This window comes from Ensifer sp. 22521 (genome assembly GCF_052044795.1).
Lineage (GTDB): Bacteria > Pseudomonadota > Alphaproteobacteria > Rhizobiales > Rhizobiaceae > Ensifer.
This window is the reverse complement of record NZ_JBQENM010000009.1, coordinates 1-55,090: the sequence shown is the minus strand read 5'-3', so window position 1 is coordinate 55,090 and position 55,090 is coordinate 1. Positions and strand designations below refer to the sequence as shown.

Annotated in this window: 55 protein-coding genes and 4 tRNA genes (1 of these 59 cut by a window edge); 31 read left to right on the top strand and 28 right to left on the bottom strand. The window is 61.4% G+C overall.

From position 1 onward, the window contains the following. Window positions 1–511, top strand: the 3' portion of a protein-coding gene (locus ACTJKE_RS15360; protein ID WP_440638702.1) for a sulfite exporter TauE/SafE family protein. Its footprint begins 218 nt before the window's first position; only the last 511 of its 729 coding nucleotides appear in the window; its start codon lies beyond the left edge, outside the window; the stop codon is at window positions 509–511. 242 nt (window positions 512–753) lie between these two features. Then, window positions 754–1,701 carry a phosphoribosylaminoimidazolesuccinocarboxamide synthase gene (locus ACTJKE_RS15355; protein ID WP_057256106.1) on the top strand — a complete coding sequence of 316 codons (948 nt, stop codon included), beginning with the start codon at window positions 754–756 and terminating at the stop codon, window positions 1,699–1,701. Window positions 1,702–1,733: 32 nt separating this feature from the next. Here ACTJKE_RS15355 and ACTJKE_RS15350 read toward each other — a convergent pair whose 3' ends face one another. From ACTJKE_RS15350 to metG, 3 genes are read right to left on the bottom strand one after another with little or no spacing between them, the layout of a single operon-like run. Then, window positions 1,734–2,570, bottom strand: coding sequence for an MBL fold metallo-hydrolase (locus ACTJKE_RS15350; protein WP_057256049.1), 837 nt, complete (start codon window positions 2,568–2,570; stop codon window positions 1,734–1,736). Between the two features lies 1 nt (window position 2,571). Next, window positions 2,572–3,351 carry a TatD family hydrolase gene (locus ACTJKE_RS15345; RefSeq protein ID WP_058328207.1) on the bottom strand — a complete coding sequence of 260 codons (780 nt, stop codon included), beginning with the start codon at window positions 3,349–3,351 and terminating at the stop codon, window positions 2,572–2,574. Window positions 3,352–3,363: 12 nt separating this feature from the next. Then, window positions 3,364–4,917, bottom strand: coding sequence for a methionine--tRNA ligase (gene metG, locus ACTJKE_RS15340; RefSeq protein WP_057256045.1), 1,554 nt, complete (start codon window positions 4,915–4,917; stop codon window positions 3,364–3,366). A gap of 178 nt (window positions 4,918–5,095) precedes the next feature. Here metG and ACTJKE_RS15335 point away from each other — a divergent pair, with 178 nt between their 5' ends. After that, window positions 5,096–5,401, top strand: coding sequence for a hypothetical protein (locus tag ACTJKE_RS15335; RefSeq protein WP_057256043.1), 306 nt, complete (start codon window positions 5,096–5,098; stop codon window positions 5,399–5,401). Here the strand turns inward: ACTJKE_RS15335 and ACTJKE_RS15330 are convergent. The 4 genes from ACTJKE_RS15330 to ACTJKE_RS15315 all read right to left on the bottom strand — a co-directional run bounded on the left by ACTJKE_RS15330 (window position 5,396) and on the right by ACTJKE_RS15315 (window position 9,584). After that, entirely contained in the window at window positions 5,396–6,427 is a 1,032-nt protein-coding gene (locus ACTJKE_RS15330; RefSeq protein WP_440638680.1) for a DNA polymerase III subunit delta', read from the bottom strand. The genes ACTJKE_RS15335 and ACTJKE_RS15330 overlap by 6 nt on opposite strands. After that, window positions 6,424–7,104 carry a dTMP kinase gene (gene tmk / locus ACTJKE_RS15325; RefSeq protein WP_373419872.1) on the bottom strand — a complete coding sequence of 227 codons (681 nt, stop codon included), beginning with the start codon at window positions 7,102–7,104 and terminating at the stop codon, window positions 6,424–6,426. The genes ACTJKE_RS15330 and tmk overlap by 4 nt, the downstream gene beginning before the upstream one ends. Before the next feature lie 224 nt (window positions 7,105–7,328). Further along, complete coding sequence (locus ACTJKE_RS15320; RefSeq protein ID WP_058322492.1) at window positions 7,329–8,489, bottom strand: D-alanyl-D-alanine carboxypeptidase family protein; 1,161 nt, start codon at window positions 8,487–8,489, stop codon at window positions 7,329–7,331. Window positions 8,490–8,552: 63 nt separating this feature from the next. Then, entirely contained in the window at window positions 8,553–9,584 is a 1,032-nt protein-coding gene (locus ACTJKE_RS15315; RefSeq protein ID WP_440691946.1) for a septal ring lytic transglycosylase RlpA family protein, read from the bottom strand. Window positions 9,585–9,897: 313 nt separating this feature from the next. Between ACTJKE_RS15315 and ACTJKE_RS15310 the strand changes: the two genes are divergently transcribed. Continuing rightward, a tRNA-Ser gene (locus ACTJKE_RS15310) sits at window positions 9,898–9,987 on the top strand. A gap of 146 nt (window positions 9,988–10,133) precedes the next feature. On the opposite strand, the gene ACTJKE_RS15305 is transcribed toward ACTJKE_RS15310, so the two are convergent. Beyond that, a complete protein-coding gene (locus ACTJKE_RS15305; protein WP_112996218.1) occupies window positions 10,134–10,655 on the bottom strand; it encodes a hypothetical protein in 522 nt (173 codons plus the stop codon). Window positions 10,656–10,857: 202 nt separating this feature from the next. Further along, a complete protein-coding gene (locus ACTJKE_RS15300) occupies window positions 10,858–11,673 on the bottom strand; it encodes a hypothetical protein (protein ID WP_440691945.1) in 816 nt (271 codons plus the stop codon). A 120-nt stretch (window positions 11,674–11,793) separates the two neighbouring features. Here ACTJKE_RS15300 and ACTJKE_RS15295 point away from each other — a divergent pair, with 120 nt between their 5' ends. Both ACTJKE_RS15295 and lexA read left to right on the top strand, forming a co-directional pair. After that, window positions 11,794–12,090 carry a hypothetical protein gene (locus ACTJKE_RS15295; RefSeq protein WP_093232472.1) on the top strand — a complete coding sequence of 99 codons (297 nt, stop codon included), beginning with the start codon at window positions 11,794–11,796 and terminating at the stop codon, window positions 12,088–12,090. 246 nt (window positions 12,091–12,336) lie between these two features. Continuing rightward, a complete protein-coding gene (gene lexA, locus ACTJKE_RS15290) occupies window positions 12,337–13,062 on the top strand; it encodes a transcriptional repressor LexA (protein WP_112996220.1) in 726 nt (241 codons plus the stop codon). Between the two features lie 90 nt (window positions 13,063–13,152). On the opposite strand, the gene ACTJKE_RS15285 is transcribed toward lexA, so the two are convergent. The 4 genes from ACTJKE_RS15285 to ACTJKE_RS15270 form a co-directional block, all read right to left on the bottom strand. Continuing rightward, window positions 13,153–13,485 carry a hypothetical protein gene (locus tag ACTJKE_RS15285; RefSeq protein WP_065373759.1) on the bottom strand — a complete coding sequence of 111 codons (333 nt, stop codon included), beginning with the start codon at window positions 13,483–13,485 and terminating at the stop codon, window positions 13,153–13,155. A 214-nt stretch (window positions 13,486–13,699) separates the two neighbouring features. After that, a tRNA-Cys gene (locus tag ACTJKE_RS15280) sits at window positions 13,700–13,773 on the bottom strand. A 152-nt stretch (window positions 13,774–13,925) separates the two neighbouring features. Further along, the gene (locus ACTJKE_RS15275) at window positions 13,926–14,582 is read right to left on the bottom strand and encodes a thermonuclease family protein (protein ID WP_082640824.1); all 657 of its coding nucleotides are present in this window, start codon (window positions 14,580–14,582) and stop codon (window positions 13,926–13,928) included. A 226-nt stretch (window positions 14,583–14,808) separates the two neighbouring features. Continuing rightward, window positions 14,809–15,102: a hypothetical protein gene (locus ACTJKE_RS15270; protein WP_058322504.1), complete on the bottom strand. Its 294-nt coding sequence runs from the start codon at window positions 15,100–15,102 to the stop codon at window positions 14,809–14,811. Window positions 15,103–15,261: 159 nt separating this feature from the next. On the opposite strand from ACTJKE_RS15270, the gene ACTJKE_RS15265 reads away from it, so the two are divergent. The 5 genes from ACTJKE_RS15265 (at window position 15,262) to ACTJKE_RS15245 (ending at window position 18,993) form a co-directional block, all read left to right on the top strand. Further along, a tRNA-Asn gene (locus tag ACTJKE_RS15265) sits at window positions 15,262–15,336 on the top strand. A gap of 96 nt (window positions 15,337–15,432) precedes the next feature. Then, window positions 15,433–16,881 carry a cryptochrome/photolyase family protein gene (locus tag ACTJKE_RS15260; protein ID WP_440691944.1) on the top strand — a complete coding sequence of 483 codons (1,449 nt, stop codon included), beginning with the start codon at window positions 15,433–15,435 and terminating at the stop codon, window positions 16,879–16,881. Window positions 16,882–16,974: 93 nt separating this feature from the next. Continuing rightward, a complete protein-coding gene (locus ACTJKE_RS15255) occupies window positions 16,975–18,228 on the top strand; it encodes an SAM-dependent methyltransferase (RefSeq protein ID WP_110878387.1) in 1,254 nt (417 codons plus the stop codon). An 80-nt stretch (window positions 18,229–18,308) separates the two neighbouring features. Continuing rightward, on the top strand, window positions 18,309–18,680 hold the full coding sequence (locus tag ACTJKE_RS15250) for an SMR family transporter (protein WP_057255994.1): 372 nt from the start codon (window positions 18,309–18,311) through the stop codon (window positions 18,678–18,680). Further along, a complete protein-coding gene (locus tag ACTJKE_RS15245; protein ID WP_057255992.1) occupies window positions 18,667–18,993 on the top strand; it encodes an SMR family transporter in 327 nt (108 codons plus the stop codon). Before ACTJKE_RS15250 ends, ACTJKE_RS15245 begins: the two co-directional genes overlap by 14 nt. Here ACTJKE_RS15245 and ACTJKE_RS15240 read toward each other — a convergent pair. Continuing rightward, window positions 18,981–19,820, bottom strand: coding sequence for an SDR family NAD(P)-dependent oxidoreductase (locus ACTJKE_RS15240; RefSeq protein ID WP_440691943.1), 840 nt, complete (start codon window positions 19,818–19,820; stop codon window positions 18,981–18,983). The genes ACTJKE_RS15245 and ACTJKE_RS15240 overlap by 13 nt on opposite strands. 303 nt (window positions 19,821–20,123) lie before the next feature. Here ACTJKE_RS15240 and ACTJKE_RS15235 point away from each other — a divergent pair, with 303 nt between their 5' ends. The 5 genes from ACTJKE_RS15235 to ACTJKE_RS15215 all read left to right on the top strand — a co-directional run bounded on the left by ACTJKE_RS15235 (window position 20,124) and on the right by ACTJKE_RS15215 (window position 23,919). Beyond that, window positions 20,124–21,164, top strand: a complete 1,041-nt coding sequence (locus tag ACTJKE_RS15235; protein WP_440638663.1) for a cysteine synthase A — start codon at window positions 20,124–20,126, stop codon at window positions 21,162–21,164. A gap of 7 nt (window positions 21,165–21,171) precedes the next feature. Beyond that, a complete protein-coding gene (locus ACTJKE_RS15230) occupies window positions 21,172–21,921 on the top strand; it encodes an alanyl-tRNA editing protein (protein ID WP_440691942.1) in 750 nt (249 codons plus the stop codon). Window positions 21,922–21,937: 16 nt separating this feature from the next. Next, window positions 21,938–22,792, top strand: coding sequence for a 3-mercaptopyruvate sulfurtransferase (sseA, locus tag ACTJKE_RS15225; RefSeq protein WP_440691941.1), 855 nt, complete (start codon window positions 21,938–21,940; stop codon window positions 22,790–22,792). A 4-nt stretch (window positions 22,793–22,796) separates the two neighbouring features. Then, window positions 22,797–23,360, top strand: coding sequence for a GNAT family N-acetyltransferase (locus ACTJKE_RS15220; protein WP_440691940.1), 564 nt, complete (start codon window positions 22,797–22,799; stop codon window positions 23,358–23,360). 91 nt (window positions 23,361–23,451) lie between these two features. Continuing rightward, entirely contained in the window at window positions 23,452–23,919 is a 468-nt protein-coding gene (locus ACTJKE_RS15215) for a DUF1203 domain-containing protein (protein ID WP_440691939.1), read from the top strand. A gap of 48 nt (window positions 23,920–23,967) precedes the next feature. On the opposite strand, the gene ald is transcribed toward ACTJKE_RS15215, so the two are convergent. Continuing rightward, a complete protein-coding gene (gene ald, locus ACTJKE_RS15210; protein ID WP_440691938.1) occupies window positions 23,968–25,086 on the bottom strand; it encodes an alanine dehydrogenase in 1,119 nt (372 codons plus the stop codon). Between the two features lie 157 nt (window positions 25,087–25,243). Between ald and ACTJKE_RS15205 the strand changes: the two genes are divergently transcribed. Then, the gene (locus ACTJKE_RS15205; RefSeq protein ID WP_057255972.1) at window positions 25,244–25,705 is read left to right on the top strand and encodes an Lrp/AsnC family transcriptional regulator; all 462 of its coding nucleotides are present in this window, start codon (window positions 25,244–25,246) and stop codon (window positions 25,703–25,705) included. Window positions 25,706–25,720: 15 nt separating this feature from the next. Here ACTJKE_RS15205 and ACTJKE_RS15200 read toward each other — a convergent pair whose 3' ends face one another. Next, window positions 25,721–26,968, bottom strand: a complete 1,248-nt coding sequence (locus tag ACTJKE_RS15200; RefSeq protein ID WP_440691937.1) for a diguanylate cyclase — start codon at window positions 26,966–26,968, stop codon at window positions 25,721–25,723. A 239-nt stretch (window positions 26,969–27,207) separates the two neighbouring features. Between ACTJKE_RS15200 and ACTJKE_RS15195 the strand changes: the two genes are divergently transcribed. After that, window positions 27,208–29,181: a bifunctional 2',3'-cyclic-nucleotide 2'-phosphodiesterase/3'-nucleotidase gene (locus ACTJKE_RS15195; RefSeq protein WP_440692026.1), complete on the top strand. Its 1,974-nt coding sequence runs from the start codon at window positions 27,208–27,210 to the stop codon at window positions 29,179–29,181. A 177-nt stretch (window positions 29,182–29,358) separates the two neighbouring features. On the opposite strand, the gene ACTJKE_RS15190 is transcribed toward ACTJKE_RS15195, so the two are convergent. After that, window positions 29,359–29,679 (bottom strand): HlyU family transcriptional regulator, encoded by a 321-nt coding sequence (locus tag ACTJKE_RS15190; RefSeq protein ID WP_113737537.1) that lies wholly within the window; start codon window positions 29,677–29,679, stop codon window positions 29,359–29,361. Between the two features lie 76 nt (window positions 29,680–29,755). After that, on the bottom strand, window positions 29,756–31,003 hold the full coding sequence (gene ilvA / locus ACTJKE_RS15185; RefSeq protein ID WP_440691936.1) for a threonine ammonia-lyase: 1,248 nt from the start codon (window positions 31,001–31,003) through the stop codon (window positions 29,756–29,758). A 257-nt stretch (window positions 31,004–31,260) separates the two neighbouring features. On the opposite strand from ilvA, the gene ACTJKE_RS15180 reads away from it, so the two are divergent. From ACTJKE_RS15180 to ACTJKE_RS15160, 5 genes are all read left to right on the top strand, one after another. After that, window positions 31,261–32,715: a TrkH family potassium uptake protein gene (locus tag ACTJKE_RS15180; RefSeq protein ID WP_440691935.1), complete on the top strand. Its 1,455-nt coding sequence runs from the start codon at window positions 31,261–31,263 to the stop codon at window positions 32,713–32,715. A gap of 81 nt (window positions 32,716–32,796) precedes the next feature. Then, window positions 32,797–33,387, top strand: a complete 591-nt coding sequence (locus tag ACTJKE_RS15175; protein WP_057256090.1) for a hypothetical protein — start codon at window positions 32,797–32,799, stop codon at window positions 33,385–33,387. Window positions 33,388–33,391: 4 nt separating this feature from the next. Further along, a complete protein-coding gene (locus tag ACTJKE_RS15170; RefSeq protein ID WP_057256088.1) occupies window positions 33,392–34,096 on the top strand; it encodes an HAD family hydrolase in 705 nt (234 codons plus the stop codon). A 180-nt stretch (window positions 34,097–34,276) separates the two neighbouring features. Continuing rightward, on the top strand, window positions 34,277–34,534 hold the full coding sequence (locus ACTJKE_RS15165) for a hypothetical protein (protein ID WP_156414768.1): 258 nt from the start codon (window positions 34,277–34,279) through the stop codon (window positions 34,532–34,534). A gap of 70 nt (window positions 34,535–34,604) precedes the next feature. Next, window positions 34,605–34,689, top strand: a tRNA-Leu gene (locus ACTJKE_RS15160). 82 nt (window positions 34,690–34,771) lie between these two features. On the opposite strand, the gene ACTJKE_RS15155 is transcribed toward ACTJKE_RS15160, so the two are convergent. The 3 genes from ACTJKE_RS15155 to wrbA all read right to left on the bottom strand — a co-directional run bounded on the left by ACTJKE_RS15155 (window position 34,772) and on the right by wrbA (window position 36,142). Further along, entirely contained in the window at window positions 34,772–34,990 is a 219-nt protein-coding gene (locus ACTJKE_RS15155; RefSeq protein WP_057255959.1) for a hypothetical protein, read from the bottom strand. 80 nt (window positions 34,991–35,070) lie between these two features. Continuing rightward, entirely contained in the window at window positions 35,071–35,313 is a 243-nt protein-coding gene (locus ACTJKE_RS15150; RefSeq protein WP_057255956.1) for a DUF2188 domain-containing protein, read from the bottom strand. A 229-nt stretch (window positions 35,314–35,542) separates the two neighbouring features. Then, window positions 35,543–36,142, bottom strand: coding sequence for an NAD(P)H:quinone oxidoreductase (wrbA, locus tag ACTJKE_RS15145; protein ID WP_057255954.1), 600 nt, complete (start codon window positions 36,140–36,142; stop codon window positions 35,543–35,545). Window positions 36,143–36,308: 166 nt separating this feature from the next. Here wrbA and ACTJKE_RS15140 point away from each other — a divergent pair, with 166 nt between their 5' ends. Together ACTJKE_RS15140 and gpt are read left to right on the top strand one after the other, a co-directional pair. After that, entirely contained in the window at window positions 36,309–37,061 is a 753-nt protein-coding gene (locus ACTJKE_RS15140) for a competence/damage-inducible protein A (RefSeq protein WP_058328190.1), read from the top strand. Between the two features lie 174 nt (window positions 37,062–37,235). Then, entirely contained in the window at window positions 37,236–37,733 is a 498-nt protein-coding gene (gene gpt, locus ACTJKE_RS15135) for a xanthine phosphoribosyltransferase (RefSeq protein ID WP_058328189.1), read from the top strand. A gap of 79 nt (window positions 37,734–37,812) precedes the next feature. On the opposite strand, the gene ACTJKE_RS15130 is transcribed toward gpt, so the two are convergent. Then, complete coding sequence (locus ACTJKE_RS15130; RefSeq protein WP_440638654.1) at window positions 37,813–39,288, bottom strand: NAD(P)H-hydrate dehydratase; 1,476 nt, start codon at window positions 39,286–39,288, stop codon at window positions 37,813–37,815. 344 nt (window positions 39,289–39,632) lie between these two features. Between ACTJKE_RS15130 and ACTJKE_RS15125 the strand changes: the two genes are divergently transcribed. The 3 genes from ACTJKE_RS15125 to hspQ all read left to right on the top strand — a co-directional run bounded on the left by ACTJKE_RS15125 (window position 39,633) and on the right by hspQ (window position 42,067). Then, window positions 39,633–39,971 (top strand): P-II family nitrogen regulator, encoded by a 339-nt coding sequence (locus ACTJKE_RS15125; RefSeq protein ID WP_003528058.1) that lies wholly within the window; start codon window positions 39,633–39,635, stop codon window positions 39,969–39,971. 64 nt (window positions 39,972–40,035) lie between these two features. Next, complete coding sequence (gene glnA / locus ACTJKE_RS15120) at window positions 40,036–41,445, top strand: type I glutamate--ammonia ligase (protein ID WP_057255946.1); 1,410 nt, start codon at window positions 40,036–40,038, stop codon at window positions 41,443–41,445. A 292-nt stretch (window positions 41,446–41,737) separates the two neighbouring features. Beyond that, a complete protein-coding gene (gene hspQ / locus ACTJKE_RS15115; RefSeq protein ID WP_057255944.1) occupies window positions 41,738–42,067 on the top strand; it encodes a heat shock protein HspQ in 330 nt (109 codons plus the stop codon). Between the two features lie 76 nt (window positions 42,068–42,143). Here hspQ and ACTJKE_RS15110 read toward each other — a convergent pair whose 3' ends face one another. Beyond that, on the bottom strand, window positions 42,144–42,773 hold the full coding sequence (locus ACTJKE_RS15110; protein WP_058328187.1) for an invasion associated locus B family protein: 630 nt from the start codon (window positions 42,771–42,773) through the stop codon (window positions 42,144–42,146). A 307-nt stretch (window positions 42,774–43,080) separates the two neighbouring features. Between ACTJKE_RS15110 and ACTJKE_RS15105 the strand changes: the two genes are divergently transcribed. Continuing rightward, window positions 43,081–44,862 carry an extracellular solute-binding protein gene (locus ACTJKE_RS15105; RefSeq protein ID WP_058328299.1) on the top strand — a complete coding sequence of 594 codons (1,782 nt, stop codon included), beginning with the start codon at window positions 43,081–43,083 and terminating at the stop codon, window positions 44,860–44,862. 90 nt (window positions 44,863–44,952) lie between these two features. Next, on the top strand, window positions 44,953–45,615 hold the full coding sequence (locus tag ACTJKE_RS15100) for a DsbA family oxidoreductase (RefSeq protein WP_440638650.1): 663 nt from the start codon (window positions 44,953–44,955) through the stop codon (window positions 45,613–45,615). A 52-nt stretch (window positions 45,616–45,667) separates the two neighbouring features. On the opposite strand, the gene mfd is transcribed toward ACTJKE_RS15100, so the two are convergent. Together mfd and ACTJKE_RS15090 are read right to left on the bottom strand one after the other, a co-directional pair. Then, window positions 45,668–49,171: a transcription-repair coupling factor gene (gene mfd, locus ACTJKE_RS15095; protein WP_058322499.1), complete on the bottom strand. Its 3,504-nt coding sequence runs from the start codon at window positions 49,169–49,171 to the stop codon at window positions 45,668–45,670. 7 nt (window positions 49,172–49,178) lie between these two features. Further along, window positions 49,179–49,484: an FAD assembly factor SdhE gene (locus ACTJKE_RS15090; RefSeq protein ID WP_058328186.1), complete on the bottom strand. Its 306-nt coding sequence runs from the start codon at window positions 49,482–49,484 to the stop codon at window positions 49,179–49,181. A 330-nt stretch (window positions 49,485–49,814) separates the two neighbouring features. Between ACTJKE_RS15090 and recG the strand changes: the two genes are divergently transcribed. Beyond that, a complete protein-coding gene (gene recG / locus ACTJKE_RS15085) occupies window positions 49,815–51,920 on the top strand; it encodes an ATP-dependent DNA helicase RecG (protein ID WP_440691934.1) in 2,106 nt (701 codons plus the stop codon). A gap of 47 nt (window positions 51,921–51,967) precedes the next feature. Here recG and ACTJKE_RS15080 read toward each other — a convergent pair whose 3' ends face one another. From ACTJKE_RS15080 to glmS, 3 genes are read right to left on the bottom strand one after another with little or no spacing between them, the layout of a single operon-like run. Then, window positions 51,968–52,657 carry a DUF502 domain-containing protein gene (locus tag ACTJKE_RS15080; protein WP_058322465.1) on the bottom strand — a complete coding sequence of 230 codons (690 nt, stop codon included), beginning with the start codon at window positions 52,655–52,657 and terminating at the stop codon, window positions 51,968–51,970. 18 nt (window positions 52,658–52,675) lie between these two features. After that, window positions 52,676–53,173 (bottom strand): GNAT family N-acetyltransferase, encoded by a 498-nt coding sequence (locus ACTJKE_RS15075; protein WP_058322498.1) that lies wholly within the window; start codon window positions 53,171–53,173, stop codon window positions 52,676–52,678. After that, window positions 53,173–54,996 carry a glutamine--fructose-6-phosphate transaminase (isomerizing) gene (gene glmS / locus ACTJKE_RS15070; RefSeq protein ID WP_440691933.1) on the bottom strand — a complete coding sequence of 608 codons (1,824 nt, stop codon included), beginning with the start codon at window positions 54,994–54,996 and terminating at the stop codon, window positions 53,173–53,175. Before glmS ends, ACTJKE_RS15075 begins: the two co-directional genes overlap by 1 nt. Window positions 54,997–55,090: the final 94 nt, after the last annotated feature.

Sequence of the window (55,090 nt, the reverse complement as noted above, 5' to 3'; positions counted from 1 at the left end):
CTATGCAGCAACCGGGATACCGGCGGCGGCATTGGGCGCGCGGACCATGCTTGTTCTGCCTCCACACGTGGTGGATGCAACCATTGGAATTTTCTTCCTGGCCATGATCCCGATGCGTCGACGGTGTGCCGCATATTTGCGGCAACTGAGCTTGCGGCACCTGGCCTTTGCCGGAGCCATCATCGGCTTCCTGACGGGTATCGTTGTTTCTACCGGCCCCATATCCGTTCCGGTGTTCCTGGGGTATGGATTGACGAAGGGGAGCTTCATTGGCACCGAAGCCGCAGCCTCGCTGACGATCTACATCACCAAGACGCTCACATTCCAGAGTTTCGGCGCGCTGCCGTTTGCCACGCTGGCAAAGGGATTGACGGTCGGCGGATCGTTGATGGTTGGTTCGCTGCTGGCCAAGCCGTTTCTTCTTCGCCTCACACCTGAAACGTTCAGGCACGTTATGGACGCGCTTTTGCTTGGCACGGGCGCAAGCCTGCTATGGGGCGCCGCAAGCTGAAATCTCCCAGGTCAGCAAAACCCCGGGGAGAGTGACATTCCAACTTTGCAGGATCAGGACACTTTAACTTTGCGGCTACACACACACAATGATCACATAAGATAGATTATGGAACTATCGGATATGCCGGAAAACATGGATTGCGGCTGATCCTTGCCTTGCCGCGCTTGACCCGGCCTTTCCGGCCTGCTTAGCGTTCCAGCACCGAAGCACCACTTTCAAGGCCAGATGTGATGAGCGAATTGCGCGTTCTTTCAGATGCTTTCATTCCAGAACTGCCAAACCGCTACAAAGGCAAGGTTCGCGAAAACTACGATCTGCCCGATGGCAACCGTATCATCATCGCCACGGATCGGCTGAGCGCCTTCGACGTCATCCTGACCTCGATCCCGAACAAAGGTCACGTGCTGACGCAGACCGCGCGCTACTGGTTCGAGGAAACCGCCGACATTTGCCCTAACCATGTGGTCAGCTATCCGGACCCCAATGTCGTCATCGGCAAGCGGCTCGACATTCTGCCGGTTGAGGTCGTCGTGCGCGGTTATCTTGCCGGCACCACCAGCACCTCGATCCTGACCAAGTACCGCAATGGCGAACGTGAGATGTACGGCATCACCTTGCCGGACGGCATGCGCGACAACGAGAAGCTGCCGCAGCCGATCATCACGCCCACCAGCAAGGCTTTCGACGGCGGTCACGACGAGCCGCTATCGGCCGAAGCGATCCTCGAGCAAGGACTGCTGACGAAAGAGCAGCTGGATACGGTCTGGCAATATGCGCTGGCTCTGTTTGCCCGTGGCCAGCAGCGCGCCGCCGAACGTGGCCTGATCCTCGTTGACACCAAATACGAGTTCGGTACCGACGAAAACGGCACGATCATTCTTGCCGACGAGATCCATACGCCCGATAGCAGCCGCTATTGGATCGCCGACAGCTACCAGCAGAGCTTCGAACGCGGCGAGCGCCCGAAAAGCTTCGACAAGGATTTCGTGCGCGCCTGGGTCACCGCGCGCTGCGACCCTTACAAGGATCCGATCCCAGAAATTCCAGTCGATCTCATCGAGCAGACATCTGCGGTCTATATCGAGGCTTTCGAGACGATCACCGGTCAGCGCTTTGTCCCGGACCTTTCAGGCGCATCGGTTCTGGAGCGTATCCGCACCAATCTGGCGCCCTATTTCTCCAAGTGAATCCGTATATTAGATAAGAATGCTAATCTGATTTACGCGTCACCAGACGTCGGATCGCCGACGTCGAATTCGAGCCGCATCATGTCGTAGGCTGGCTCGATATGATCGGGCGTTTCGCCCTGAACCGTGTCGTAATCCAGCGGCACATGCATGTGCGTCAGTACCGCCCGCTTCGGCTGCAGTCTGGCGATCCAGCCGAGCGACTGCACTAGCGACAGATGGCTCGGGTGGAACTTATACTGCAGGGTGTCGAGAACCAGCAGATCGAGACCGTCGAGCTTGGCGACGGTTTCGGCGGGAAAGTCGCTGACATCGCTGCAATATGCAAAGTCGCCGACTCGGAACCCGAGCGAATGGATGTTGCCGTGAAACTGCATCAGCGGCCGGAACGGGATCGGCCCGCCGGCACCGTTGATCACCACAGGCGATAGATCGTCGGGAATGATCCGCGGCTCGACGATCGGTGGGTAACCGCTGCCGGGCGGTGATTCCAGGCAATAGCCGAATCCCTCGCGGATTCGCCCCATCGTATAGGCATCGGCCCAGATCGGCACCCGCCTCCGGTTTTCAATGACATAACCGCGCAGATCGTCGATGCCATGCAGATGATCGGCATGGGAATGGGTGTAGAGCACCGCATCGATGTGGTGCACCCCTGCTGCAACCATCTGCGCGCGAAAATCCGGACCAGTGTCGATGACGACGGTCGTCTTGCCACCATCGGGCGCGGTCTGCTCGACCAGCAAAGCGGCGCGCATGCGCCGGTTCTTCGGATTGTCCGGATTGCAGGCGCCCCAGTCACCGGTGATGCGCGGCACGCCCGGCGACGAGCCGCAGCCGAGAATGGTGAAGGCGCGCCGGAACGCCACGTCAGACCCTCGGCATCTTGGAGAAGATGCGGAAGGCGTTTTCCGTGGTGATCCTAGCGATCTCCTCGTTGCTCACACCGATCGTTTCGGCGAGCACGGCAGCCGTATGGGCGACATAGGCCGGCTCGTTGCGCTTGCCGCGGAACGGCTTCGGCGCGAGATAAGGCGCGTCGGTCTCGACGATCATCCGGTCGTGCGGCACGGTCTTGGCGATCTCGCGCAACTCTTCGGATTTCGGAAAGGTCAGGATGCCCGAGAAGGAGACGTAGCCGCCGAGCTCGACGCCGATACGCGCGAGGTCAGGGCCGGACGAGAAGCAGTGCAGAAGGAAAGGGAAGGCCCCCTTCCCTGTTTCCTCGGTCAGGATCGCCGCCATGTCTTCGTCGGCCGAGCGGCTATGAATGACGAGCGGCAAACCGGTTTCGCGCGCTGCGGCAATGTGCCGGCGCAGGCCTTCGACCTGGGCGTCACGCGGAGCGTTGTCATAGAAATAGTCGAGACCCGCCTCGCCAATCGCGACCACCTTCGGATGCACCGACAGCCGGACAAGATCTTCAGTCGTGATGTCCAGTTCCTCATCCGCATTGTGCGGATGCGTGCCGACGGAACAGAAGACATTCGGATAGGCCTCAGCGATCGCAAGGATCGTCTCGAACCGCTTCACGCGGGTCGAGATCGTGATCATCTGCTCGACACCCGCCTCATGCGCCCGCGCGACGATGGCGTCACGCTCCGCTTCGAAATCGGGAAAATCCAGATGGCAATGGGTATCGATCAGCATGCTCAAAGTGCCTTATTGCGCTTCCGGTGCAATGTAGCGCGGGAACACCGGCTTCGGCGCTTCAAGCGGCGTGCCCGACACGAGACGTCCCGCCTCGCCGAGGGCTGCGAAGTCGCGCTTGTCGGCGGGCGCCGCCACCAGGTCGAGCAGCTTTGCCGACGAGTCCGGCATGAAGGGCTGCAAGAGGATGGCGATCTGGCGCACCACTTCCGCCGTTACATAGAGCACGGTTCCCATGCGGGCCGGATCGGTCTTCTTCAGGGCCCAGGGCTCCTGGCCGGCGAAGTAGCGGTCCGTCTCGGAGACGACGGCGATGATCGCGGCCAGCGCCCGGTGGATCATCTGCTTGCCCATCTCGTCGCGCGTGATCTCGTGCAGCGCATCTGCGGCCGCCAGCATCGCCTTGTCCTCGTCGGTCAGGGTACCGCAGACCGGGACCTGGCCGTCGCAATTCTTGACAATCATCGACAGCGAGCGGCTCGCCAGGTTGCCGATGCCGTTGGCGAGATCGGAGTTGATGCGGGTCGCGATCCCCTCCTCGCTGTAGCTGCCGTCCTGACCGAAGGAGACTTCGCGCAGGAAGAAGTAGCGGATCTGATCCAGACCGAAATGCTCGACCAGATTGAACGGATCGACGACGTTGCCAAGCGACTTCGACATCTTCTCGCCCTTGTTGAGCAGGAAGCCATGGGCAAAGACGCGCTTGGGCAGCGGCAGGCCGGCCGATATCAGGAAAGCCGGCCAATAGACTGCGTGGAAGCGGATGATGTCCTTGCCGATCACATGGATGTTGGCTGGCCAGAACTTGGCGCGTGGACCCTTGGGATCGTCGAGATAGCCGGTCGCGGTGATGTAGTTCGTCAGCGCGTCGACCCAGACATACATCACGTGCGCCGGGTCGTTCGGAACCTTGATGCCCCAGTCGAAGGTGGTGCGCGAAACCGAGAGATCCTTGAGGCCCGATTTCACGAACGAAATCACCTCGTTGCGGCGTTCGGCCGGACCGATGAAATCAGGATTTTCCTCATAGTGCTTCAGGAGCTTGTCCTGATAGGCGGAGAGGCGGAAGAAGTAGCTCTGCTCCTCGACCCATTCGACGGGCGTTCCCTGCGGGCCGTAGCGGACGCCATCGTCGCGCAGTTCGGTCTCGTTCTCCTGGTAGTAGGCTTCGTCCCGCACAGAGTACCAGCCGGCGTAGGAATCCTTGTAGAGGTCGCCCGCCTCGCCCATGCGAATCCAGATGTCCTGCGACGCATCGTGATGGCGCTTCTCGGTCGTGCGGATGAAGTCGTCGTTGGACGCATTCAATAGCACGGCCATCTTCTGGAATTCCGCGGAGTTGCGGTCGGCCAGTTCCTGCGGAGTCACGCCTTCCTTGCGTGCCGTCTGCTGCATCTTCTGGCCGTGCTCGTCGGTGCCGGTCAGGAAGAACACGTCACGTCCATCTAGGCGCTGGTAGCGCGCCATGGCATCCGTCGCGATCAACTCATAGGCGTGGCCGATATGCGGCCGGCCGTTCGGGTAGGAAATCGCGGTGGTGATGTAGAAAGGGGACGTGTCTCTCATAGGCGGATTCGATCTATCTCGGATTAAGCTACGCACGCTCTTAGCGCATACGCCGCAAGGAAGAAACATGCGATCCGCGAAAAGCCCGGTCGGAGAGGTCGCCGCTGGCGCTGCCAGCCTTGCATAATCCGCATGCGCGACCTAGAACAAAACAGAAACAAACGAAAGAGGGTGAATCATGCTGGAGCGACTTGGCAGCCAATTTGAAACCGCCTCCGCCGGCTATGCCGGCGCGCACGGAATCGAGCGCGACCCCGACTGGTTCATCCTGAAGATGCAGGAGGAATTGGGGGAGCTGACGCAGGTCTGGAACAAGCTCAGCGGCCGCGGCCGACGCAACGGGAAATCAACGGACGAACTCAGGTCCCTGATGGCCGACGAGACCGCCGACCTGCTCGGGCATGTGCTGCTTTTCGCCCACCACCACAAGCTCGACCTGCAGGCGGCAATCGAGCGCAAGTGGCGCTTCCAGGCGGCGCTATAGCGCCGCTTTCAAATCGTCGAGCAGCGACAGGATGGTCTGCTTGCGGTCGAGATTGTAGGCGTCGCTGACGGTCAGCCGCTCGGTCACGGAAGCCGAAAGCCGCGCGAAGCGCTCGGCGCGCACGATGTCTCCCGCAATCGCGGCCTCCCGCGCGTCGCGCATGATGCGGTCACTTGCGAGAGCCTGGAAGAATTCGAAGATCGTTTCACTGTCCTTGCCCGAGAGCACGTCGGCCAGCTTGTGCATGTCCTTGCGGACCGCCGGGCCCTGCCCTGCGAGGATTCCTTCGAATGTCGCGGTAATTTCCAGTCCGCCATAATTGATGAGCTTCAGCGCTTCGGCGACGCTGCCATTGGCGGCCGCGACGATGCGCTCGGCGTTCTCGCCTTCGAGATCGAAACCGAGATGCGCCAGAGCCTGACTGAGCGGCGCGACGTCGAGCGGCTTCAGCCGCAGCGGCAGGCAGCGCGAGCGGATCGTCGGCAACAGTTTTCCGGGCGCATGCGTCAGCACCAGGAAGAGCGAGCGGCGCGGCGGCTCCTCGAGGATCTTCAGGATGGCATTGGCCGCATTCCGGTTGAGGTCGTCCGCCGGGTCGATGATGACGATGCGCCAGTTGCCCGTACCTGACGTCTGGCTGAAGAACTTGCCGGCGCGTCGGACCTCGTCAACGGTGATCGCGCCCTTCGCCCTGCCCGTCTTCTCATCGATCGGGCGGCTCAGGTGCAAGAGATTGTGCGAGGCGCCCGAGGCGAGCTGCCGCCCGATGGCGGAAGCCGGATCGGGATCGGAAATCGCTTCAGGCGCTTCCGCGGGTTCCGGATGTTTCAGGATGTGATGCGCAAAGCGAAAGGCAAGCGTCGCCTTACCAATCCCCTCCGGCCCTTCGATCAGGATCGCGTGGTGTCCCTTGCCGGAGCGATAGCTCTGCGCCAGGAAGCTTTCCGCCTGTTCGTGGCCGAACAGTCGATTGTTCTCGGCGGGCGCGATGGCGCCATCCAGGACGCCGCCTCTTTCCGCGCTCATGACACGACTTCCTCGGTCGACGTGTCGGTGCCGTCGCCATGCGGCAGGAGGGCCTCGACGAGGGAAAGCACCTCGGTGGCGATGGCCTCGACAGGCTGCGTCGCATCGACGACCCGGCATCGCTCGGAATCGCGCCTGGCGATATCGAGAAAGGCGTCCCGCCGTTTCTCATGCGTCTCCAGCTGCTCCTTCTCGAAACGATCAGGATTGTCGTCCCCGGCGCGGCGTTGCGCCCGCTCGAGGCCGATGCTCGCCGGCAGATCGAAAATCACGGTCCGATCCGGCACGACACCGTTGATCGCCACACGCTCCAGACTTTCGACGAAGCTTTGCTCCAGGTTGCCGGTGATGCCCTGATAGACGCGCGAAGAATCCATGAAACGGTCGCACAGCACGATCGTACCCTTGTCGAGCGCCGGCCGGATGACCTCTTCGACATGATCGCTCCGGGCCGCTGCAAAGAGGATCGCCTCCATCCTGACCCCGAAGGCCTCCGCGGCTCCCGAAAGAAGCACGTGGCGCACCGCTTCGGCGCCGGCTGAACCGCCAGGCTCGCGTGTCGTCAGCACCTCGTAGCCGCGCCCGCGCAGGGATTCGGCAAGAAGACGAAGCTGCGTCGACTTGCCGGCACCTTCCCCACCTTCGAATGTTACGAACAGACCTTTTTTCAGCGACACCATGCGTTCCCATATCGGCATGCGACCCAGGTCACGATGATTTCAGGTCGAATCGACCTGAAATCATCGTGACCTGTTCTAATAAGCTAGAGCGGAACGCGGGCGGAAAACCGCGCACACTTTCCTCATTCCGCTCTGGCCCTGTTTAACCGATTGGTCCGCCGTGTGAAACCGTCAGGTGGCGATGAATTGGCAGGAACCGCCCTCGCCGCAACCAGGTGCGGCTAAATCCAGAAAAACAGCAGTTCCTGCAGCGCATCGAGAGCACGGCTGGTCAGCGTGCCCTGCCCGACGGCGTTGGCGGTCTTGACCGGCACTTCGCGCAGCAGCTTCTCGCCGTTCCACAATTTGACGACGCCGACTTCCGTCCCCGCAGTCACCGGCGCCCGCAAGGGCCACTTATAGACGATCCGCGCCGTCAGCCGTTCCGGATTGTCGACCGGCAAAAGCACGTCGACCGGACCGCCGGCAACCAAGGCGACGTGGGCGGCATCGCCGCCATAGACGGCCGCTTCGCCAATCGCCTCCCCGTCGGCAAAAATCCGCTTCTTCTCGAAGGCGGTCATTGCCCAATCGAGCACCTTGCGGCTCTCCTCGATGCGCTCCTTGTCGGTTTCGAGACCGCCCATGGCGAGATAGACCCGGCGGTCGCCGCGCTGCAGCGAAGCGGCCAGGGAGAAACCGAAGCCTTCGGCAAAGCCGGTCGCCAGGCCGTCCACACCGATATTGGCCGCGATCAGCGGGTTCTTATTGCGTTGCAGGATCTTGTTCCATTCGAACTCCGGCTGCGAATAGAGCCTGTAGAGATCGGGATGTGCCTCGTGGAGGTGCCGAATGAGCGTTACCAGTTCGCTCATCGTGATCTGGTTGCCGGGATCCGGGAGCCCAGTGGCATTGCGGAACGTCGCAACCGGCATGCCAAGCTCGCGCGCGCGCGCCGTCATCCGCTCGGCAAAAGCGCCCTCATTCCCGGTCATGCCTTCAGCAAGGATAATGCAGGCATCGTTGGCAAGCTGGACCGCCACACCCTGCAGGAGGTCGGCGACGCGGATGCGGGATTTCAATGCGGCAAACATCGTCGAGGTGCCGGCGGGCGCACCGCCGGTGCGCCAGGCGTGCTCGGACACCTCGAAGGTGGTTTCGGCGGAAAGCTCGCCCTTGCCGAGAGCCTCGGCCACGACCTCCATCGTCATCAATTTGGCGAGCGATGCAGGCGGTATCGGTTGATTTTCGGCGCGTGAGAAAAGCACGGTGCCGGTTTCGGCATCGACAAGCAGGATCTGCTTTGCCTTGGTATCGAAAGCGGGCGCCGGTGTCTGCGCGAATACGGCGCCTGTAAACAGCGCAACGCCGAAAAACACCGCCGAAAACATCTTCATGCGCATGGGAAACTCCGGTTTCCCCTTGGGCATAGCAGCGTGGTCATTTTGGCACAACGCCGCCTGCGGTTAACGGACAGAACCGCTTGCTTTCTGGCGCTTGGCGTAATCGACAATCACTTGGGGGGTAAGCTGCTTCCGGTCGACCATAATCGCTTCAAACGGCGATTCGGCGTCGCTGACGCGGACTTCGACGTAAGCTGCAGCATAGGCCATGTTGCCATCGGGCATCGGGATGAACTCGGGCCGCTCACGCGGGATCGGGCCGATTTCCGGCAGCATCACGAACTCGTTCAGCGATTGCGGCTGGGCGAACTGCGGCACGGGAGCTGCGAGCGCCGTCATCGGTTCGCCAACATCGAGCGAGGCCTGTGCGGGGACGGTGATCGTGCCAAGGCTCTGTTTGCGGAACGGCTCGTTGGAGGCGACCATTACGCCGGTCGCGATCTGGCCTTCCGGCATCACGCTCGGGCCACGTTCGCCCTTCTGAACGTAGGACGCCATCAGATAGGGCATGTCGTTGCCTTCAAGCGGCGCGCGGCCGACATATTGCACGCGCACCTGCGCGCTGCCCTTGCGCTTGATATCGAGCATGTCGGCCGTCTTCGAGGAAACGTCGATGATCCGGCCGAATTCATAGGGGCCGCGATCGTTGACGCGCACAATGACGGACGTACCGTTTTCCATGTTGGTGACGCGCGCGTAGCTCGGCAGCGGGAACGTCGGATGGGCGGCCGACAGATGGGCCTTGTCATAGACCTCGCCGTTGGCGGTCAGGCGACCATGAAAGGCCGAGCCGTACCAGGAAGCCGTACCGGTCTTGTTGTAGCCGAAGTCTTCCCTCGGCTGATACCACTTGCCCTTGACCTGATAGGCCTTGCCGACCTGATAGCGTCCGCCGCCCTTGGGGATGTTGTTACCGGTGGCAACGCGCGGGCTCGCCTTCACGCCGTAAACGGATTCGGCGAAGTATTCCTTGCTCCGCGGCTTCTTTTTGATGCTCGACGTGGATCCGCAGGCCGCGAGCGTTACGCACAGCGCAGGAATTGCCGCAAGGCGCAGTCCCTTGACCAGATATGCCGCATTTTTACTGGATGTCATCTGTCCCACAACATCGATCGAATAAGCCGTACTCGAAACCTTCCGCTCGTGCCCCCAGCGGAAATCTCGGCGTCCCGAAACGGAACAGTCGATTAAACATGACAGCAACAAGGCGAAAATGCGAACTCATCCACAGATCAGCGCCGGATTTCATGCGTTATGGTTTACAGATGGTTACCGGCGGAGCGTGCCCGCGCACTCCAGTCCGGCCATCGAGAAAATCTTTCAGCGACGCATGTTAAATCTTGCAAAGCGACAGGGCTTCGCGCAATAACGCCGTGCCCGGTAAGCAGTTGACTGCGACTTCAGGCAAGGACAGGTGGCCGAGTGGTTTAAGGCTCTGGTCTTGAAAACCAGCGTACGGGAAACCGTACCGTGGGTTCGAATCCCACCCTGTCCGCCATTTTCCCAAGGAATATAGTCCGACGATGGACCGCCATCCCTGGCGGTGCTTCACTTTAATGAGCGTACGTCGGCAGGCGTCAGCGCCGTCTGGTTCGCCTCGGGCAGACGACGACTGGGCCCTCCGCCCTTCACGCAAGCCGCGGGTTAGAGGCTGAACGGATCACGCGCTGAGCGTTTCTCGCTCGGCGCGTTGAACGGATCGGACTTCTTCTCCTTGGATTTGCGGCCCTCGTCGGCGATGATCTCATCCACGGCCCGCTGGCATTTCAGGAGTTCTTCCGCCGCCGGGCCGGTGCCGCGCAAACTGAGGTTTGCGACAACGCGATCGTCAAAGGCGATCGCCAACGTCCTTTTGCGCACGAACCCCGTCAGGAATTCCGCATCGGTGACGTTCACGAAGAGGAACTTGCCGCTCTCGTCGCCGGCGGCGGTCGCCGCCGCACTCCAGGGATCGCTCTTGTCGAAGCGGAACGTCAGGTCATAGTCCTTGCCGACCTCGAGCGACTTCCAGTCGTCGCTGGCGAAACTCATGTAGAGCGGCGATTCGGAGCCCTTGGGATAGAACCCCAGGCGCAGCCTGATTCCGCCTTCGAACATCGACGTGATGAAACACGAGCCTTCCATCGACGTGTCGGAAGCAACGGTCCAGCGCCGACTTCCTTCCATTTGATGATCTCGGAGTCCTCAGCCACGGCCGGTCCCGTGGCCATCAGACAGCTCACCAATCCGAACAGCAATCTACGCATGCAAATCCCCCGTTTGCCCGCATTTTGATAGGTCGCCGCGTGACTGTCGAGGGTGGGTAACCCGCACCCATGCAAAATCTTAGGAATATTCACCTCCCAGCGGAACGACGCTCACGCCAAGATCACATGGCAAAGGGATCTTTCGACGACTTGGTCTGGCCGCCGCCAGCAAAGGGGTCATTGTTTGGCGCATTCCCGCCAGCGCCCGCAAACGGATCGGCGGCCGCCCCCTGCCCGCCGTTTGGCATCAACGCAATCACCGCCTCCTGGCATTTGAACATCTCGCTGACGGCCTTCATCGAATCGCGCAGGCTGAGGCTCGCCACCACGCGCCCTTCGAACGCCAGCGCCAGCGTGTTCTTGCGCACGAATTCGGTGAAGAAGTCGGTGTTGGAGAAGTTGACGACCAGAGCCTTCGAGCCTGTGAGGTCCACGCCGAACGCGACAGCCGGCCACTGGCGGCCACGGTCGAGCTGCAAGGCGACGTCATACTCCCTCTGCGGCTCGATCGATTTCCAGTTGGCATTGCCGATCGAAAGAAACGCCAGGTTCGCCGATCCTCTCGGATAAAAGCCGATTCGAAGGATCATTCCGCCGTCGTAGCTCGTCGCCGCATAGCACGAGCCGCCCAAGGACGGATCGGAGCCCACCGTCCAGGCATTGATCTCCTTCCAGATATTCGAACGCCCTTCTTCAGCAGCGGCCGCTCCCGCCGCCACCAACAGACAGAGAACCGCCAACGACAATCTACGCATGCAACCACCCCATTTTTCCCGCAACCTGTCGAGACGTGCGGCATCTTCACAACACGGATTTGTGCACGCCGGCAGCGAGGCCGCGACTTGGCGCAACCCAAGCGATTGCAGCGCGGACGGCGCGCCAGGCTGAGGCGGCTTCGCCGCTGCGTGCCCCTGGCGCAAAACGGCCACAGCCTGCACTCAAAGAGCTGTTGAACACATGACAGTGATCGCCAAGCTTGCTGGACTTCGGAACGAAAGCGCGGTTCACATCGTTAACCGCCCCGTAGTCCCACCCTTGCATCAAAGTGGACGATCACCGTGCTTGCCGCCCTGCTTCTCGCTTCGATAGTCGCGTCGCCTAATATGCCTGACGTCAAGCTCAGCGCCGCCACGGTGGACGAACTTCAGACCGATTTCGAGAGCGCCGTGCCGTGCCATCAGATCGATGGACGCAAGGTGTGGAAGGGTGCGATCGCGTTCTACATCCAGTCGTTCGTCTATGATGGCGACAGGCCGGTCGCGACCGATGCGGCGGATGCCGTACTTCCAGAAGACAACAGCGCCGAGACGGTGAAGGAATTCGAAGACGCCTGCGCCGCCACGCAGCCGGCCTAGCCTCTTTGCACAAAAACGCTCGCGATTCGTTCGAATCGCCGTGCCGTCGCGCAACGCGCTGCCCCACGGCCCTCCGTTTGGGCACGATCATCGCCCAAACCCGCTCTGCTCCCGTAAAAGTGACCAATCGACACGCACAGACGCGCCAATTGTCTGAATTCACGGAATTTTAGGCACTTGCGGAACACATATGGAACAGATAGTGTCTGTTCTTGATTTGTTTCACGCCTCTGGGAGCGACGTGCCATGCTGACCCGCAAGCAACAGGAATTGCTTCTCTTCATTCACGAACGCATGAAGGAGTCAGGCGTCCCACCATCATTCGATGAAATGAAGGATGCGCTCGACCTGGCGTCGAAGTCCGGCATTCACCGTCTGATCACGGCACTCGAAGAACGCGGGTTCATTCGCCGTCTGCCGAACCGAGCCCGCGCGCTCGAGGTCATCAAGCTTCCGGAAGCCTACGCGTCAAGCCAGCAGCAGCCCCGCCGCGGCTTCTCGCCCAGCGTGATCGAGGGCAGCCTCGGCAAGGCGCCAGCGGCCGCTCCTGCCGCACCGCCAAAGCCCACGCCCGTGGCCGACAACACATCGGTTTCCGTCCCGGTCATGGGCCGCATCGCTGCCGGTGTGCCGATCTCGGCGATCCAGAACAACACGCACGACATTACCATACCGCTCGACATGATCGGCAACGGCGAACACTACGCTCTCGAAGTCAAGGGCGACTCGATGATCGAAGCCGGCATCTTTGACGGCGACACGGTGATCATCCGCAATGGCAATACGGCCAATCCCGGCGATATCATCGTGGCGCTCGTGGATGATGAGGAAGCGACGCTGAAGCGCTTCCGGCGCAAGGGCGCATCGATCGCGCTCGAAGCCGCGAACCCTGCCTACGAAACAAGGATTTTTGGGCCCGATCGGGTGAAGATCCAGGGCAAGCTCGTCGGGCTGATCCGCCGCTACCACTGATTCCGAGGGAAACCTGGCATCCGACCGAGCCTCGCCACCGCTTGCGGCTGCGAGGCTCTGTTTATTGAAGGCGACCTGAAGGCACGCCTCTTACTCGTGGATGGTGTACTCGCCGAGCTCGCAGAGGTCCTGCATGTCTTCGGTCGTATCGAGGCCGGAGCCTTCTTCGAACTCGAAGCGCATGTCGTACTTGCAGACCTCCCGGCCGTCGGCGATGGTGATCTCCATGTCTTCCCCTGGGTTCAGCACCTGCCGGCCGAAAACATCGTCTTCCCACTCATTGACGCCCACAGGCGACGTATAGAAGTTCGTCAGCACTGCGTTGGTGTTGTTCTTCAGCTTGAAAACCAGATCCTCTGCCTGCGCCTCAAATGTGGTCGCAGCGAAGAGGGCCAAGGCCGTCAGGACAAGTTTCGTCTTCATATATGCGATTGCCTCCGTTTTGATGATGACGGACGCTACCGATGCGGCTGATGTCAGCGGAGTCATCGTTCCCCCTCTACCGATTTCACCGAAGCGATAAGATCCGATAGTGGCTTAGAAGACGTGGCTTGTGCGGGCGTGTGGAGGCAAACACACACAATCGCTCTGCCCTGAGGCAGAACGTCTATCCGCACTAAAATGAGGTGAGAGTTATTGGAGGCCTCGCCCGGAATTGAACCGGGGTACAAGGATTTGCAGTCCTCTGCGTCACCACTCCGCCACGAGGCCTCACAGCTCGGATAACCGAGCGTTGGCGCGGATTTAGAATGATTGCAGAAAAACCGCAAGAGGCATTTTCCGAAAAACGCGCCGTCGATTTGTAAGACGGATACTTTCCACAGAGCGATCGCGAACCTCCGCCGATCGCATCTGGGGTGGCCTCAACACCAGGGCGTCGCGTGTCCTGTCCACGGCCGCACCAGCCCCTCGGATACGAGCACACGCCCGATAGACTGGTCGCCGCGGGTGACCAGCCGCAGCTTTTCACCGGCCTTGGCATCCTGACGGCCGCTCGCCGTTTCCAGCCTGAAGTCACCCGCATTCAACAATTCGCGCAGGCGCTGCTTGGCATAGAAGCCGCGCGAACGTTCCTTGTCGCAGCTTGCCTGGCGAATACGCGGCGCATCGACGTCTGCGACGCGGATCGTTTCGCCGTGGTACAGGAAGGTGGCGCCGTCGATCACGCAGTTGTCGTTGCGAATCCCGCAGAAATAAAACTGATCCGTGCGAACGGATGCCGTCTTCACTTCCTCACTGGGCCGCACCACGGGTGTCGGCGCCTTGGCGCCGACGTCAACGGACGGCACCGGAGCGGCAAGGGCAACTCTTGTCACCGGATTCGGCTTCCGCTTCTCCGCCTGTTGCGCGGGACGCTCGTCCGCTTTCTGCGCGACACGAACGGGCTTCGGCCTCGACTCGTGTCGGGACGTGGACGCGACCACGTCCGATACCACCGGCCAATGTTTCAGTTCGGCGCGATGATCGTAAGCGACCACGCCGCCGACAGTGAGTGCGGCGGCCAGATACCACGGCGCCATACCGCCTTGTTTGCCCCTGCTCCGACCGGAATTCCGGCTTCGACGTTTCGTAGTGGCTTTGGCCATGCGTTCCCATCCTGATTCGCGACCGCATTATGCGTTTGATGGGTTGCCGAAAAGTTTTCGGCGGCCTCCCTCAACAAAGGGTTCAGCCGCTTCGCTGGGAATCAATTGGCAGAGAATCGAAGCCGAGGCATCCGGGACGGTTGACCGCAATAGCTCCGGTTCACGAGCCGTTCGAAGAATTGGCTCGTCCGCGCCAGCGCGCCCACCAGACAGCCAGCCGACGCCGGCGACGGCGGACGGATGGGATATCGTGAGAAAGCACGATGAGGCCCAACGGTATCATCCAGAAGCCGAGCACCGGCAGAAAGCCGAGAAAACCAAAGAAGATCAGGAGCGAGCCCAACAGGATACGCAGCAGTGGTGATTCCGGCAGCGTGATGCGCCACTTCCCGAGCACGATCTGACGCGTCTGCGGATCAATCCCGAAATGCGTCTGCTTCCTGTTTTTATTCATCATTCCCTATCCGGCATCTTTTCCCACAATTGGGGACTTCTCCACAGCCTGGCAACCGAACTTGTCATTTTTTTTGAAAAAACCGCTTGGCAAATCGGAAAAGCATGCGTATTAGCAGCCTCACTTCTGAAGCGCACAGCGAAACAGCGGCGCGGATGATCCCTGGTAGCTCAGCGGTAGAGCATTCGACTGTTAATCGACAGGTCGCCGGTTCGAATCCGGCCCGGGGAGCCAGTTTCAAAAAGAGCCATTTGCAGAAAATGCGAATGGCTCTTTTTCATTTTGCACCTAAGTTCCCCCGGTGATCAATCCCAGTCCTAGACGGCACCTATGACAAAGGCGGCGCCCATCATCGTCTGGTTCCGCAAGGACCTGCGCCTTGGCGACAACAGGGCCCTTGCGGCTGCGGCCAATGAGGCCGCCGTCATTCCGCTCTATATCCGGGAGCCGCACGGAAGCGGCAACGGTCCGCTGGGCACGGCGCAGCAATGGTGGTTGCACCATTCGCTGGAAGTGTTGGAGGCTCGACTGGGCCGGCTCGGCTCGCGACTCATTCTCCGCTCCGGCGACCCGCTGGACGTCCTCAGTGAGGTGTCGCGCCTATCGGGATCGAAGCGTGTCCATTGGAATCGCCGCTACGACCCGTGCGGCATCGCCACCGATATAGCCCTGAAGAAAGCACTCGCGGCTCAGGGCATCGCGGCCGAGAGCTTTGCCGGGCAATTGCTGCACGAGCCCATGCGCTTGCTGACGACGACCGGCGGGCCCTATCGCGTGTTCACGCCTTTCTGGCGCGCGCTCGAAGCGAAGGTTGAGCCGGCTCCGCCGATCGACGAGCCGCAAAAGATCGCGACGCCGGAAAGCTGGCCCCCTTCAGAACAGCTTGACGCGTGGTCGCTTCTGCCAACGAAACCGAACTGGGCAGCGACGTTCAGTGAAATATGGATGCCGGGGGAAAAAGGCGCGACCACCCGCCTCGACGAATTTATCGACGAAAAGCTTGCAGACTACAAAGTGCGCCGGGACCGTCCAGAGGCTGACGGCACATCCCTGCTCTCTCCTCACCTCGCCTTCGGAGAAATCTCGCCGGCGCAGATCTGGCACGCGACGCAGGGAATCGAGACCGATGGCGGTGAAGGCATTGCCACCTTTCGCAAGGAAATCACCTGGCGCGAATTCTCCTACCACCTGTTGTTTCACTATCCCGAACTCCCGCGTCGCAATCTCGATCGCCGGTTCGATCGTTTCCGCTGGCTGGACCACGAAGGAGATTTTTCCCGCTGGACCAAGGGTTTGACCGGTTTCCCGATCGTCGACGCCGGCATGCGCCAGCTCTGGCGGCATGGCTACATGCACAATCGCGTGCGGATGATCGCCGCCTCGTTCCTCATCAAGGACCTGCTGATCGACTGGCGGAAAGGCGAACAATGGTTTCGCGACACCCTCGTGGATGCGGATCCGGCCAACAACGCCGCAAGCTGGCAATGGGTCGCGGGATCGGGCGCGGATGCGGCGCCGTTCTTCCGGATCTTCAATCCTGTTCTCCAGGGCGAAAAGTTCGACCCGGATGGAGCCTATGTGAAGCGATTCATACCGGAACTCGATCGGCTTGAGCCACGCTACATCCATCGCCCCTTTGCGGCTCCGGCTGCCGTGCTTTCGGGCGCCGGCATCGAACTCGGCACAACCTATCCAAAACCGATCGTCGACCACGCCCTTGCGCGGGATCGGGCGCTTTCAGCGTTCCGCGAGATCACAAGCCCGCCAAGAGAACCGTAACGGATACGCGCACCCGGTAGAAATCCATGGTTGGCGTCTCGGGCGATTGCCGCTAGGCTCACCTTACGGATGCAACAGCTGAGGGGGTGGTGTATGCGTGAGCTGGAAGCAAGTCTCGCCGCGTTCAACGGCGCACAGGAGCTTTCCGCCGAGAATCTCTCGATGGTCCTGCGGGATTTCCCATTGAAGGCACGCATGGTGCTCAGCGCGCTCGTGCATCTTCAGGCCGGGACATTGATGCTCACGGTGCCGGATGGCCGCAAACTGGTGATGAGGGGCAAGAGAGCGGGCCCAAGCGCGATTCTCACCTTGAACAACTGGAACCTGCCGCAACGCGCCGTGACAGGCGGCACGATCGGGGCTGCCGAAAGCTATATCGACGGCGACTGGGACAGTCCCGATGTCGGCGCTTTTCTCGAGCTCTTCCTCGTCAATGCCGAGATCGGCAAGCACTTCCCGAACCGGGCGCGCGGCCTGCTTCATCTTGTCGAAAAGTTCCTGCACTGGCGCAACGCGAATACGAAAACCGGCGCACGCCGCAACATCTCCGCTCACTATGACCTCGGCAACGCCTTCTACAGCGAATGGCTGGATCCGAGCATGACCTATTCGTCCGCACTCTACGCCACCGGCGCCAACGACCTTCGCTCCGCGCAGGCGGCCAAATATCGCGCTCTGGCGGAAGCCACCAACCTGCGCGCTGGCGACCACGTGCTGGAGATCGGCTGCGGCTGGGGCGGCTTTGCGGAATTTGCAGCGAGCGAGATCGGCTGCAAGGTGACCGGGTTGACGATCAGCCGCGAGCAACTGGCCTTCGCCCGCGAACGCATCCACCGGGCCGGCCTTGCCGACCGCGTCGAACTGAAATTCCAGGACTACCGCGAGGAAAAAGGCACCTATGACCGCATCGTCTCGATCGAAATGTTCGAAGCGGTCGGCGAAAAGTTCTGGGCGACTTATTTCTCGCAGCTCAAGCGGTGCCTGAAGCCCGGCGGCAAGGCCGGCCTGCAGATCATCACCATCAAGCCCGAAGCCTATGAGGAGTACCGCTCCAATCCGGACTTCATCCAGAAATACGTTTTCCCGGGTGGAATGCTGCCGACGCGCGAACATCTCATCGACCTTGGCCGCCATGTCGGCCTGCGCATGATCAACGATTTCGGCTTCGGCATCGATTACGCCCGGACACTCGGCGAATGGCGCGAGCGCTTCTGGTCGGTCTGGAACAGGATCGAGCCGTTGGGCTTCGACCTGCGCTTCAAGCGGCTGTGGGAGTTCTATTTCTACTACTGCGAAGCCGGCTTTCGCGCCCGCAACATCGACGTCCGGCAGATCGTCTTCGAATAGGAACGCGCATGGCGCGTCTTTACCGCGTCACGGGTTGCGCTTAAGAGGCGGTCGTTCCAATTCTCTTTTGAAGGTTCCGCATGCGCCTTGCATGGTTTTTCCTCGCGCTCGCCATCGCGACCGAAGTGGTGGGCCTGACGGTGATGAAAGCCGCCTCTTCGAGCGGCTCTTATCTCGGCCATATCGTCATGTATGTCTCGATCGCGCTTTCCTACGTCTTCCTGGCCAAGGCCGTGAAGACGATCTCCGTCGGTGTCGCCTATGCGATATGGGAAGGTTCTGGCGTCGCAATCATCACGCTGGTTTCCGTCTTCGTCTTCGGCCATGTGTTGACCGGACGCGAAATGCTGGGGCTTTCGATGGCGATCGTCGGCATATTGCTCGTCAATGCCGGCGAGCGCCACGACGAGGACGAAGCCGCGGTGGAAGGTGCAGCCAATGAGCGCGCCTAGCATCTACTTCGCCTTGGCCGTGATGGCAGGCATCCTCGATGTCGCCGCCAACCTCGCCTCGACGAAATCGGAAGGGTTTGCCCGCCGCGGCTGGGGCGCCCTCTCCATCCTGCTGGTGCTTGCCGCCTTCGCGCTGCTTGCCGAGGCGATCAAGGGCATGGAACTCGCTATCGCCTATGCCGTGCTTGGCGCGACCGGGATCTTCGGAACGGCCATCTGCGGACGGCTGCTCTTCGGACAGAAACTGAAGCCGATCGGCTGGGTCGGGCTTGGCCTCATCTTCGGCGCCGTGCTGGTGCTTCACACGGCCTGACGCCGACGCTCGCCGGAGCCGGCGTGTTTCTTCGCTTCTCTTGCCTCGGTCACGACACCCGTCAGCCGCCTGATAAGAGCGAAATAGAGGCTATAGGGCAGCAGACGCATGAGCTTCACCGCATAGGTGAAATGCCGCGGAAAGGTGATTTCGAAGCGCCTGGACTTCAAACCCGCGATGATGCGATCCGCCGCCTGTTCGGAGGTGACGAGAGCCGGGCGCGGAAAGCGGATTCGTGCGGTGCCGGGCGTATCGACAAAACCGGGGCAGATGATCTGCAGGCGGATGCCGATCCGATCGAGATCAAACTTGAGGCTTTCGGCCATATTGATCAACGCAGCCTTGGAGGCGCCGTAGGCGGCGCTGGTAGGCAACCCGCCATAGCCGGCAACGGAAGACACGATGGCGATGTGGCCAAAGCCCTGCGCCTTCATATGCGCAACGGCCGGCAGCAGGCAGTTGACCACCCCATTGAGATTGACTGCGAAACTCTTCTCGAAGGCTTCGCGATGGAGATCATCGCCTCGCACCGGGACGGCCACTCCGGCATTGAGGATCACCAATGACAGGTGGCCATGATCGTACTCGATCGCAGCCAACACGCGCTCCATGTCCTTTGGGTCGGTGACGTCGCCGTCGAGAACCGTGATCCTTCCGTCACCCGCCGCCTCATGCTGCAGGTCCACCAGCTTCTCGTGACTTCTGGCGGTGACGACCACCGAATAGCCTTCACGCACCAACTTGAGCGCCAGCGCCCGCCCGATACCCGCGCTCGCGCCGGTAACCCAAGCCAGTTTATGTTCGGATTTCGCAGACTGAATACTCATCACTCACTCCTCGGCACGCGCCGGAAACACGCACGCATCTCCTTGTGGGCGAAAAAGTCTTGCCCGGCCCTTCATCGCGGCAACGCTCCTTGCCGCTGAGCCCCACATGCCTTGGAGACGATTTTTGTTCGGGACAGAGCGGCGGCGAAACGCTATTTCTTGCCTGAAGTGCAGGCTGAGCCGAAAACACGCCAACATTTCGGCGGTCCGGGATCGTTGTTGATTTTCGTCAGCCGCCGTTCGTATTTCCCTGGTACGTGTCGCCCTGCCCCGGCGCCTGTCCTCAAACACGAGGTTCTGAAAATGGCCATCCTACCGTCCGTCCTCGAAGCGATCGGCAACACACCCTTGATTCGGCTGAAGGCCGTGTCGGAGGCCACGGGCTGCGACATCCTCGGCAAGGCCGAGTTCCTCAATCCGGGGCAATCGGTGAAAGACCGCGCCGCACTCTGGATCATCCGGCAAGCGGAACGGAGCGGACAGTTGCGCCCGGGCGGGGTCATCGTCGAAGGCACGGCCGGCAACACCGGCATCGGGCTGGCGCTGGTCGGCCAGGCACTTGGCTATCGCACCGTCATCGTCATTCCGGAAACCCAGAGCCAGGAAAAGAAGGACGCCTTGCGGCTGCTTGGCGCCGAGCTCGTCGAAGTGCCGGCCGTTCCCTACAAGAACCCCAACAACTACGTGAAGATCTCCGGCCGGCTCGCCGAGCAACTGGCGAAGACCGAGCCGAACGGCGCCATCTGGGCCAACCAGTTCGACAACGTCGCCAACCGTGACGCGCATGTGGAAACCACGGCGCCGGAGATCTGGCGCGACACGGACGGCAAGGTCGATGGCTTCATCTGCGCCGTCGGCTCCGGCGGCACGCTCGCCGGCGTTGCACAGGGGCTGAAGGCGAAGAACCCGGCGATCAAGATCGGCCTTGCGGATCCGCAAGGGGCGGCACTCTACAACTTCTATACCAACGGCGAACTGAAGTCCGAGGGCAGCTCGATCACCGAGGGCATCGGCCAGGGCCGCATCACCGCCAATCTCGAGGGCTTCACGCCGGATTTCTCCTACCAGATCCCCGATTCGGAAGCCGTCCCTTACGTCTTCGACCTGATCGAGCGCGAAGGCATCTGCGTCGGCGGCTCGACCGGCATCAACATCGCCGGTGCCGTTCGTCTCGCCAGGGAGCTCGGTCCGGGACATACGATCGTGACGATCCTCTGCGACTATGGTAACCGCTATCAGTCGAAGCTCTTCAATCCGGATTTCCTCACCTCCAAGGGGCTGCCGGTGCCGACCTGGTTGAAGACGTCTTCTCACATTGCGGTGCCATACGAATCAGTTGGATAGGAATGCGATGACCAGGACCGTGACCGCCCTTTTCCGAGACGATTTCTACCTCTCGACCTGCGAAGCAAGCGTCACCGGAATTCTGGAAGATGGCGGGATCGAACTGGATCAAACCTGCTTCTACGCAACCTCCGGCGGCCAGCCCGGCGACACCGGCTTTCTGGAGCGGGCCGATGGCAGCCGGATCGACATCGCGGTCGCCCGTCACGGCGAAACCAAGGATATCATCGTCCATGTGCCGGCCGAAGGGCAGTCGGTACCGGCTGTTGGCGAGAGACTCGTTCTGCATATCGACTGGCCCCGCCGCTATCGCCTGATGCGCATGCACACCGCCTGCCATCTGCTCTCGGTCGTCTGCCCCTTCCCGATCACCGGAGCCTCGGTCGGCGAAGACGAGAGCCGTGTCGATTTCGACATGAGCGAGACGATCGACAGGGACGACGTCACCACGGCGCTGATGAAGCTCGTCGAAGAAAACCATCCTGTCTACGTCCAGTGGATCACCGACGAGGAACTCGCCGCCAATCCCGGCATCGTCAAATCGAAGAATGTGCGCCCGCCTGGCGGCCTTGGGCGCGTCAGCCTTGTCTGCATCGGCGAAAATTCGGCAGTGGATAGCCAGCCCTGCGGCGGTACCCATGTGTCGGAAACGCAGGAAGTGGGCGCCATCCACATCGCCAAGATCGAGAAAAAGGGTAAGGAGAACCGTCGGTTCCGTATCCGCTTCGGCATGCCCGAAGATCGCGCATCAGTTTGAGTAGGGAGTTGCGACTGTGACCAACAACAAAAGCGCCTTTGTCGTATCGGCCGATTGGCTGCAGGAGCGCCTCGGCGATCCCGCGATCCGGATCCTCGACGCCGCCTGGTACCTGCCGGCCCAGAACCGCAACCCGAAGGCGGAATACGATGCCGGGCACATTCCCGGCGCCGTCTTCTTCGATCAGGACGTTATTGCCGACCACACGAGCGGCCTGCCCCACACCCTGCCCTCGCCGGAAGCCTTTGCCTCGGCGGTTGGTGCGCTGGGCGTCAGCGAAAAGGACACGATCGTCGTCTATGACGGTCCCGGCATCATGACCGCTCCGCGCGTGTGGTGGATGCTGCGCATCATGGGCGCCAGGAACGTCTACGTGCTCGACGGCGGCATGGACGGCTGGAATACGGAGGGCCGCCCCGTCAGCACCGAGGTACCCTCACCGAAGCCGGTAACGTTCAACGTCAATTTCAATCCGGCGGCCGTGACTTCCTTCGCACGGATGACGGAAATCGTTGCCGATGGCTCGATCCAGATCGCCGATGCCCGCGGTGCCGGACGCTTCTATGGCGAGGAGCCGGAGCCGCGTGCCGGCATGCGCTCGGGCCATATGCCCGGGGCGTACAGCCTTCCCTCCGGCACTTTTTCGGAAAACGGAAAGTTCAAGGATCTCGCGACGCTTCGCCAAACTTTCGCCGACGCCGGCGTCGATCTTTCCAAACCTGTCGTTACGACCTGCGGCTCCGGTGTCACCGCCGCCATCATCACGCTGGCGCTGCAATCGCTCGGCCACACGAACAACACGCTCTATGACGGTTCCTGGTCGGAGTGGGGTGGCCGCGCAGACACGACGATCGTAACCGGTCGAGAGTGAAATCATGCGCTCGCCGAAGCTCGCCCCCCTGACAGCACACGTAACCGAACTCGAGATGACGGCGGCGCCGAAGCAGAGCCTGCCGATGCCCGTCAATATCCAGACCGCCATCCTGCGCGTCTCCGACATTCCGCTCAGCTACTATCGATTCCTGTACCTGCGTGTCGGCCGCCGCTGGCACTGGACCGAGCGGCTGCGGATGAACGACGAGGAACTCGCCGCCGTGCTCGGCGACAAGCGCACGAGTGTCACGGTGCTCTATGTCAACGGCGCGCCGGCCGGCTTCTTCGAGCTGCGCCAGGGCGAGGACGACGTCGTCGAGCTTGTCCATTTCGGGCTGATGGAACATGCGCTCGGGCTTGGCCTCGGCAAGTGGTTCCTGCTCCAGACGCTGTTTGCCGCCTGGGCGCTGAACCCGAGCAAGCTGACGGTAACGACCAACAATCTGGATCACCCCCGCGCACTGCAGCTTTACCAGCAATTCGGCTTCTCGCCGGTCGCCACCCGTGAGACCACGGTCGAACCTTTGACCGACGACGAACTGCTGACCCTGGCGAAAAATCTCTGACGCATCTCGCCCGGCAAGTTCCGGGTGTCGAAACGATCGCGACCGGCGCAATCTCCTGATCGAACAATCAAACCGATCAAGGAGATGCGCCATGACGTTGCGCTACATTCCAATGTCCGACGACGAAGCGCGGCGGATCCGCGAGGGCGGGCCGGATGCCTATGGCAACCGGCCGGAGCGAGAGATATCCGATGGTGACGGCGTGCCCTGCCGGCACTGCCTGCGCAATGTCGGAGCCGGCGAGCCCTATCTGATCTTCGCTCTGCGGCCGTTTTCGACGTTGCAGCCCTATGCGGAGACCGGCCCTGTGTTCATGCATGCCGAGGAATGTCCGGCGCATGACGGCGATACGCTTCCGCCGATCTTGGCTTCGAGTGTCAGCTATCTGCTGCGCGGTTATGGCGAGAGCGAACGGATCGTCTACGGGACCGGCGGTGTCGTTCCGACGGAGCAGTTGCAAGCGCGAGCGGAAGAACTGCTGGCCCGACCGGACGTTGCCTCCGTGCATGTGCGTTCGGCCAAGAACAATTGTTACCAGTGCCGGATCGAGCTGACCTGACCACCAAATTCGGCCCGGCATTGCTGCCGGGCCGAAAGCCTCGTTCCGTCAGGCGACGTTCAGCACAGCCTCGGGCGCAAAGGCATCATAACCGAGCGCTTCGGCCACTGGCGCGTTGGTGACGCGTCCGCGATGAACATTCAGACCGGCACGCAGATGCCGATCCTCGGCAATCGCCTTCAGGCCCTTATCCGCGAGCTGCAGGCCGTAGTGCAGCGTGGCGTTGTTGAGCGCATGCGCAGAGGTCACCGGCACGGCGCCCGGCATGTTCGCCACGCAATAATGCACGATGCCATCGACCTCGTAGGTCGGGTCGGAATGCGTCGTCGCGTGGGATGTCTCGAAGCAGCCGCCCTGGTCGATCGCGACGTCAACGATGACGGCCCCCTTCTTCATGCCGGTCAGCATTTCGCGGGTCACGAGCTTCGGCGCCGCAGCCCCCGGGATGAGCACTGCCCCGACTACCAGATCGGCGGAGAAGACTTCCTCCTCCAGCGCGTCGATGGTCGAGTAGCGTGTGTGCACGCGGCCGGCGAAAAGATCGTCGAGCTGGCGCAGGCGCGGGATCGAGCGATCGATAATGGAGACGTCGGCGCCAAGCCCGGCCGCCATGCGCGCCGCATGCAGGCCGACGACGCCGCCGCCGATGACGGCCACCTTCGCCGGCAGTACGCCCGGCACGCCGCCGAGCAGGATACCGCGGCCGCCATTGGCCTTCTGCAGCGACGTCGCGCCCGCCTGGATGGCCAGGCGTCCGGCAACCTCGGACATCGGCGCAAGCAGCGGCAGACCGCCGCGGTCGTCGGTGACGGTTTCATAGGCGATCGCCGTGACGCCGGAATTGAGCAGACCCTTGGTCTGTTCCGGATCGGGCGCAAGATGCAGATAGGTGTAGAGAATCTGGCCTTCGCGGAGCTGCACCCATTCGGAGGGCTGTGGCTCCTTGACCTTGACGATCATGTCCGATTTTTCGAACACTTCCTTTGCCGTCGCGACAATCTTCGCGCCAGCGGCACGGTAAGCATCGTCATCCGCGCCGATCCCTGCCCCGGCCTTGGTTTCCACGATCACCTCGTGGCCATGGGCAACATATTCACGCACCGAGCCGGGCGTCAGGCCGACTCTATATTCATGGTTTTTGATTTCCTTCGGGCAACCGACACGCATCCTCGCGTTCCTCTCCTGTTATGGGCTTTTCGCCACTTTTGACGAGGTATTCAGCAAAACACGCCGTGAATCGAATGTCCTTGCAAAGACGAAACCCGGGGCGCATTGATTTCGAAGAATATTGCGTGAAGTGACGCATGATTGGGGGGAAACACGAATGAGTGAACTCGATGCCATCGATCATGCGATTCTGCGCATTCTCCAGCAGAATGGCCGCATCTCGAATGCCGACCTCGCGGCGAAGGTCGGGCTCTCTCCGTCAGCCTGTTCGCGACGAGTCGATATCCTGGAGAAATCAGGAACGATTGCCGGCTATCATGCCCGCATCGCCCATAAGGCGCTCGACTACCAGATCATGGTGATCGTCCATATTTCGCTGTCGGGCCAGTTCGCCAAGACGCTCGCCGAGTTCGAAGCGGCGGTGAAGCTCTGTCCGAACGTACTCGTCTGCTACCTGATGTCAGGCGAGTACGACTACATCCTGAGGGTCGCCGCCAAGGACCTTCAGGATTACGAGCGCATCCACCGCGATTGGCTCTCGGCGCTCCCCCATGTGGTCAAGATCAATTCCAGCTTCTCGCTGCGGGAAGTGATCGACCGGCCGAATGTCGGCATTTGAAGGATTGAATGCAGCCTAACGGCCGACGACGCAGTCGCGGCCCCGTCCCTTGGCGGCGTAGAGCCGAAGATCTGCCTCCGACAGCAGGTTCTCGATCGCCGCCCCGTCGTCCGGCGTCGACGACAGACCGATGCTTGCGGTCACCGGCTGTCCGTCCGGGGTCGAGACGCGATCCGACACGGCAACGCGAATCTCGTCCGCGCGCCGCAAAGCATCGCCATGAGCCATTGCCGGGCAAAGGATCACGAACTCCTCGCCACCATATCGAAACAGTCGGTCGACCGGACGCAACTTCGACTTCACCGTCTCGACCAGCCGCTGCAGGACGCGGTCGCCCTCCTGGTGGCCGAAGCGGTCGTTGACGCCCTTGAAATGGTCGACGTCGATGATCATCAAGGTGACGGCCGCATTGTCGGCGCTCGCCGCGCGCAGCATTGCCGGCGCTTCGATCTCGAACCGGCTGCGATCGAGCGAACCCGTCAGCGTATCCTGCCCGGACCGGGACAGCAGGTCCTCGTAGCGTTCGCGGAACGTCAATGCATTGAAGATGTCGCCAAGCGGCCGGTCCGACATCGCCAGGAACGGATGGCGCGAGGCATTGAGATAAAGTCCGATCGCGATCGCATAGAAGGGTGCTGCCAGCATCTTCGCCATCCAACCACCCCAGAAGACCTCGAAGGGTGCACCGTTCCACCAGCGAAGTGCCGCGTAGAAGGCAGCCTGATCGAATGTCAGCACGACGACGCCGCAGATGAGAAATCGGAGCGTCACGAAGCGCCGCAACCACCGGCCCAGTCGCTCGTAAAGCAGAATGATCATCAGCGAATCGAAATAGAGGATTGTCGTGCCCCAGACCATCAGCCACCCCATCTCGTCGATGAAGGCGAGGTCGGCGGACCGCTCCGCCACGATCGCTACGGTGTCGTGCTGGCGCAGCAGAAGGCTGAGCGCGACCGTCAGGAAATTACCGGCGAGCAAGCCGTAGATCGGCTGGCGAACGGTTGCCGCGTCTTCCTTCACATAAAGGAGCAGGATCATCATCAGCTTGCCGGAGAAAAGGACAGCAGAGCCTGGCGAGATCACGCCGAACGGCAGTTGCACATAGAAGACGGCGGCGAGATAGGTCTCGATGAAGTGCATGACGCCGAGTGCGGCGACGAAGACGCCAAGCCCCAAGCGGGCGCGAAGATGCAGCAGCCCGATCATCGCCGTAACGTAGACCAGCGCCTCGCCGACGAAGAGAAGAAGGTTGGCGTTTGGCATGTGCTTGAAAAAGTTCCGTTTCCCGAAGCACGGTTAAACAGGAAGTTTGAAGAAAACTTTAGCGGAACCCGCGGCTGTCAGCCGCCGGAATGCGAAAATCTGCCGCTTTCGGAAATGTCGCCTTTCCGGCATAGTCGCCGCCAACCCACCGTGGTTCGCGTATCTGCGAACAAAACTCCGGATTGCACTCGTCTCGGAAAAACCGGGATCCTTGATAAATGGAGGACCGCATGCCATCGATGACATCCCCGCTCCACCTTACGCGCCGTTCGCTTCTCGCGGGGGCCGCGGCTTCTTCGGCGCTTGTCATGCTGCACCCCTTCTCCGTCCGCGCCGCCGCCAACCAGGCACATCTCAGAATCATGGAAACGACGGACCTGCACGTTCACGTCTTTCCCTACGACTATTACGGCGACAAGCCCAACGATACGGTCGGCCTTGCGCGCACCGCCTCGATCATCGACGCCATCCGCGCCGAAGCGACAAACTCCATCCTGATCGACAATGGCGATTTCCTCCAGGGCAACCCGATGGGCGACTATATTGCCTATCAGCGCGGCATGAAGGACGGCGATATCCACCCTGTCATCGCCGCCATGAACGTGCTTGGCTATGATTGCGGCACGCTTGGCAACCACGAATTCAACTATGGCCTGGACTTCATGTTCAAGGTCCTGAACGGCGCGAACTTCCCGCTCGTCTGCGCCAACCTGACGAAGGGTACGCTTGCCGCCAACGGGCGTCAGGATGAGCTGTTTCTCAAGCCCTACGTCATTCTCGACCGCAAAGTGAAAGACGGCTCCGGCGCGGAACATCAGGTCCGCATCGGGCTCATCGGCTTCGTTCCGCCGCAGATCATGACCTGGGACGCCAAGAACCTCGAAGGCAAGGCCAATGCCCGAGACATCGTCAAGGCCGCCGAAGCCTGGGTGCCGCAGATGCGCGAGGAAGGTGCTGATATCGTCGTCGCTCTCTCGCATTCGGGCATCGGCCAGCAGGGCTATGTCGAGAACCTGGAGAACGCTTCGGTGCCGCTTGCGGCGGTCGCAGGCATCGATGCGATCGTGACCGGCCATAGCCACCTGGATTTCCCCGGGCCGAAGTTCGACGGCATCGCGGGGGTCGATAACACGAAGGGCCTGATCTCCGGCAAGCCCGGCGTCATGGGTGGCTTCTGGGGCTCGCATCTCGGCCTGATCGACCTGCTGATCGAACGGGAGGGTGGCGCCTGGCGTGTCGTCAGTTCAACCAGCGAGGCGCGGCCGATCTACCGTCGCGAAGAGAAGAAGGTGATCGCCGAGGTCGTCGACAAGCCGGAGGTGCTGGCCGCCGCGAAGAAGGACCACGAGGCAACACTCGCCTATGTGCGCACGCCTGTCGGCAAGACCAGTGCGCCGCTCTATTCCTACTTCGCCCTGGTCGCCGACGACCCGTCCGTGCAGATCGTCAGCCAGGCGCAGACCTGGTACATCAAGGACATGTTGAAGGAGACCGAGTACCGCGACCTGCCGGTACTTTCGGCCGCCGCCCCCTTCAAGGCCGGCGGCCGCGGTGGCGCGGACTACTACACCGACGTCCCCGCCGGCGACATCGCGATCAAGAACGTCGCCGACCTCTATCTCTATCCGAATACGGTGCAGGCCGTCGTCATAACCGGCGACCAGGTGCGCAACTGGCTGGAAATGTCAGCCGGCATCTTCAACGAAGTCAAACCAGGCGCCTCGGACGCGCCGCTAATCAGCGGCGGTTTCCCGTCCTACAATTTCGACGTCATCGACGGCGTCACCTATCAGATCGACCTTTCCGTGCCGCCGAAGTTCGACAAGGACGGCAACACGATCAATGCATCGTCGAACCGTATCAAGAACCTGCAGTTCAACGGGCAACCAATTGATGCGGCGCAGAAATTCGTGGTCGCGACCAACAACTACCGGGCCGGCGGCGGCGGCAATTTCCCCGACATCGCCGCCGACAAAGTGGTATTCGTCGCCCCCGACACCAACCGCGACGTCGTGGTGCGCTACATCATCGATCAGGGCACGATCAATCCATCTGCCGACGCCAACTGGACCTTCGTGCCGCTCGCCAATACGACCGTCACCTTCGACAGTGGCCCGAAGGCCCGGCAGTTCCTGGCGCAAGTGAAGGGTGTGACCATCGAGGATGCCGGTGACGCCGCCGAAGGCTTTGCCCGCTTCCGGATCAAGCTCTGAGCTTCAGGCGAACCAGGGTCGGGCCGCCCGTCTCGAGGCGGCCCATCATTTTGAGCGGACGATGAAGATCTAGCTGGTCCGGCGATCCATACACAGGCCGATGAAAATTAGCGCGAGACATTAAGAATGTCCGCTAACCATCTGAGAAAATTTGGTTACGCCGCAGCTGGCGACTGATCAAACCTGACGCGACTGGGCGTCGTCGGAAAACAGCGACGGGCCGGTCTGATCGATGATCTGGCGTCCCTTGCGCAGAGCGGCATCGATCGCGTCCTGCTCCGAGGTGAAGAGATCGGCGCGGATGAAGCTGCGGGTCTTGGTGCCGCCATCCGCTGAGGCCTTCTCGATGCTCCCAGCCAGACGAAACTGCGAGCCTTCGCGCATGGGCGTCGCGCGGATGGTGCATTCGGCATAGGCCACGGTCTTTCCAGGCGCAGCCTGCGTCTGGTTTTCAGAGGAGCCCGAACGGCCGAACAGTTTCGAGAAAAACGATGCCATGCCCAAGACTTAGACGCCGCGGCCAACCCTGTCAAAGCCTAAGTGCCGATAATCAACCGCAGCGCCCTGGTCCCGATTAAATGATGAGATTGGAGAGGATTTCGTTCTCGGTGATGTCCTGGTAGCGAAGCCCCGCGGCGTCGAAGCGAGCCTTCAACACCGGGAAGTTCTCGGCGTGTTTGGTCTCGATGCCGATCAGAATCGAGCCGAAGTTGCGCGCCGATTTCTTCAGATACTCGAAGCGTGAGATGTCGTCCTCGTCGCCGAGCAGATTGAGGAAGTCGCGAAGCGCGCCGGGCCGTTGCGCCATGCGCAGAATGAAGTACTTCTTGAGCCCGGCATGGCGCATCGCGCGCTCCTTGACATCGGGCAGGCGATCGAAATCGAAATTACCCCCGGAAACGACGGCAACCACCGTCTTGCCCGCGAGTTTCTCGGGGCCGAGTACTTCCAGGGCCGCAACCGAAAGGGCGCCTGCCGGTTCCAGCACCACACCTTCGACATTCAGCATCTCGACGATCGTCAGGCAGATCGCATTCTCGGCCAAAAGCATCACCTGATCGGCGGAAAAGCGACGGAGCGCTGCAAAATTGAGATCGCCGATCCGACCGACTGCGGCACCGTCGACGAAGTTGTCGACCTGGTCGAGGGTCACGACGCTGCCGGTTTCGAGGCTCTCGCGCAGGCTCGGTGCACCGGCGGGTTCGCAAAAGATGAAATGATCCGCTGCAACCACGTCCTTGAGATAACCCGTCACACCGGCAGCAAGGCCGCCGCCGCCAACGGGTAGAACAACGAGATCGGGCGTGACGCCATCTGGCAGTTGCCAAGCGATTTCCGCCGCGACGCTTGCCTGCCCCTCGATGATGTCGGCGTGATCGAAAGGCGGCACCATGACGCCGCCGATCGCTTGGACGTGATCGCGCGCCGCCTTGTAGCACTGGTCGAAGATATCGCCGACGAGGCGGATGGTGATGAACTCACCGCCAAACATGCGGGTCTTGTCGATCTTCTGCTGCGGCGTCGTCACCGGCATGAAAACGACGCCCGGCACGCCGAAGTGACGGCAGACAAAGGCAAAGCCCTGGGCGTGGTTACCGGCCGAGGCGCAGACGAAGGTCTTGCCGGATGCGTCGGCGCCCAGCGCCTTGCGGAAGAAGTTGAAGGCGCCGCGGATCTTGTAGGAACGGACGGGCGACAGGTCTTCGCGCTTGAGGTAGATGTTGGCGCCGTAGCGCGCGCTCAAGTGCTCGTTGAGCTGCAGCGGCGTCGGCGGGAAGATCTCCCGCAAGGCTTCGGTTGCGGCTTCAACATCCTGCTTCATCGCGTGCGGTCTTCCGTTGAGTTGGCTAGAGCATCCGCTCTCAAGTGGAATCACTTGAGGCGGACAGATGCTCTAGAATCAAAATGCTAGAGCGTCCTTAGTGCGTTCATCTGAACGCACAGCGCTCTAGTGGCTGTGGCTATTGCACATTGCAACGCCCGAAGCCATCGCTTTGACTCGAATCGGACCGCCGTGAACAATGCAGCCGCATCCCCAACGGCTGGGACGTCCGCAACGCTTTCCGGGAAATTGAACGCTTGAACGCAACTCTGATCCGGCATGCTGTGCACATCGCGGCAATCCTCGGCATCTATCTCGCATGCGCGATGCTGGTGCCGGCGATGGTTGATCTCTACTACGGCCATCCCGACTGGCAGATCTTCGCCGCCTCGGCCTTCCTGGTTGGCGGGTTGTCGCTTGCGACCTTCATGGCGACCCGCATGGGGCCGCCGCCCTTCTCCAAGAAGTTCGGCTTCGTCCTCGTCAACCTGCTGTGGGCCGTGTTTTCGGTGGTCGGCGCGATCCCGCTCTGGCTGTCGTCGCTCGACCTCGATTTTGCCCAGGCGCTGTTTGAGTCCGTATCGGCAATCACCACGACCGGCGGCACCGTCATCGTCGGGCTCGACGTCGCGCCGCCCGGCCTGCTCGTCTGGCGCTCGCTACTCTGCTGGCTCGGCGGCATCGGCATCGTCGTGCTCGGCCTCTTCATCATCCCCTATCTCAGGGTCGGCGGCATGTCCTTCTTCAAGATGGAATCCTCCGATACCAGCGACAAGCCGTTTGCACGCCTCGCCAGCTTTAGCCGCGCGTTCCTGATCGTCTATGTCGTCATCACGCTCCTCTGCACCATCGGCTACTTCCTGACCGGCATGAACCGCTTCGACGCGATCAACCACGCGATGTCGACGGTGGCGACCGGCGGCTTTTCCACCCATGATGCATCCTTCGCCTATTTCGGCAGTATTCCACTGCTCTGGACGGCGACCTTCTTCATGGCGCTTTGCAGCCTGCCGTTCTCGATCCTGATCGTGCTGGTGGCGCGCGGCCGGCTTGACGCGCTGCGCGATCCGCAGATCATCGTCTTTCTCGGCTATCTCTCTGCCTTTTCGGTCGCAGTGGCGGTCTATCACCGCCTGGCGAATGGCGTCGAATTTCACCTGGCCCTGGCGCATTCCTTCTTCAACATCACCTCGATCCTCTCGACCAGCGGCTATGCCAGCCAGGACTACAGCCTCTGGGGGCCCTTCGTCGTCATGGCCGCCTTCATCGCGACCTTCATGGGCGGTTGTTCCGGATCGACGGCAGGCGGCATCAAGGCATATCGGTTCATCGTGCTCTTCAACGCGATCCGCTCGGGGCTCAACAAGCTCGTCTATCCCAATGCGATCTACGCCGTGCGCTATGGCAACAACACCGTCGATGCCGACACGCAGCGCGCCATCTTCCTGTTCTTCATCACCTATATCCTGCTCTGGGTCTTCGGCAGCCTCGCCATGGGTGCGCTCGGCTACGACCTGGTCACAGCGACATCGGCTGTCATCACCTGCCTTTCGAATGTCGGCCCCGGGCTTGGCCCCATCATCGGGCCGGCCGGCAACTTCTCGACGCTCGGCGATCCCGAGCTCTATCTGCTGTCGCTGATGATGCTGCTCGGCCGTCTGGAAGTGCTGACCGTGCTCGTGATCCTGACGCCGGTGTTCTGGAAGCATTGACCATTGGCCGGCCAGCCCTATCGTCTTGACTTGATGCGGCAGATGCCGAAAGTCGGTGTCATCCGGCGATGGGGGAACGTCATGGTGAAACATATTCTTCTTCTGGCGACGCTGAGCGCCGCCACGACACTATCCGGACACTCCATCGCCCACGCCGGACCGCTCACCGACGCGGCGGCGCAGGCGGAGAAACTTGCCGCTTCGGGCGATGCGGCAAAGGCGCGAGACCTGCTTCTCAAGGCGATGAGCGACTTTTCGCAAACGCTGCCCTTCGCGATCGGCAAGGCGATCTTCGTCTCCAAGCAGCCGACTGGTTATGCGATGTACCAGCCGCGAGACGGCTCGGTCTTCAAGGAGGGAGAGTCGCTGATCTCCTACATCGAGCCGATCGGCCTCTCCTGGAAGGATGCGGCAGAGAAGGGCAAGCTCGAGAGCCATTTCACCGTCGACTTCGATATCCTCAATCCGAAGGGTGACGTTCTCGCCGGCCAGAAGGCCTTCGGCGACTTCACCTTCACCGGTTACCTCAGGAACCAGGAAATCTATTCGACGCTGACCATCGATGTTTCCGGCGCGCCGGCCGGCGACTACGTGCTGCGCTTCCATTTCAATGACGTCAACAGCGGCAAGACCGCTAGCGTCGACCAGCCCTTCAAGATTGCCGGACCGTAAGATCATGCCCCATGCAATAACGACTGTTGGTTTCGATGCCGACGATACGCTTTGGCAGAACGAACAGTTCTTTCGCCTGACCGAGGCACGCTTCGCCGAACTTCTGAGCCCCCACACCGACACCGAGCATCTGTCCGAACGGCTGCTTGCCGCGGAGAAACGCAATCTCGCTCTCTACGGTTTCGGCATCAAAGGCTTCGTTCTGTCGATGGTCGAGACCGCGGTGGACGTGACGGATGGGAAAGTCCCCTCATCCGTGATCGCCGAAATCCTGGCGGCCGGCCGCGACATGCTTGTCCATCCGGTCGAACCCCTGCCCCATGTCCAAGAAACACTCAGTGCCCTTCACGGCACCTTCCGCCTTGTCATGATCACGAAAGGCGATCTCTTCGACCAGGAGCGCAAGCTCGCGGCCTCCGGCCTTGGCGATTATTTCGACGCCGTCGAGATCGTCAGCGACAAGAATGCGAGCACCTACGAACGCCTCTTCAAGCGCCATGGCGACGGGCCGCTGAAAAGCCTGATGGTCGGCAACTCTCTGAAATCCGACATCGTTCCGGCCCTCGATGCGGGAAGCTGGGGTGTTTACGTCCCACATGCACTGACTTGGGCATTCGAGCATCACGACAAGCCGGAGAACCATCGGAGATTTCGCGAGATCGACGATCTCGGCGGATTGCCGCCGATCCTTGAACGCTTGCCGCTCTAGGCACGCGGGCTAATTGCCCTCCTGGGGCCACACCACCAAAAGGCTGTTGGCGAGGCGTCGGAGGCTATCGCGACCGCATCCGCGCTAGCGCGTCGAACGAAATCAGCGGTTGTACTCCCTATCCACCGCACTCCGAATCAGCGCGATATACCATCGCGATTTCGTCAGGGGGGAGTGACAATGGCACAAATATTCGGTGCAACAATTTCAATGCTGCTGCTCGGCACGCTGATCGGGTGGCTGCTGCGCAAGGTCTCCGCTCTCAGCGTGCTTTCGTCCCGTCTGGCGGGCTTGGTCGTCTTGGCGTTCGTGGCTCCTGCCATCTACTCATTCAATTCGGGCCGCCCCTATTTCGAAATGTTCATCCTCTGCGGCATCGCCGCGCTCATCGCAGCTGTCGTCTTCTACTTTCTGAAGCCTAAGCAACAGAGCGCCTGAGCGGCAATCCACCTTTCACCTGTCTGATGCACTTGACTGTTCCCCTTGAGTGTTTGATCTAGGGGGCAAAGCGGGCGTGGCGAAACTGGTAGACGCAAGAGACTTAAAATCTCTCGGCCTTGGCTGTGCGGGTTCGATCCCCGCCGCCCGCACCAGACATCCGGCTTTCAATGATTATTCCGCGCACGTGTAGCCGCTCGCTGAGAAGCGAGAGGTTGCTTCAGAGAGCGCGACCGCTCAGCTGTTGTAGTAGTAGCAATCGCATTCGGCCCGGTAGGCATCGTCGTGCCATACCCGGACGGCGAGCTTCGTTGCGCATCCCTGGTTTTCCAGCCTGAGGCCGAGAAGGGAGACCGCTGCCGCCTTCGAATTGGGGGCGTCCACCTCGATTGCCGATCCGACCTGGTGGACTCCCTGCCGCGGGGTCCAGGTGAAGATCTGAACGTTATAGTGCATCGAATATCCTCCGTGGGAGAGATGGTGTGCACGCAATACTCACGCTTGTGTTCGGATTGAGCCGGCTGCCTTGAAGCGTACTAGCCGTCTTCTACGGTCGCTTCCGGCCGATCGCCGCCGTCTGTGTGCTCGAAGTGCCAGTGGCCTTCGTCATCCTGGAAACTGATATCTTCGTCGTCGCCGCCGACTTGTTGTTCGGCGGCGGCAGCCTTGGCGGCGGCTAGCGCCATTTCGCGGCTGGGAAAGGGCTCCGAATATGCTTCGGCGGCCTTATAGGCCCATCCTCCGTCATGAGGAACGATGGTGTAAGTGATCCGCGCCATACTTCCCTCCCAATCGTCCGAAAACGCTTCGGTCTTCGGCGGGCCGTTGCCGCACGGCCGTTCTTTCCTCCTCGTCAAAGGCATGTTCATGCCGAACGCCGCGGATATTACCACAGGTGCGGTGCGAATTGCCACCTTCGCGAATCACTCAGAAACGGCGTGCCGCGAATCAAAAAAGCGGCCCCTCTCGGAGCCGCCCTTGATCAAAAAATCCAATATCTTAAACCAATCAATCGGCGAGCTTCGCGGCGATCTTGGCGACATGTGCGCCCTGGAAACGAGCAGCTTCGAGTTCAACCTCGGAGGGCTGGCGCGAACCGTCGCCGCCGGTGATCGTCGAGGCGCCGTAGGGCGAGCCGCCCTTGATCTCGTCGAGGCCCATCTGGCCCTGGAAGGCATAGGGAAGACCGACGACGACCATGCCGTGGTGCATCAGGGTCGGGATAAAGCCGAGGATCGTCGACTCCTGGCCACCATGCTGCGTCGCAGAGGATGTGAAGACCGAGCCGACCTTGCCGACCAGCTTGCCCTTGGCCCACAGGCTGCCCGTCTGGTCGATGAAGTTGCGCATCTGCGAGGCAACGGTGCCGTAGCGCGTGCCTGCGCCGAAGATGATCGCGTCATACTGCGCAAGTTCTTCGACGGTGGCGATTGGCGCTGCCTGGTCCAGCTTGTAGTACGAGGCCTTGGCGACTTCTTCCGACACAAGTTCGGGCACGCGCTTCACGTCCACTTCGGCGCCGGCCGATTTCGCGCCTTCGGCCACCGCATAGGCCATCGTTTCGACGTGTCCGTATGCCGAATAATAGAGAACAAGAACCTTGGCCATAAAATGCTCCTTTGGATTCAAGCGATCCCACTTGATCACTGCTGCCGGGAAGATTTATCAAAATGCGGCCGCTTGCCAGGAGCTGTCCGGGAAACAGACTGTTCTCGCCCGTCGAACAATAAACAATCACTGTTAAATGATTGGCTTATATAAATAGGAATTACCGATGAGCACAAAAATCGTCACTGCCGCGATGGTCGCTATCGGCGACGAACTTCTGTCGGGTCGCACCAAAGACAAGAACATCGGCCATCTCGCCGACATGATGACCATGGTGGGCATTGATCTGCGCGAAGTGCGGATCGTCGCCGATGACGAAGCCGCCATCGTCGAAGCGATCAACGCCGTACGCAGCCGCTACGATTACGTCTTTACATCGGGCGGCATCGGCCCCACCCATGACGACATCACCGCCGATGCCATATCTCGCGCCTTCGGCGTCGAGTGCGTCTACGAGCCCGAGGCGATGGCCCTGCTCGGCGCCATGTACGAACGCCGCAGCATGGAGTTCACCGACGCCCGCAAGCGCATGGCGCGCATGCCGCTTGGCGCACGCCACATCCCGAACCCCGTCTCCACCGCGCCGGGCTTCACGATCGGCAACGTGCATGTCATGGCCGGTGTACCGCAGGTGTTTCAGGCCATGCTCGACGCCTTGCTGCCCGGCCTTCAGGTCGGTTCGCCTCTCCTCTCGCGCACGGTGCGCTCGCCATTCGGCGAAGGCGATATCGGCAGTCCGCTGACGGAGGTGCAGAAGAACCATCCGGAGACGAGCATCGGCTCCTACCCAAAGTTCGACGGCAAGAACTTCTCGACCGATATTGTCGTGCGTGCCCGCGATCCGCAGGCGCTGGCTGCGGCCGAAGCCGATGTACAGGCGATGATCCAGGCAATCACCGAAGCACGCGCAAAAGCGTGATTGCCCCGCAGAGCACCCTTAGCGCATCTTAAAGGACGTGCGGCGCTGTAGAGCCTTGCACTTTGACCGCTATTGCCGTTATTGCATGTCGGCAAATCAGGATGACGCGTTCCCGCCTGCCCGATCTGCCGGACGCTTCGTCTTTACCAAGCACAGACAAGCCGGAGCCCACTGATGTCGCTGCCCGATAAAGCCTTTCCTGTCTCCTGGGACCAGTTCCACCGTGACGCGCGCGCGCTTGCGTGGCGCCTTGCCGACAACGGCCAGGAATGGCGCGCCATGGTCTGTATCACCCGCGGCGGCCTGGTGCCGGCCGCCATCATTTCCCGCGAACTCAACATCCGGATGATCGAAACCGTCTGCGTCGCCTCCTATCATGACTATGACACGCAGGGTCAGATGAAGGTGCTGAAGGGTATCGCACCTGAGATCATCAAGGACGGCGGCGAAGGCGTGCTGATCGTCGATGACCTGACCGATACCGGCAAGACCGCTGCCGAAGTGCGCGCGATGCTGCCGAAAGCACATTTCGCCGCCGTCTACGCCAAGCCGAAGGGCCGGCCGCTGGTCGATACCTTCGTCACCGAGGTCAGCCAGGACACCTGGATCTATTTCCCCTGGGATTTGGGCTTCACCTACCAGGAGCCGATTGCCAAGGGCACGCGCGGTTAAGAGCCGGGCAAACAGGCAAAAGCGCCTCGAGCGGTCCCTTCCATGAAGTCCGGCTGCTCGAGGCGTTGCATTTCCGGCCTCACGCCATTGGCGGTATGACGCCAATCAATGTCTCGGCGGTGAGCCCCCGCCCCGCTTGGCTGCCGGCCGCGCCATGTCGCCACACGGCGGCCGCCGCTGCCTCGAAGGCCGGCATCCCTTGAGCAAGATGGGCGCCGATGATGCCGGCGAGAACGTCTCCCGAACCGGCCGTCGCCAGCCATGCTGGGGCATTGTTATTGACCACGGCCCGACCGTCCGGTGCAGCGATCACCGTGTCTGCTCCCTTGTAGACGATGACCGCATGGCTCTCGCGAGCCGCCTTCTGCGCCCTTTCGATCTTGGAGAGTGCGCCGTCGCCGGCAATTTGAGGAAAGAGGCGGGCGAACTCGCCCTCGTGCGGCGTCATGACCATCTGGCCCCCGCCTCTTGCAAGCGCGGCGAAGAGTTCGTCGCGGTTCGCCTGAAACGACGTGATCCCGTCTGCGTCGAGCACCAGCGACCGATCGCACAAAGCAAGCGCAAAGTCCCTCGCCTTCTTGCCGACACCGAAGCCGGGCCCGAGGACGAAGCTGCCCAAGCGACGATCCTGCAGCCATTTCGTCAGGTCTCGCTTACCTTCCACTTCGTTGACCATCACAGCGGTCAATTGCGACGCATTGATGCCGAGCGCAGCCTTTCCCGTTGCCACCGTGACCACTCCGGCGCCGGCCGCGAGCCCTGCCGTGGCCGCCAGGCGCGCGGCCCCCGTTGCTTGCCGGTCGCCTGAAAAGACGACGAGGTGACCACGCCTGAACTTGTGCGTTGACGGCGCGAGATCTCCACCCCAGCCGGACCAGACCGTCGGCGAATTCAGACGCAGCGGGCCGGCCTCGGCCAGCACGATGCGCGGCGGGATTCCGATATCGAACACGTCGAGCGTTCCGCACAGGGATCGACCGGGCAAAAGCCAGTGGCCCGGCTTCGGCGCCATGAAGGTTACCGTGTGGCGGGCTGCGAAGGCGGCGCCACGGACTTCACCAGTCCGCCCATCGATGCCGCTCGGCAGATCGACCGCGATGACCGGGAGCCCGCTCGCGTTGATCCGTTCAATGGGCTGAACGACGTCCCCCGAGAGATCGCGCGAGAGCCCGGCCCCGAACAGCGCGTCGATGACGACATCGCCGGCCCGGAGTTCGATTGCGTCAAGCGACGCCACCGGTCCCTTCCATTCCGACCGTGCGCGTGCGGCGTCGCCTTGAAGTGCCGCGGGATTGCCGAGTGTAAAAACCGCGACATCCGCCCCACTTTCCGCAAGACCGCATGCCGCGACATAACCATCGCCGCCATTGTTGCCCGGCCCGCAGAGCACGAGGAAACGGAGGGCATCCGGGAAGTGTCGCAAGGCCGCCGCGGTCACGGCCAGGCCGGCATTGCGCATCAGCGTGAAGCTTTCGATGCCGGATTGGGCGGCCGCCTGATCGATCGCCGTCATTTCCGAGGGCGTGATCAACAAGTGCTGAAGTTCGGAGCGCATGTCGCAGACTTATCCACGCCCGGCGGCATGACGCAAGGCCTCACACCCAGCGCGCCATTTGCCCCATAATTATGCATTTGCACATATTTGTTGCTCAAATAACGTGCTTCACCCTGTTGATGACCGAAAGCATCGACCGATGCCGGGCAACTTTCGATCGATAATCATAAAAATTAGGCAGATCCCAGCCAGGAAATGGCATGGAAACCCCGCAATCCGCGTCGCGGCAGTAGATTTTTTGTCGTTCTGACAGATTTTCGCAGAAAAACTGGCATGCAACGTGCATATTCAGGGCGAGCGGGCATGATCCTGCTTTAAAGGGAGAAGCGGAGAGACATTTTCTCATGAAAAAGATCGAAGCGATCATTAAGCCCTTCAAGCTCGACGAAGTGAAGGAAGCCCTTCAGGAAGTCGGCCTGCAGGGCATCACCGTCACGGAAGCCAAGGGCTTCGGGCGGCAGAAGGGTCACACGGAGCTGTATCGCGGCGCCGAATACGTGGTGGACTTTCTGCCGAAGGTTAAGGTCGAAGTCGTGCTGGCGGACGAAAACGCGGAGGCCGTCATCGAGGCGATCCGCAATGCCGCGCAAACCGGCCGCATTGGTGACGGAAAGATTTTCGTTTCCAATGTGGAAGAAGTCATCCGAATTCGCACGGGCGAAACCGGCCTCGACGCCATCTGATATCACGGGCCGTCCGGCCCGGTTCTTTTCAAACCTCGTCATCTCACACAGGGAATAACGGCAAATGACGACTGCAAGCGATATTCTGAAGCAAATCAAGGACAACGACGTCAAGTTCGTCGACCTGCGCTTTACCGATCCCAAGGGCAAGCTGCAGCACGTAACGATGGATGTGGTCTGCGTCGACGAAGACATGTTCGCCGATGGCGTCATGTTCGACGGCTCCTCGATTGGCGGCTGGAAGGCCATCAACGAGTCCGACATGGTGCTGATGCCCGATCCGGAAACAGCGCATATGGACCCGTTCTTCGCGCAGTCGACGATGGTCATCATCTGCGACATTCTCGATCCGGTTTCGGGCGAATCCTATAACCGCGACCCGCGCGGCACGGCCAAGAAGGCGGAAGCCTACCTCAAGGCATCGGGTATCGGCGACACCGTCTTCGTCGGCCCGGAAGCCGAATTCTTCGTCTTCGACGACGTCAAGTACAAGGCCGATCCGTACAACACCGGCTTCAAGCTCGACTCCTCGGAACTGCCGTCGAACGACGACACCGACTATGAGACCGGCAACCTCGGCCACCGCCCGCGCGTCAAGGGTGGCTATTTCCCGGTTCCGCCGATCGACAGCTGCCAGGACATGCGCTCGGAAATGCTGACGGTTCTGTCCGAAATGGGCGTAACGGTCGAAAAGCATCACCACGAAGTGGCCGCCGCCCAGCACGAGCTCGGCGTCAAGTTCGACGCGCTGGTGCGCAACGCCGACAAGATGCAGATCTACAAGTACGTCGTGCACCAAGTCGCCAACGCCTACGGCAAGACGGCAACCTTCATGCCGAAACCGATCTTCGGCGACAACGGTTCGGGCATGCACGTACACCTGTCGATCTGGAAGGACGGCAAGCCGACCTTCGCAGGCGACGAATATGCCGGCCTGTCGGAAACCTGCCTCTACTTCATCGGCGGCATCATCAAGCACGCCAAGTCGCTGAATGCCTTCACCAACCCGTCGACGAACTCCTACAAGCGTCTCGTCCCGGGCTACGAAGCACCGGTTCTGCTCGCCTATTCGGCACGCAACCGCTCGGCTTCCTGCCGCATTCCGTTCGGCACGAACCCGAAGGCCAAGCGCGTTGAAGTCCGCTTCCCGGACCCGACCGCGAACCCCTACCTCGCCTTCGCAGCCATGCTGATGGCCGGCCTCGACGGCATCAAGAACAAGCTGCATCCGGGCAAGGCCATGGACAAGGACCTCTACGACCTGCCGCCGAAGGAGCTGAAGAAGATCCCGACGGTTTGCGGCTCGCTGCGCGAAGCGCTCGAAAGCCTCGACAAGGACCGCAAGTACCTGACGGCCGGCGGCGTGTTCGACGACGACCAGATCGATTCCTTCATCGAACTGAAGATGCAGGAAGTGATGCGCTTCGAAATGACGCCGCATCCGGTCGAGTACGACATGTACTACTCGGTCTAAGACCATGCAGGCCGGTAGCAACACCTCTTCCGGCTAAGCACCCAATGCAGAAGGCCGGCGCCTCGCTCGAGGTCGCCGGCCTTTCTTTTTCGACTGATGCTCGCGCTCGTGGAAACGCCGCACCTTTGCGGTGGGCGGCACGCTTTGCCGAATTGTGTGATATTATGTTGACGGCAACTTGTGCGCGTCTATCTCAGCTAGCGCGATTGTCCAGCGCCGGGCGGAAGGGAGATCCCTATTGATGTTTTGGGTTCGCCAACCCAGATAATCTCCTGAAAGGATGTGTTGCGTCATGAAACAAAGAAACGCCAAATTCGAGATCGGACAGGTGGTTCGCCATCGGATTTTCCCGTTCCGAGGCGTCATTTTCGACGTCGATCCGGAATACGCCAACACCGAAGAATGGTGGAACGCCATTCCGCAGGAGATCCGCCCGAGCAAGGATCAACCCTTCTACCATCTGTTCGCCGAAAACGACGACAGCGAGTATGTCGCCTACGTTTCCGAGCAGAACCTGGAGTTCGACGACAGCGACCGGCCGATGCGCCACGCCCAAGTCGATGCCCTGTTCGACAAGGACGGCGTCGGCCACTACAGGCCCAAGGCGGCTTTCCGTCACTAGGGCTTTTCGCCCCGGACAAATAAAAACGCCCGGACGCTAGGTCCGGGCGTTTCTTTTAGGGATAGCGAGAGATCGCTTAGTTCTTCTTGGCAGCCTTCTGGGCTTCTTCGAGCTTCTTGCGGGCGTCTTCCGCCTTCTTCTGCATTTCTTCCTGCAGAAGGCGCTGACGCTCTTCGAGCTGCGACTGCTCGATCGGCTCGCCGTCGAAGATACCGGTGAAGCCCGTGAGGGCCATCTTGATCGGGTTCGGAGCGCGCTGGAAGTTGACCGAGGTGAAGACCACCTCGTTGCCCTTCTTCAGGCTGGCGATCAGCTGGTCGGACAGCGGCGCTTCGGCGACGCACTTGTCCGGCATGCAGATTGCGTAGTCGAGCTTCACCGGCTTGCCGCCGTCGATCTGCATCTGGACGCCCGTCGGGATGAGGCGTGCGGACGGTACGGAAACCTGCAGGACCTTGCGGTTGACCTTGCCGCTTACGGTGATGAGGCCGACAGCAGTCACGAGCTGGCCGTTGTTTGCGGTCAGGAGGTTCTGGACGATGCAGACGTCATTGTCTTCCTGCTTGGTGCAGATCTTGAACCAGCCCTGCGGCGGCTTGCCACCCGCCTGCTGGGCGGATGCAACACTCGGTACGCCCGCAGCAGCTACAGAGAGCGCCAGCGCTACCATACCCGAGCGTTTGGTAAAATTCGACTTGAAGATCATTGTGATTCCGTCTCCTGAAATCCGGTAACGGAACAGTTCGTTCCGCAGGTGAGTATCGTCAGCCGCCGTTGTCCTGTTGGCCAAATAAGGCAAATGCATGACCCCGTTTCCGGAAACACCTGTTACATTGGCTCGCTTCGATTATCCAGTGTTTCCTGTCATTTTTTGACTTACTACTGGGCGGAATTTGGGCGGCTGATCGGTTGGATTCATCGGTCTCCATTGGTAACGTTCAGGGAATCGGCCTGTTGATACCCCTTCACGGGAGGTGACTTTGCGTGCATTTCTTTCCGGTCTGGCTTTGCTCATGACCGTCACTTCGTTCGGCAATGGTGCGGTAGCCGCGCCCGTGCATGCCATTGCCATGCACGGCGAGCCGGCGCTGCCGGCCGATTTCAAGAACTTCCCCTACGTCAATCCGAACGTGAAAAAGGGCGGGAAGATCGCCTACGGCGTCGTCGGCAGCTTCGACAGCCTCAATCCCTTCATTCTGAAAAGCATGCGCACGACAGCGCGCGGCATGTGGGACCCGGAATACGGCAACCTCGTCTACGAATCGCTGATGCAGCGCTCGCGCGACGAAGCCTTCACCATGTACGGCCTGCTCGCCGAATCGGCTGAATGGGATGACGACCGGACCTTCATCCAGTTCAACCTCAACCCCAACGCCCGCTGGGCCGATGGGCAGCCGGTCACCGCTGAAGACGTGATCTTCAGCTTCGAACTGATGCGCGACAAGGGACGTGTCCCCTTCAGCAACCGCCTGGCCAAGGTGGCGAAGATGGAGAAGGTCGGTGACCGCAGCGTACGCTTCACCTTCACCGAAGAAGCCGACCGCGAGCTTCCGCTGCTGCTCGGCCTCTCGCCGGTCCTGCCGAAACACGCCATCGACGTTGCAAGCTTCGACCAGACGAGCTTGAAACCGCCGCTCGGCTCCGGCCCCTATCGTGTCGCTGAAGTGAAGCCCGGCGAACGCATCGTCTACAAGAGAAACCCGGATTACTGGGCGAAGGACCTGCCGTCGAAGGTCGGCCAAGATAATTACGACGAAATCTCGGTCGAATACTTCCTCCAGGAAAATTCGCTGTTCGAGGCGTTCAAGAAGGGCGAGATCGACATCTATCCGGAAGGCAGCGCCACCAAGTGGGCACGCGGCTACGATTTCCCCGCTGTCCGCTCCGGCGAAGTCGTCAAGGAAACCTTCAAGCCGAAAACGCCCTCGGGCATGCTCGGCATCGTGTTCAATACCCGCAAGCCGATGTTCGACAATCTCAAGCTCCGCCAGGGTCTGGCGCTGGTGTTCGACTTCGAGTGGGTCAACAAGAACCTCTTCGATGGTGCCTATACGCGCACCCAGAGCTATTGGCAGAACTCGACGCTGAGTTTCCTCGGCGCACCGGCAGACGACCGTGAACTCGGCCTCATCGGCGATGCGCGCGATCGCATCAATCCGGCAATCCTCGATGGCACCTACCGGCTGCCGGTGACCGACGCCTCCGGGCGTGATCGCAACGTGCTGCGCGTCGCCGTCTCGCTGATGCGAGAGGCGGGCTTCCAGATCAAGGACGGCAAGATGGTGGACGCCAAGGGCGCGCCGCTCGCCTTCGAGATCATGAGCCAGAACGCGGGCCAGGAAAAGATCGCCCTCGCCTACCAGCGCTTCCTCGCGCCGCTGGGCATCCAGGTGTCGGTGCGCACCGTCGACGATTCGCAATACCAGCAGCGCAGCCAGTCCTTCGATTATGACGTGATCATCAAGTCCTTCCCGTCGACGTTGTCACCCGGCATCGAACAGGCCGGGCGCTGGTCCTCCCAGGCCAGGGATCGGCAGGGCAGCGACAACTTTGCCGGCGTTGCCGACAAGGATGTCGACCGCATGATCAACAATATTCTCCAGGCCCGCACGACCGAGGATTTCACGGCTGCCGTGCGCGCCCACGACCGGCTGCTGATCAACAATTCCTACCTGGTTCCGCTCTATCATCTGGACGCACAGTGGGTGGCCCGGCGCAAGCATATCGGCCGCCCCGATGTGTTGCCGCTTTATGGCTATCAGCTTCCGGCCTGGTGGGATCAAAACGCCCAATAGAGGGTTGGTTCCCTTTTGGTAACGCATTGAAAGCCGGATAAAACCGGCTTATCTCGCCGACATACCAAAACAAGGAAAGGCACCCGCACCATGCAAACCGTCAGCATCGATATCGTCTCGGACGTCGTCTGCCCCTGGTGCTATCTGGGCAAGGCAAGACTGGATCAGGCGATCGCCAACGTCCCGGACGTGCTCGTCACCGTCAACTGGCGTCCCTATCAGCTCAATCCCGACCTGCCGCCGGAAGGCGTCGACCACAAGCAGCACCTGGCGGCAAAGCTCGGCGGCCAGGCGGCCGTCGATCGCGCCCATGATATGCTGCGCGAACTCGGAAACGCCGAGGGCATCGCCTTCGACTTTGACGCCGTGAAGATCAGCCCGAACACGCTCGACGCGCATCGGCTCGTCCGCTGGGCTGCGACCAACGGCGAGGCAGCGCAGACGGCCGTCGTCGGCATGTTATTCAAGGCGAACTTCGAGGAAGGCCGCAATGTCGGCGATCACGCCGTGCTGCTGGATATCGCCGAGAAGGCCGGTCTCGACCGTCCCGTCATCGCTGCGCTGCTGACCTCCGACGCAGACAAGGACGCGGTCAAGGAAGAGGTCGGTTTGGCCCGCGAGATGGGCGTGACCGGTGTCCCCTGCTTCATCCTCGAAGGGCAATATGCCGTGATGGGAGCGCAATCCGTCGACGTGTTGACGAATGCGCTGCGCGAAATCGCAGAGATGAAGGCAAGCGGCAAGCCGAACTGATCCGCTGCTGGCGCTGCCGCATCACGCGGCAGCGCTCGATGCCTGGCATAGACTATTTCGCCAACCCGGCGAGCTGCGTCATCACCATCGCAGCGCCCGAAAGACGCTTCTCCGGCGTTGCCAGTTCCCTTTGGAAGAAGATGCTGTGGTCCGGCCGGATCTTCGCAAGCGTACCCTGCTTGGCGATGTAACCGACGAGTGCGGCCGGGTTCGGGAACTCCTTGTTGCGGAACTGCACGACGACACCCTTCGGCCCGGCATCGAGCTTCTCGACATTCGCCGTACGGCACAGCGACTTGATGTAGACGATCTTCAAGAGGTGCTGCACCTCGATCGGCAACGGGCCGAAGCGGTCGATCATCTCGGCGCCGAAGCCGTCGATCTCCTTGAGATCCGTCAGTTCGCCGAGGCGGCGATAGAGACCGAGCCTCAAATGCAGATCCGGCACATAGTGTTCCGGGATCATGACCGGGGTTCCGACCGAGATCTGCGGCGACCAACCGGTATCGTGGATTTCTTCTTCACCCTTGAGCTCGGCGACCGCTTCTTCCAGCATCTGCTGGTAGAGCTCGAAGCCGACCTCCTTGATATGGCCCGACTGTTCCTCGCCGAGCAGGTTGCCGGCGCCGCGGATATCGAGGTCGTGGCTCGCCAGCTGGAAGCCGGCACCGAGCGTGTCGAGCGACTGCAGCACCTTCAGCCGTCGTTCGGCGGTTCCCGTCAGCGTCTTGTTGACCGGCAGGGTGAACAGCGCGAAGGCGCGCACCTTCGAGCGACCGACGCGGCCGCGCAGCTGGTAGAGCTGGGCAAGTCCGAACATGTCGGCGCGGTGCACGATCAGCGTATTGGCCGTCGGGACGTCGAGACCGGATTCGACGATCGTCGTCGACAGCAGCACGTCGTAACGCCCGTCATAGAAGGCGTTCATGATGTCTTCGAGCTCGGTTGCCGGCATCTGGCCGTGAGCAACCGCCACCTTCAGCTCCGGAACGTCGGATTTCAGGAAGTCGTGGATCTCCGAGAGGTCACTCAGGCGCGGGCAGACGTAGAAGCTCTGGCCGCCGCGATAGTGCTCACGCATCAGCGTTTCGCGGATCACCAGCGCATCGAAGGGAGAAATGAAGGTGCGAACCGCCATGCGGTCGACCGGCGGCGTGGTGATCAGCGACAGTTCGCGCACGCCGGTTAGCGCCAGTTGCAGCGTGCGCGGGATCGGCGTTGCCGAAAGCGTCAGCACGTGGACATCCGACTTCAGCTCCTTCAGCCGCTCCTTGTGCTTGACGCCAAAGTGCTGCTCTTCGTCGATGATCAGAAGGCCGAGATTGGCGAAGTTGACCGACGTGCCAAGCAGCGCGTGAGTGCCGACGACGACGTCGGTCTTTCCGTCCGCCACCTCCTTCTTGGTCAACGCCAACTCCTTCGATCCAACGAGGCGGGATGCCTGCTGGATGCGGATCGGCAGACCGCGGAAACGCTCGGAGAAGGTCTTGAAATGCTGGCGCGCCAGCAGCGTCGTCGGCACGACGACGGCGACCTGTACGCCGTTCATCGCCGCGATAAAGGCGGCACGCAGCGCGACTTCCGTCTTGCCGAAGCCGACGTCGCCGCAGACGAGGCGGTCCATCGGGCGGCCGCTGCCGAGATCGTCGCGCACGGCCTCGATCGAGTTCAGCTGGTCCTCGGTCTCGTCATAGGGGAAGCGCGCGGCGAATTCGTCATAGACGCCATCCTGAGCGGCAAGAACCGGCGCCCGACGCGTGTGGCGTTCGGCGGCGATGCGGATGAGACCGCCTGCCATGTCCAGCAGGCGCTTCTTGAGCTTGGCCTTGCGTGCCTGCCAGGCAACGCCACCAAGCTTGTCGAGGATCGCATCGGTCCCTTCTGCTCCATAGCGCGACAGAAGCTCGATGTTTTCGACCGGCAGGAACAGCTTGGCATTGTCGGCATAGACGAGCTCGAGGCAATCATGCGGTGCGCCGACGGCTTCGATGGTGCGCAAGCCGACAAACCGGCCAATGCCGTGTTCGGCATGCACGACGTAACTGCCCTCGTCGAGGCCCGCGACTTCGGCGATGAAGTCGGCCCCGCGCTTGCGGCGCCTCGAACGACGTACCATGCGGTCGCCCAGGATATCCTGTTCGCCTATGATCACGAGATCACCTGTCTCGAAACCGGCCTCGATGCTGAGGACGGTCGATCCCGCCTCGCCCGGCTTCAGGCTCTTGACCTCGGCCAGCGCCTTGATCGGCTTGATGTTGCCGAGTCCGTGCTCGGCAAGCACCTGCAACAGGCGGTCCAGCGATCCCTCGCTCCAGCCCGAAATGACCACCTTGGCGCCCTTCGAGCGCCGCTCGGCAATGTACTTGACCGCCTGGTCGAAGACGTTGACGCGTTCGCTGTCCGTCTCGCCCTCGCCGGCCGACTTGGCCCAGCGCATGCCCTGGCGCGCGTCGACCGATATCACCTGCCGGGCCTCGCCTTCATGCTCGTTGAACGGCGACAGACGAATGGCGTCGCGCGAGGTCAGTGCAGCATTGAAGCCCTGCGAATTCAGATAGAGCAGTTCCGGCGGAACCGGCTTATAGGGCGTGCCCTGGGTCGTCTGCGACTTGCCGGGAGAGGCCGATGCCAGACGGGCATCGTAATAGTCGAGAATGAGCTTCGAGCGTTCGGCCGCAGCTTCGCGCGCCAGATGATCCGTGACGATGCGGAAACCATGGAGATAGTCGAAGACCGTCTCCAGCCCGTCATAAAAGAGCGGCAGCCAATGCTCCATGCCGGCGTAGCGCCGCCCTTCGGATACGGCCTGGTAGAGCGCATCGTCGCGGGTCGTCGCGCCGAAAAGCGACAGATACTGCTTGCGGAAATGGCTGATCGTCTCCGGCGTCAGCGATACCTCGCTCATCGGGTTGAGATCGAGGGAGCGGACCTGGCCGGTCGTGCGCTGGCTTGCGGGATCGAAGGAGCGGATGGTCTCCAGAGTATCGCCGAAGAAGTCGAGGCGCAGCGGCTCGCCGCTGCCGGGCACGAAGACATCGAGGATGCCGCCACGCACGGCATATTCACCGACTTCGCGCACCGTCGCGACCCGCTCGAAACCATTGCGCTCGAGCCGCATCGCGATGTCATCCATGCGCACCTGGTTGCCCGGGCGGGCCGAAAACGCCAGACTCTCGATCACATTCTGCGGCGAGATCTTCTGCAGGGCAGCGTTGACCGTCACCAGCACGATCGCTGCATGCGGTTTCTTCTTGTGCGCGATGAGCGCACTGAGCGCCGCGAGACGCCGCGCTGACGTGTCGGCGCTTGGCGACACGCGGTCATAGGGAAGGCAGTCCCAGCCCGGTAGTGTCAGCACCGGAATATCCGGCGCCACGAAGCCGAGAACCTGCTCAAGATCCGCGATCCGTTGACCATCCGAGAGAATATAGGCGACCGGCTGGCCCGCCCGCGCGAGCTCCGCGAGAACCAGTGCCTCGGCGCCGGCGGGAACCGGGCCGATCGTGATCTCTCGTTGTGCTTCGACAATCTTCTTCGGATCAAGGCCAACCAGCATCATCGCTCTATTTCATCCCTTCGGGAAGCTTGTCGAAATCCGGACGATAGGCGGCAATGCGCTCGAACATCGGCGTCTGATAGCGAGCGGGCAGAGGTTGTTCACCGGTGATCCACCTGACGAGATCATTGTCCTCTTCGCGCATGATCGTCTCGAGTTCATCGAGCTCCACTTCGGAAAGCACCGAAAGCTCGGCCTCTGCAAACTGCCCGAGGATCAGGTCCATCTCGCGGATGCCGCGATGCCAGGCGCGGAACAGGATCCGCCGTCGCCGCGGATCGAGATCGGCGCTGGTGCGTGAGATGCCAGTCATGGAAATTCCTTCCTGCCGCCCGCTACCCGCGCCGCGCGTCTTCCAAGGCGCACGAAAGTCGCTGTAGCACTTTAGATTGCTGCATGTTTTTGCCCCTAAACCGGATTGGATTTAGGGAGAAAGGAAACATGCAGGAGAGCGCCGCGCATTCGGACGAACACGCGAGGGACGCTCCAGCGCTTTGATTCCAGAGCACCTTGTCGCCTTCAGTGATACCACTTGAAAGCGGGACGCTCTAGGCTACGGTTTGTCGTCAATCGGCTCTATAAACTCTGAATTGGTGATTGTCAGCCTTGCCAAAGCCCGATTTATCATCGCAATTTCATCACCATGCGTCCCGCCCTGCTCGACCCGCTCTTCTCACCGCTCGACACGCTTCCCGGCATCGGCCCGAAGATCGGCGAGCTCTATGCCAAGCTGCTCGGCCGCGAAACGATCGAGGATTGCTGTGTCGTCGATCTTGTCTTCCATGCGCCGCATTCGCTGATCGACCGTCGCCAGCAGCCCGGCATTGCCCATGCGCCGCAAGGGGTAATCGTCACCATTACCGGCCGGGTCGATCGCCATCAGCCACCGCCGCGCGGCAAACCAAACCTGCCCTACCGCGTCTTCCTGCATGACGAATCCGGCGAACTGGCGCTCACCTACTTCCGGGTCAAAGGCAATTGGCTGGAGAAATCGCTGCCGGTGGATGAGACGGTGATCGTCAGCGGCAAGGTCGACTGGTTCAACGGCCGGCCTTCGATGGTCCATCCGGACTACACGGTCCGCGCAAGCGAGGCGGAAAACCTGCCGCTGGTCGAGCCGGTCTATGGTCTGACCGCCGGACTTTCGCCCCGGACATTGCGCAAGTCGATCGAGGCGGCCGTCGCCCGGGTCCCGGAAATGCCGGAATGGGGGGACGATGCGCTGCTCGCCAAGCAGGGCTTCGCCAGTGCGGCCGAGAGTTTCCGAGCGCTGCATGATCCCCGGGATGCAACTGATATCGATCCCCAGGCACCCGCGCGCCGCCGCCTGGCCTATGACGAATTTCTGGCCGGGCAACTGTCATTGGCGCTCGTCCGACAACGTCTGCGCAAGGTCGCTGGTATTCCGGTTAACGCCACCGGCGCTCTCTCCCGGCCGGTCATCGACGCCCTTCCCTTTTCGCTGACGGCGAGCCAGTCCACAGCTATTGCCGATATCCTCAAGGACATGGCAGGCACCGAACGCATGCTGCGGCTGCTGCAGGGCGACGTCGGCTCCGGCAAGACGATGGTGGCGCTGATGGCGATGCTCGCAGCGGTCGAATCCGGCGGCCAGGCCGTGCTGATGGCACCGACGGAAATCCTCGCCCGGCAACACCATGCGACCCTTGCCAGGATGGCCGCTCCGGCCGGCATCACGATTGACGTCCTGACCGGCCGCACCAAGGGCAAGGAACGCGATGCCATCCTTGATCGCATCGCATCCGGCGAGACGCGGATGGTGATCGGCACGCACGCACTTTTCCAGGATACGGTGAACTACAAGGAGCTGACGCTGGCGGTGGTGGACGAGCAGCATCGTTTCGGCGTTCACCAGCGCCTGCGGCTGACCGCCAAGGGAATCTCGCCGCATATGCTCGTCATGACGGCGACCCCGATCCCGCGTACGTTGGTGCTCGCGGCCTTTGGCGACATGGATGTCTCGAAGCTCACTGAGAAGCCTGCCGGGCGTAAGCCGATCCAGACCGTGACGATCCCGACGGAGCGTACCGGCGATATCGTCGATCGGCTGGATGCAGCGCTTCGCGAAGGCAAGAAGGCCTATTGGATCTGCCCGCTTGTCGAGGAGTCGGAAGCAGTCGACGTCATGTCGGCGGAAGAGAGGTACGAAGGCCTCGCCAAACGCTTCGGCAACACTGTCGGCCTCGTACACGGTCGCATGAATGGGGCGGAGAAAGATGCCGTCATGCTCGCCTTCAAGAATGGCGAGATCCGCTTGCTGGTCGCCACCACCGTCGTGGAAGTCGGCGTCGACGTGCCCGATGCGACGATCATGGTGATCGAACATGCGGAACGCTTCGGCCTTGCCCAGCTTCATCAATTGCGCGGCCGCGTTGGCCGGAGCGATGAGGCTTCGACCTGCATCCTGCTCTACAAGGGACCGCTCAGCGAAAATGGCCGATCACGGCTCTCGATCCTGCGCGACAGCGAGGACGGCTTCCTGATCGCCGAGGAAGATTTGAAGCTGCGCGGCGAAGGCGAGTTGCTCGGCACGCGCCAGTCGGGCACGCCGGGCTTCCGCATCGCCAGCCTGGAAGCCCATGGCGACCTGTTGGAAATCGCGCGGAAGGACGCCGCCTATGTCATCGAGCGCGACCCGGACCTGACGTCGGAACGCGGTGAAGCACTCCGGACGCTGCTCTATCTCTACCGACGCGACGAGGCGATCCGCTTCCTGCGCGCCGGCTAGAGGCGAGAAAGCGTGAGCCGGTTTCCGTCCCGAAGTGTGCCTCGATGTCAGGCGGTTTTCTGCTGGCTGATTTTCAGCGGCGCGTTGGCGAGCGGTTTGTAGTCCGGCGTCACCAAGCCGCCGGAAATCAGCAGCTTGGCTGCATCTTCCGCGCTCATCTCGAGCGGTATGATCTTGTCGCGCTCAACAAACAGCAGAAACCCGGCGGTGGGGATCGGAGTCGGCGGCAGGAAGACCGCCACCATATCCATGCCACGATCGTCGAACTTGGATGCGATCTCGCCCTTAACGTCGGTCGCGATGAACACGAGCGACCAAAGGCCGGGGCTCGGATACTCGATCAGCCCGGCCTTCTTGAAGGAGGACGACTGCTCCTGCAGCACCGTCTGGAAAATCTGTTTCGTGGATTTATAGATCGTACGGACGAGCGGCGTGCGATTGACCAGGGATTCGGCGAGATTGACGATCGACCGACCGACGAGGTTTGCGGTCATGAAGCCGACAAACGTGATCACGAAAATGGCAACGAGCAACCCGAAGCCGGGAATGGCGACGGGCGAATAGGTGTCCGGATTATAGAAATTCGGCAGATACGGCTTCACCCACCCATCGGCCCAATCGATAAACGTGCGCACGAGCCAAACGGTGATCGCCACCGGTGCGCAGACGATCAGGCCGGTCAGGAAATAGTTGCGCAGCCGGGTGCCGATATAGCCGCGTTTTGAGTGTTCCGTCATGCTTCTTCCGTCTTAACCTCACGCCACCCCAAAGGCCGGATGATAGGCGACCGTGCCAGCGGCCATCGCGCCGGAAAGAGCCAGCGCCATGAAATATTGCGGCGCACAACCGGGGAATACAAGAGCCGATTCGTTGCGGAAACCGAACTTTTGATAATAGGCCGGATCGCCGACGACGACGCAGCCAGAGGCACCCTCGGCACGCAGCCATTCGAGGCCCTCGCGGATCAACTGCCTGCCGATGCCCTGTGCCTGAACGTCCGGCTTGACCGACACAGGCCCAAGCCCGAACCAGCCGGATTCTGCCGGCGTCAGAGTGACGGGCGAGAAGGCGACGTGCCCAACAATCTCGTCGTTCATCTCGGCGACCAACGACACGTTCAGCGCCCCGGCTTCGCGCAGGCGTTCGATGATGAGGGGCTCGCTCTGATCACTGTGCGGATGCCCTTCGAAGGCGGCCGCGGTCACCTCGCGGATACCCTTCTCATCTCCTGGGCGCTCATGCCGGACGTAGATCACTCAACGGTCACCGATTTGGCGAGGTTACGGGGCTGGTCGACGTCGGTGCCCATGAATACCGCCGTATGGTAGGCAAGCAACTGGATCGGCAGCGAGAAGATCATCGGCGCGATGATCTCGTCGACATTCGGCAGCACGATCGTCGCCATCGTTTCGAGCTTCGAGGCAGCAGCGCCCTTCTCGTCGGTGATCAGGATGATGCGGCCGCCGCGCGCGGCCACTTCCTGCATGTTGGAAACCGTCTTCTCATAGAAGCGATCGTGCGGCGCAATGACGATGACCGGCATGTTTTCGTCGATCAGCGCGATCGGTCCATGCTTCAGCTCGCCGGCGGCATAACCTTCAGCGTGGATATAGGAGATCTCCTTGAGCTTCAGCGCGCCTTCCATCGCCAGCGGGAAGCTGGTGCCGCGCCCGAGATAGAGCACGTCGCGGCACTTCGACAGCTCGCGCGACAGAAGCTCGATCTTCGGCTGGATGGCGTTCAACACCTGGCCCATGATACGCGGCATTTCCGAGAGGTAGCGAACCAGCACCTGCTCCTCGTCTGCACTGACCGTGCCGCGGGCGCGTCCGGCGCCGATCGCCAGCGACGCCAGGACGGCCAGCTGGCAGGTGAAGGCCTTGGTGGAGGCGACACCGATCTCCGGACCGGCGAGGATCGGGAACACGGCATCGGACTCGCGTGCGATCGTCGATTCGCGCGTATTGACGACGGCGCCGATCTTTAAGCCCAGCTCCTTGCAGTAGCGCAGCGAGGCGAGCGTGTCGGCGGTTTCGCCCGATTGCGAGATGAACAGTGCTGCCGACTGCGCCGACAACGGGATTTCGCGATAGCGGAACTCGGAAGCGACGTCGATTTCCACCGGCAGGCGGGCATAGCGCTCGAACCAGTACTTGCCGACGAGGCCGGCGAGATAGGCCGTGCCGCAAGCGGAAATCGCCAGACTCGAGACCTTGGCAAAATCGATCGTGCCGCCGAGTGCCTTGATGCGGTTGCCGGCAAAATCGACGTAGTGACTGAGCGCGTGCGCGATCACCTCCGGCTGCTCATAGATCTCCTTCTCCATGAAATGCCGGTGGTTGCCCTTGTCGATCATATAGGCGGCCGACGAGATCTGCCGCGGACGGTCGACGGCATTGCCGGCGAGATCGAAGATATGCACGCCGTTTGCGCCGATCACCGCCCAGTCGCCATCGATCAGATAGGTGATCTCGTTGGTGAAGGGCGCAAGCGCGATCGCGTCGGAGCCGAGGAACATCTCGCCCTTGCCGTGGCCGATCGCCAGCGGCGGTCCGTTGCGCGCCGCCATGATCGTCGACGGGTCGTCCTCAAAGAGCACGGCGAGCGCATAGGCGCCGGTGACCCGCTTCAGCATCGCATGCATCGCCTCGCGCCGGCCAAGGCCCTCGCGGCGGAACCTGGAGAGCAGATGTGCCACGACCTCGGTGTCGGTGTCCGTCTCGAACTTGGCGCCGTCGGCAATCAGTTCGTCCTTCAAATCCGCGAAGTTCTCGATGATGCCGTTGTGGACGACGGCGACACCGTCGGTGAAGTGCGGATGGGCGTTGCGCTCTGTCGGCGCGCCGTGGGTTGCCCAACGCGTGTGCGCAATGCCGATCGTGCCGGCGAGCGGCTCTTCGCGAAGCCGGATCTCGAGATTGACGAGTTTGCCCTCGGCACGCCGGCGCTCCAACGCTCCACCATTGATGGTCGCAACGCCGGCGGAATCATAGCCGCGGTATTCGAGGCGCTTCAGCGCATCGACCAGGCGCTCCGATACCGGCTGGTTGCCAACGATGCCAACAATACCGCACATAGTCGTCTCCGATTTGTCCCCGCGCCCGTCGTGGCGCCTCAGCCGATGAGGGCGGATGTCCCGCCCGTTGCGCTGCCTTGGTAAAGCATTTGTC

Excerpts from the sequence above, each read along its gene's own strand:
- ACTJKE_RS15345 (WP_058328207.1), bottom strand. The coding sequence starts at position 3,351 with ATGCTGATCGATACCCATTGCCATCTGGATTTTCCCGATTTCGAAGCG.
- metG (WP_057256045.1), bottom strand. The coding sequence starts at position 4,917 with ATGAGAGACACGTCCCCTTTCTACATCACCACCGCGATTTCCTACCCG.
- ACTJKE_RS15335 (WP_057256043.1), top strand. The coding sequence starts at position 5,096 with ATGCTGGAGCGACTTGGCAGCCAATTTGAAACCGCCTCCGCCGGCTAT.
- ACTJKE_RS15330 (WP_440638680.1), bottom strand. The coding sequence starts at position 6,427 with ATGAGCGCGGAAAGAGGCGGCGTCCTGGATGGCGCCATCGCGCCCGCC.
- ACTJKE_RS15320 (WP_058322492.1), bottom strand. The coding sequence starts at position 8,489 with ATGCGCATGAAGATGTTTTCGGCGGTGTTTTTCGGCGTTGCGCTGTTT.
- ACTJKE_RS15315 (WP_440691946.1), bottom strand. The coding sequence starts at position 9,584 with ATGACATCCAGTAAAAATGCGGCATATCTGGTCAAGGGACTGCGCCTT.
- ACTJKE_RS15305 (WP_112996218.1), bottom strand. The coding sequence starts at position 10,655 with ATGGAAGGAAGTCGGCGCTGGACCGTTGCTTCCGACACGTCGATGGAA.
- lexA (WP_112996220.1), top strand. The coding sequence starts at position 12,337 with ATGCTGACCCGCAAGCAACAGGAATTGCTTCTCTTCATTCACGAACGC.
- ACTJKE_RS15285 (WP_065373759.1), bottom strand. The coding sequence starts at position 13,485 with ATGAAGACGAAACTTGTCCTGACGGCCTTGGCCCTCTTCGCTGCGACC.
- ACTJKE_RS15275 (WP_082640824.1), bottom strand. The coding sequence starts at position 14,582 with ATGGCGCCGTGGTATCTGGCCGCCGCACTCACTGTCGGCGGCGTGGTC.
- ACTJKE_RS15270 (WP_058322504.1), bottom strand. The coding sequence starts at position 15,102 with ATGAATAAAAACAGGAAGCAGACGCATTTCGGGATTGATCCGCAGACG.
- ACTJKE_RS15260 (WP_440691944.1), top strand. The coding sequence starts at position 15,433 with ATGACAAAGGCGGCGCCCATCATCGTCTGGTTCCGCAAGGACCTGCGC.
- ACTJKE_RS15255 (WP_110878387.1), top strand. The coding sequence starts at position 16,975 with ATGCGTGAGCTGGAAGCAAGTCTCGCCGCGTTCAACGGCGCACAGGAG.
- ACTJKE_RS15250 (WP_057255994.1), top strand. The coding sequence starts at position 18,309 with ATGCGCCTTGCATGGTTTTTCCTCGCGCTCGCCATCGCGACCGAAGTG.
- ACTJKE_RS15245 (WP_057255992.1), top strand. The coding sequence starts at position 18,667 with ATGAGCGCGCCTAGCATCTACTTCGCCTTGGCCGTGATGGCAGGCATC.
- ACTJKE_RS15240 (WP_440691943.1), bottom strand. The coding sequence starts at position 19,820 with ATGAGTATTCAGTCTGCGAAATCCGAACATAAACTGGCTTGGGTTACC.
- ACTJKE_RS15235 (WP_440638663.1), top strand. The coding sequence starts at position 20,124 with ATGGCCATCCTACCGTCCGTCCTCGAAGCGATCGGCAACACACCCTTG.
- ACTJKE_RS15230 (WP_440691942.1), top strand. The coding sequence starts at position 21,172 with ATGACCAGGACCGTGACCGCCCTTTTCCGAGACGATTTCTACCTCTCG.
- ACTJKE_RS15220 (WP_440691940.1), top strand. The coding sequence starts at position 22,797 with ATGCGCTCGCCGAAGCTCGCCCCCCTGACAGCACACGTAACCGAACTC.
- ACTJKE_RS15215 (WP_440691939.1), top strand. The coding sequence starts at position 23,452 with ATGACGTTGCGCTACATTCCAATGTCCGACGACGAAGCGCGGCGGATC.
- ald (WP_440691938.1), bottom strand. The coding sequence starts at position 25,086 with ATGCGTGTCGGTTGCCCGAAGGAAATCAAAAACCATGAATATAGAGTC.
- ACTJKE_RS15205 (WP_057255972.1), top strand. The coding sequence starts at position 25,244 with ATGAGTGAACTCGATGCCATCGATCATGCGATTCTGCGCATTCTCCAG.
- ACTJKE_RS15200 (WP_440691937.1), bottom strand. The coding sequence starts at position 26,968 with ATGCCAAACGCCAACCTTCTTCTCTTCGTCGGCGAGGCGCTGGTCTAC.
- ACTJKE_RS15195 (WP_440692026.1), top strand. The coding sequence starts at position 27,208 with ATGACATCCCCGCTCCACCTTACGCGCCGTTCGCTTCTCGCGGGGGCC.
- ACTJKE_RS15190 (WP_113737537.1), bottom strand. The coding sequence starts at position 29,679 with ATGGCATCGTTTTTCTCGAAACTGTTCGGCCGTTCGGGCTCCTCTGAA.
- ilvA (WP_440691936.1), bottom strand. The coding sequence starts at position 31,003 with ATGAAGCAGGATGTTGAAGCCGCAACCGAAGCCTTGCGGGAGATCTTC.
- ACTJKE_RS15175 (WP_057256090.1), top strand. The coding sequence starts at position 32,797 with ATGGTGAAACATATTCTTCTTCTGGCGACGCTGAGCGCCGCCACGACA.
- ACTJKE_RS15170 (WP_057256088.1), top strand. The coding sequence starts at position 33,392 with ATGCCCCATGCAATAACGACTGTTGGTTTCGATGCCGACGATACGCTT.
- ACTJKE_RS15165 (WP_156414768.1), top strand. The coding sequence starts at position 34,277 with ATGGCACAAATATTCGGTGCAACAATTTCAATGCTGCTGCTCGGCACG.
- ACTJKE_RS15155 (WP_057255959.1), bottom strand. The coding sequence starts at position 34,990 with ATGCACTATAACGTTCAGATCTTCACCTGGACCCCGCGGCAGGGAGTC.
- ACTJKE_RS15150 (WP_057255956.1), bottom strand. The coding sequence starts at position 35,313 with ATGGCGCGGATCACTTACACCATCGTTCCTCATGACGGAGGATGGGCC.
- wrbA (WP_057255954.1), bottom strand. The coding sequence starts at position 36,142 with ATGGCCAAGGTTCTTGTTCTCTATTATTCGGCATACGGACACGTCGAA.
- ACTJKE_RS15140 (WP_058328190.1), top strand. The coding sequence starts at position 36,309 with ATGAGCACAAAAATCGTCACTGCCGCGATGGTCGCTATCGGCGACGAA.
- gpt (WP_058328189.1), top strand. The coding sequence starts at position 37,236 with ATGTCGCTGCCCGATAAAGCCTTTCCTGTCTCCTGGGACCAGTTCCAC.
- ACTJKE_RS15130 (WP_440638654.1), bottom strand. The coding sequence starts at position 39,288 with ATGCGCTCCGAACTTCAGCACTTGTTGATCACGCCCTCGGAAATGACG.
- ACTJKE_RS15125 (WP_003528058.1), top strand. The coding sequence starts at position 39,633 with ATGAAAAAGATCGAAGCGATCATTAAGCCCTTCAAGCTCGACGAAGTG.
- glnA (WP_057255946.1), top strand. The coding sequence starts at position 40,036 with ATGACGACTGCAAGCGATATTCTGAAGCAAATCAAGGACAACGACGTC.
- hspQ (WP_057255944.1), top strand. The coding sequence starts at position 41,738 with ATGAAACAAAGAAACGCCAAATTCGAGATCGGACAGGTGGTTCGCCAT.
- ACTJKE_RS15110 (WP_058328187.1), bottom strand. The coding sequence starts at position 42,773 with ATGATCTTCAAGTCGAATTTTACCAAACGCTCGGGTATGGTAGCGCTG.
- ACTJKE_RS15105 (WP_058328299.1), top strand. The coding sequence starts at position 43,081 with ATGACCGTCACTTCGTTCGGCAATGGTGCGGTAGCCGCGCCCGTGCAT.
- ACTJKE_RS15100 (WP_440638650.1), top strand. The coding sequence starts at position 44,953 with ATGCAAACCGTCAGCATCGATATCGTCTCGGACGTCGTCTGCCCCTGG.
- mfd (WP_058322499.1), bottom strand. The coding sequence starts at position 49,171 with ATGCTGGTTGGCCTTGATCCGAAGAAGATTGTCGAAGCACAACGAGAG.
- ACTJKE_RS15090 (WP_058328186.1), bottom strand. The coding sequence starts at position 49,484 with ATGACTGGCATCTCACGCACCAGCGCCGATCTCGATCCGCGGCGACGG.
- recG (WP_440691934.1), top strand. The coding sequence starts at position 49,815 with ATGCGTCCCGCCCTGCTCGACCCGCTCTTCTCACCGCTCGACACGCTT.
- ACTJKE_RS15080 (WP_058322465.1), bottom strand. The coding sequence starts at position 52,657 with ATGACGGAACACTCAAAACGCGGCTATATCGGCACCCGGCTGCGCAAC.
- glmS (WP_440691933.1), bottom strand. The coding sequence starts at position 54,996 with ATGTGCGGTATTGTTGGCATCGTTGGCAACCAGCCGGTATCGGAGCGC.